Annotated in this window: 47 protein-coding genes and 1 tRNA gene (1 of these 48 running past the window's edge); 12 read left to right on the top strand and 36 right to left on the bottom strand. The window is 41.3% G+C overall.

Translation table 11 applies throughout. The annotated features are described in order from the left end of the window. Window positions 1–22: 22 nt before the first annotated feature. The 11 genes from PR808_RS19080 to PR808_RS19130 all read right to left on the bottom strand — a co-directional run bounded on the left by PR808_RS19080 (window position 23) and on the right by PR808_RS19130 (window position 11,015). Window positions 23–847 (bottom strand): YwqG family protein, encoded by an 825-nt coding sequence (locus tag PR808_RS19080; protein WP_272539890.1) that lies wholly within the window; start codon window positions 845–847, stop codon window positions 23–25. Between the two features lie 258 nt (window positions 848–1,105). Next, entirely contained in the window at window positions 1,106–2,623 is a 1,518-nt protein-coding gene (gene purF, locus PR808_RS19085; RefSeq protein ID WP_206082373.1) for an amidophosphoribosyltransferase, read from the bottom strand. Between the two features lie 14 nt (window positions 2,624–2,637). Further along, window positions 2,638–3,141 (bottom strand): colicin V production protein, encoded by a 504-nt coding sequence (gene cvpA / locus PR808_RS19090; RefSeq protein WP_206082374.1) that lies wholly within the window; start codon window positions 3,139–3,141, stop codon window positions 2,638–2,640. Window positions 3,142–3,319: 178 nt separating this feature from the next. Then, window positions 3,320–3,961 carry a cell division protein DedD gene (dedD, locus tag PR808_RS19095; protein ID WP_272539891.1) on the bottom strand — a complete coding sequence of 214 codons (642 nt, stop codon included), beginning with the start codon at window positions 3,959–3,961 and terminating at the stop codon, window positions 3,320–3,322. A 5-nt stretch (window positions 3,962–3,966) separates the two neighbouring features. Continuing rightward, a complete protein-coding gene (folC, locus tag PR808_RS19100) occupies window positions 3,967–5,256 on the bottom strand; it encodes a bifunctional tetrahydrofolate synthase/dihydrofolate synthase (protein ID WP_272539892.1) in 1,290 nt (429 codons plus the stop codon). Next, window positions 5,246–6,217, bottom strand: coding sequence for an acetyl-CoA carboxylase, carboxyltransferase subunit beta (accD, locus tag PR808_RS19105; RefSeq protein ID WP_206082377.1), 972 nt, complete (start codon window positions 6,215–6,217; stop codon window positions 5,246–5,248). Before accD ends, folC begins: the two co-directional genes overlap by 11 nt. A 104-nt stretch (window positions 6,218–6,321) precedes the next feature. Next, entirely contained in the window at window positions 6,322–7,008 is a 687-nt protein-coding gene (locus PR808_RS19110) for a DedA family protein (protein WP_206082378.1), read from the bottom strand. Between the two features lie 65 nt (window positions 7,009–7,073). Beyond that, entirely contained in the window at window positions 7,074–7,889 is an 816-nt protein-coding gene (gene truA, locus PR808_RS19115; protein WP_206082379.1) for a tRNA pseudouridine(38-40) synthase TruA, read from the bottom strand. After that, window positions 7,889–8,899: an aspartate-semialdehyde dehydrogenase gene (locus PR808_RS19120; RefSeq protein WP_206082380.1), complete on the bottom strand. Its 1,011-nt coding sequence runs from the start codon at window positions 8,897–8,899 to the stop codon at window positions 7,889–7,891. Before PR808_RS19120 ends, truA begins: the two co-directional genes overlap by 1 nt. A 79-nt stretch (window positions 8,900–8,978) precedes the next feature. Then, window positions 8,979–10,115, bottom strand: a complete 1,137-nt coding sequence (gene pdxB, locus PR808_RS19125; RefSeq protein ID WP_272539893.1) for a 4-phosphoerythronate dehydrogenase PdxB — start codon at window positions 10,113–10,115, stop codon at window positions 8,979–8,981. A gap of 78 nt (window positions 10,116–10,193) precedes the next feature. Continuing rightward, window positions 10,194–11,015, bottom strand: coding sequence for a helix-turn-helix transcriptional regulator (locus PR808_RS19130; protein ID WP_225818938.1), 822 nt, complete (start codon window positions 11,013–11,015; stop codon window positions 10,194–10,196). A 101-nt stretch (window positions 11,016–11,116) separates the two neighbouring features. On the opposite strand from PR808_RS19130, the gene PR808_RS19135 reads away from it, so the two are divergent. Both PR808_RS19135 and PR808_RS19140 read left to right on the top strand, forming a co-directional pair. Beyond that, a complete protein-coding gene (locus PR808_RS19135; protein ID WP_272539894.1) occupies window positions 11,117–12,037 on the top strand; it encodes a DMT family transporter in 921 nt (306 codons plus the stop codon). A 364-nt stretch (window positions 12,038–12,401) separates the two neighbouring features. Continuing rightward, a complete protein-coding gene (locus tag PR808_RS19140; RefSeq protein ID WP_272539895.1) occupies window positions 12,402–17,069 on the top strand; it encodes a tetratricopeptide repeat protein in 4,668 nt (1,555 codons plus the stop codon). 209 nt (window positions 17,070–17,278) lie between these two features. On the opposite strand, the gene PR808_RS19145 is transcribed toward PR808_RS19140, so the two are convergent. Then, window positions 17,279–18,709 carry a sensor histidine kinase gene (locus PR808_RS19145; protein ID WP_272539896.1) on the bottom strand — a complete coding sequence of 477 codons (1,431 nt, stop codon included), beginning with the start codon at window positions 18,707–18,709 and terminating at the stop codon, window positions 17,279–17,281. After that, window positions 18,706–19,374: a transcriptional regulator TctD gene (gene tctD / locus PR808_RS19150; RefSeq protein ID WP_206082386.1), complete on the bottom strand. Its 669-nt coding sequence runs from the start codon at window positions 19,372–19,374 to the stop codon at window positions 18,706–18,708. The genes PR808_RS19145 and tctD overlap by 4 nt, the downstream gene beginning before the upstream one ends. A gap of 312 nt (window positions 19,375–19,686) precedes the next feature. Between tctD and PR808_RS19155 the strand changes: the two genes are divergently transcribed. From PR808_RS19155 to PR808_RS19170, 4 genes are all read left to right on the top strand, one after another. Then, complete coding sequence (locus tag PR808_RS19155; protein ID WP_206082387.1) at window positions 19,687–20,661, top strand: Bug family tripartite tricarboxylate transporter substrate binding protein; 975 nt, start codon at window positions 19,687–19,689, stop codon at window positions 20,659–20,661. Window positions 20,662–20,672: 11 nt separating this feature from the next. Further along, a complete protein-coding gene (locus PR808_RS19160; protein ID WP_206082388.1) occupies window positions 20,673–21,104 on the top strand; it encodes a tripartite tricarboxylate transporter TctB family protein in 432 nt (143 codons plus the stop codon). Window positions 21,105–21,115: 11 nt separating this feature from the next. After that, the gene (locus PR808_RS19165; RefSeq protein ID WP_272539897.1) at window positions 21,116–22,624 is read left to right on the top strand and encodes a tripartite tricarboxylate transporter permease; all 1,509 of its coding nucleotides are present in this window, start codon (window positions 21,116–21,118) and stop codon (window positions 22,622–22,624) included. Between the two features lie 511 nt (window positions 22,625–23,135). Next, a complete protein-coding gene (locus PR808_RS19170) occupies window positions 23,136–23,591 on the top strand; it encodes a hypothetical protein (RefSeq protein WP_272539898.1) in 456 nt (151 codons plus the stop codon). A 44-nt stretch (window positions 23,592–23,635) separates the two neighbouring features. Here the strand turns inward: PR808_RS19170 and PR808_RS19175 are convergent, their stop codons facing one another. Both PR808_RS19175 and fabB read right to left on the bottom strand, forming a co-directional pair. Beyond that, window positions 23,636–24,199 carry a hypothetical protein gene (locus tag PR808_RS19175; RefSeq protein WP_272539899.1) on the bottom strand — a complete coding sequence of 188 codons (564 nt, stop codon included), beginning with the start codon at window positions 24,197–24,199 and terminating at the stop codon, window positions 23,636–23,638. 161 nt (window positions 24,200–24,360) lie between these two features. After that, window positions 24,361–25,575 (bottom strand): beta-ketoacyl-ACP synthase I, encoded by a 1,215-nt coding sequence (gene fabB, locus PR808_RS19180; protein ID WP_272539900.1) that lies wholly within the window; start codon window positions 25,573–25,575, stop codon window positions 24,361–24,363. 202 nt (window positions 25,576–25,777) lie between these two features. On the opposite strand from fabB, the gene mnmC reads away from it, so the two are divergent. Further along, a complete protein-coding gene (mnmC, locus tag PR808_RS19185) occupies window positions 25,778–27,817 on the top strand; it encodes a bifunctional tRNA (5-methylaminomethyl-2-thiouridine)(34)-methyltransferase MnmD/FAD-dependent 5-carboxymethylaminomethyl-2-thiouridine(34) oxidoreductase MnmC (protein WP_272539901.1) in 2,040 nt (679 codons plus the stop codon). A 36-nt stretch (window positions 27,818–27,853) separates the two neighbouring features. On the opposite strand, the gene PR808_RS19190 is transcribed toward mnmC, so the two are convergent. The 11 genes from PR808_RS19190 to hutI form a co-directional block, all read right to left on the bottom strand. After that, the gene (locus PR808_RS19190; RefSeq protein WP_272539902.1) at window positions 27,854–28,369 is read right to left on the bottom strand and encodes a GNAT family N-acetyltransferase; all 516 of its coding nucleotides are present in this window, start codon (window positions 28,367–28,369) and stop codon (window positions 27,854–27,856) included. 72 nt (window positions 28,370–28,441) lie between these two features. After that, window positions 28,442–28,714, bottom strand: a complete 273-nt coding sequence (locus PR808_RS19195) for a YfcL family protein (protein WP_047756281.1) — start codon at window positions 28,712–28,714, stop codon at window positions 28,442–28,444. A 27-nt stretch (window positions 28,715–28,741) separates the two neighbouring features. Beyond that, a complete protein-coding gene (locus PR808_RS19200) occupies window positions 28,742–29,290 on the bottom strand; it encodes an elongation factor P hydroxylase (protein ID WP_206082396.1) in 549 nt (182 codons plus the stop codon). A 17-nt stretch (window positions 29,291–29,307) separates the two neighbouring features. Further along, entirely contained in the window at window positions 29,308–30,111 is an 804-nt protein-coding gene (locus tag PR808_RS19205) for a TSUP family transporter (RefSeq protein ID WP_206082397.1), read from the bottom strand. A gap of 172 nt (window positions 30,112–30,283) precedes the next feature. Further along, a complete protein-coding gene (gene aroC, locus PR808_RS19210; RefSeq protein ID WP_272539903.1) occupies window positions 30,284–31,372 on the bottom strand; it encodes a chorismate synthase in 1,089 nt (362 codons plus the stop codon). A gap of 113 nt (window positions 31,373–31,485) precedes the next feature. Beyond that, entirely contained in the window at window positions 31,486–32,418 is a 933-nt protein-coding gene (prmB, locus tag PR808_RS19215; RefSeq protein ID WP_206082399.1) for a 50S ribosomal protein L3 N(5)-glutamine methyltransferase, read from the bottom strand. A gap of 212 nt (window positions 32,419–32,630) precedes the next feature. After that, complete coding sequence (locus tag PR808_RS19220; protein WP_225818951.1) at window positions 32,631–34,022, bottom strand: amino acid permease; 1,392 nt, start codon at window positions 34,020–34,022, stop codon at window positions 32,631–32,633. Window positions 34,023–34,112: 90 nt separating this feature from the next. Beyond that, window positions 34,113–35,645: a histidine ammonia-lyase gene (hutH, locus tag PR808_RS19225; protein WP_206082401.1), complete on the bottom strand. Its 1,533-nt coding sequence runs from the start codon at window positions 35,643–35,645 to the stop codon at window positions 34,113–34,115. 12 nt (window positions 35,646–35,657) lie between these two features. After that, the gene (hutU, locus tag PR808_RS19230) at window positions 35,658–37,337 is read right to left on the bottom strand and encodes a urocanate hydratase (RefSeq protein ID WP_272539904.1); all 1,680 of its coding nucleotides are present in this window, start codon (window positions 37,335–37,337) and stop codon (window positions 35,658–35,660) included. A 325-nt stretch (window positions 37,338–37,662) separates the two neighbouring features. Next, window positions 37,663–38,394, bottom strand: a complete 732-nt coding sequence (gene hutC, locus PR808_RS19235) for a histidine utilization repressor (RefSeq protein WP_206082403.1) — start codon at window positions 38,392–38,394, stop codon at window positions 37,663–37,665. A gap of 306 nt (window positions 38,395–38,700) precedes the next feature. Then, window positions 38,701–39,939 carry an imidazolonepropionase gene (gene hutI, locus PR808_RS19240; RefSeq protein WP_206082404.1) on the bottom strand — a complete coding sequence of 413 codons (1,239 nt, stop codon included), beginning with the start codon at window positions 39,937–39,939 and terminating at the stop codon, window positions 38,701–38,703. 219 nt (window positions 39,940–40,158) lie between these two features. Here hutI and smrB point away from each other — a divergent pair, with 219 nt between their 5' ends. After that, complete coding sequence (gene smrB / locus PR808_RS19245) at window positions 40,159–40,704, top strand: endonuclease SmrB (RefSeq protein WP_206082405.1); 546 nt, start codon at window positions 40,159–40,161, stop codon at window positions 40,702–40,704. Between the two features lie 21 nt (window positions 40,705–40,725). Here the strand turns inward: smrB and sixA are convergent, their stop codons facing one another. From sixA to PR808_RS19265, 4 genes are all read right to left on the bottom strand, one after another. Next, on the bottom strand, window positions 40,726–41,208 hold the full coding sequence (gene sixA / locus PR808_RS19250) for a phosphohistidine phosphatase SixA (RefSeq protein ID WP_272539905.1): 483 nt from the start codon (window positions 41,206–41,208) through the stop codon (window positions 40,726–40,728). 314 nt (window positions 41,209–41,522) lie between these two features. Further along, window positions 41,523–43,712 carry a fatty acid oxidation complex subunit alpha FadJ gene (gene fadJ, locus PR808_RS19255; protein WP_272539906.1) on the bottom strand — a complete coding sequence of 730 codons (2,190 nt, stop codon included), beginning with the start codon at window positions 43,710–43,712 and terminating at the stop codon, window positions 41,523–41,525. Then, window positions 43,712–45,031, bottom strand: coding sequence for an acetyl-CoA C-acyltransferase FadI (gene fadI, locus PR808_RS19260; protein WP_206082408.1), 1,320 nt, complete (start codon window positions 45,029–45,031; stop codon window positions 43,712–43,714). Before fadI ends, fadJ begins: the two co-directional genes overlap by 1 nt. A 274-nt stretch (window positions 45,032–45,305) precedes the next feature. Next, a complete protein-coding gene (locus tag PR808_RS19265) occupies window positions 45,306–45,602 on the bottom strand; it encodes a YfcZ/YiiS family protein (RefSeq protein ID WP_206082409.1) in 297 nt (98 codons plus the stop codon). Between the two features lie 353 nt (window positions 45,603–45,955). On the opposite strand from PR808_RS19265, the gene fadL reads away from it, so the two are divergent. After that, entirely contained in the window at window positions 45,956–47,275 is a 1,320-nt protein-coding gene (fadL, locus tag PR808_RS19270; protein WP_206082410.1) for a long-chain fatty acid transporter FadL, read from the top strand. Window positions 47,276–47,828: 553 nt separating this feature from the next. On the opposite strand, the gene mlaA is transcribed toward fadL, so the two are convergent. After that, window positions 47,829–48,581: a phospholipid-binding lipoprotein MlaA gene (gene mlaA, locus PR808_RS19275; protein ID WP_206082411.1), complete on the bottom strand. Its 753-nt coding sequence runs from the start codon at window positions 48,579–48,581 to the stop codon at window positions 47,829–47,831. A 564-nt stretch (window positions 48,582–49,145) separates the two neighbouring features. On the opposite strand from mlaA, the gene PR808_RS19280 reads away from it, so the two are divergent. Then, window positions 49,146–49,220: transfer RNA gene (locus tag PR808_RS19280), tRNA-Arg, on the top strand. A gap of 1,263 nt (window positions 49,221–50,483) precedes the next feature. Further along, complete coding sequence (locus tag PR808_RS19285; protein WP_206082412.1) at window positions 50,484–50,915, top strand: hypothetical protein; 432 nt, start codon at window positions 50,484–50,486, stop codon at window positions 50,913–50,915. Window positions 50,916–50,920: 5 nt separating this feature from the next. On the opposite strand, the gene PR808_RS19290 is transcribed toward PR808_RS19285, so the two are convergent. From PR808_RS19290 to PR808_RS19305, 4 genes are all read right to left on the bottom strand, one after another. Then, window positions 50,921–51,343 (bottom strand): GNAT family N-acetyltransferase, encoded by a 423-nt coding sequence (locus PR808_RS19290; protein ID WP_206082413.1) that lies wholly within the window; start codon window positions 51,341–51,343, stop codon window positions 50,921–50,923. Between the two features lie 110 nt (window positions 51,344–51,453). Continuing rightward, complete coding sequence (locus PR808_RS19295; protein WP_272539907.1) at window positions 51,454–51,984, bottom strand: MltR family transcriptional regulator; 531 nt, start codon at window positions 51,982–51,984, stop codon at window positions 51,454–51,456. Between the two features lie 111 nt (window positions 51,985–52,095). Next, a complete protein-coding gene (locus tag PR808_RS19300) occupies window positions 52,096–53,244 on the bottom strand; it encodes a mannitol-1-phosphate 5-dehydrogenase (RefSeq protein WP_272539908.1) in 1,149 nt (382 codons plus the stop codon). Window positions 53,245–53,255: 11 nt separating this feature from the next. Further along, window positions 53,256–55,205 carry a PTS mannitol transporter subunit IICBA gene (locus PR808_RS19305; protein WP_272539909.1) on the bottom strand — a complete coding sequence of 650 codons (1,950 nt, stop codon included), beginning with the start codon at window positions 55,203–55,205 and terminating at the stop codon, window positions 53,256–53,258. Window positions 55,206–55,805: 600 nt separating this feature from the next. Between PR808_RS19305 and PR808_RS19310 the strand changes: the two genes are divergently transcribed. Then, window positions 55,806–57,038 (top strand): SLC13 family permease, encoded by a 1,233-nt coding sequence (locus PR808_RS19310; RefSeq protein WP_272539910.1) that lies wholly within the window; start codon window positions 55,806–55,808, stop codon window positions 57,036–57,038. Window positions 57,039–57,099: 61 nt separating this feature from the next. On the opposite strand, the gene PR808_RS19315 is transcribed toward PR808_RS19310, so the two are convergent. Next, window positions 57,100–57,671, bottom strand: the 3' portion of a protein-coding gene (locus PR808_RS19315) for a cyclase family protein (RefSeq protein ID WP_272539911.1). 166 nt of this gene lie beyond the right edge of the window; only the last 572 of its 738 coding nucleotides appear in the window; its start codon lies beyond the right edge, outside the window; it ends in the stop codon at window positions 57,100–57,102.

Genomic DNA, 57,671 nt, shown 5'->3' on the forward strand with positions numbered 1-57,671 from the left:
GATGACGAGGATTTTAGGGAGATCAGCCACAATCCCAGTTATACACCACCCTGCTAAAATCCCTTTTCTTCAAATCTTCGGGATGAATAAAGAAATTCCCTACACCAATGTCTCCCCACAGGATCCCGACTTCATAGTCGCTGTTTATTTGTAGGAGCAACTCATATTGCTGAATATCTTCTTCGTACTCTCTTGGATCTGATTGCGTAAAGAATGGATAGCCACCAATACAATGCGCACCTGACGCAAAGGCATCACTGTATGGTTCAACCCAGTCATCATAAAAATCTTCGCCTTCAAACTGGTCTTCGTAGTCATAGAGGTTATCAACGCCCAATATTTTTTGCCCGAATTGAAAATCATCGATACTGATATATTGCTCTGTCGGCGTATACTCGATAGCACAGGTTTGGTCAACGGGCGTGTAATAGTCATCTGAGTGCGCTGCAATAACGGCGGAAAAGTCTTGGGTTAATTTCGCTGTATCTTCAATAATATTTTCACGGTAGATAATCCTAAAGTCCGCTTGTTTTTGGCGGTCTTCGAAATTAGCCCCATATAAATCATCACCGCCGATAAAAAATTGTAACAGTCCTTTTTCTGGGTAGTTTGCCAATTTAGGCATTTGTGAAAAGTTGATTTGTGCGAGCAATTTTAACGGAATTCCCTCGCTATCGATGGGGTAAGGTTCGTTCAGAGGTAAGTACGGCATTCCACCCACACGACTTTCCCACCACACATATTCTTCTATCGGTGTTAAGGTCATTTCAACAAGGTTTTTTTTCGTTGCTTTGATTTTATCTATGAAGGGTTTTATGACATCAGGAAGAGAATCGAAATCAGCCATACTTAGCTCCAAATAGGTTGTTAATTTCTTTCTAGCCTACTTGATTTTTTCGAATTTTAAATCAGATATAACTGCAACTTATTCGTTTATTTAAAGCAATGATAGAAAAAATAACGTAAGCCTATGTGGAGTCAATGTTCTAACGAGTTTGAGTAACAGCCTAGTGGCAAAGAAACTATCCCAAAGCGCATACAAAAGTATGTACTTGTTAGCTAAATGATGCCAACAACGCTGTCACTCAAACTATGAACGAAGATTTTAGCCTTCGTTATAAATTTCCAAATCCTCGACTTCACTCTTATCTTTTAACTTCAGCTCGTCGTCTTTTCGCAAATTTTCCAAATAATCTAAATAACCTTGGTCAATGTCTTTGGTAACATAAATCCCATCAAATACGGAACATTCAAACTCAGTAATTTCTGGATTTTCTTCACGAACAGCATCAACTAAGTCTGATAAATCTTGGAAGATTAACCCATCAGCACCAATTAATTTGCGAATTTCATCCACTTCACGACCATGAGCAATCAACTCGTTCGCATTTGGCATATCAATACCATAGACGTTCGGGAAACGAACTTCAGGCGCCGCAGAGGCGAAATAGACATTCTTTGCGCCAGCTTCGCGCGCTAGTTCAACAATTTGCTCTGAGGTTGTGCCACGAACAATGGAATCGTCAATTAGTAACACGTTTTTGTCACGAAACTCAGCACGGTTGGCATTCAGTTTACGGCGAACAGATTTACGCCGCTCTTGCTGACCCGGCATGATAAACGTACGGCCAACATAACGATTTTTCACAAAACCTTGGCGATACGGTTTATTTAATATATGGGCGATTTCTAACGCAATATCGCAAGACGTTTCTGGAATTGGGATAACGACATCGATATTTAAGTCTTCCCACTCACGCGCAATTTTTGCACCGAGCTTTTGCCCCATACGCAACCTTGCGTTATAGACCGATACTTTGTCGATGAATGAATCTTGGCGAGCAAAATAGACGTATTCAAAAATACATGGCGTCAATTGAGGGTTGTCAGAACATTGGCGTGTGAATAATTGACCTTTTTCAGTGACATATACCGCTTCGCCAGGTGCCACATCACGTAAAAATTCAAAACCTAATGTATCGAGTGCAACACTTTCAGAAGCGACCATATACTCATGTTCACCACTCTCTGTAATACGGCGTCCTAACACTAACGGACGAATACCGTGTGGATCACGGAACGCTAACATACCATGGCCAATAATCAGAGCGACACATGCGTAAGCACCACGCAGTTTTTTGTGCATCGCAGCCACTGCACTGAAGACGTTATCGGGTTCAAGGGGGAAATGGTCAAATCTGTCTAATTCATACGCCAGCACATTGAGTAAAATCTCAGAATCCGAGGTCGTATTAACATGGCGACGTGCAGTTTCAAACAAACTTCGCGTAAGTTCGTGTGCGTTTGTCAGATTACCATTATGAGCAAGTGTGATACCAAATGGTGAATTTACGTAAAAAGGCTGTGCTTCCGAGGCACTGGAGCTGCCTGCTGTTGGATAACGGACATGCCCTAATCCCATACAACCTTGTAACCGAAGCATATGGCGAGTTTCAAACACATCTTTCACAAGGCCATTTGCTTTACGTAAACGAATATTATTTTTGCCATCAATAGTGGCAATACCTGCTGCATCCTGCCCACGGTGCTGAAGCACTGTTAAAGCATCATAAATTGATTGGTTAACTGGTGTAACACCAGCGATCCCGACAATACCGCACATTTGGTCTTTCCTCATCAGCCAGACGGAGAAATGTTCTCCGGTAGGAAACTTGACGCATTTTGCAGGTAGTCAAAAAACCACCTGATAATATGACTGAACTGTGGAATAAATTCTGAACGCTGCCAATCCTCACTTTGAGGAAGCGGTGTAAAGGTATCGAGAAAAAACAGCAAGGCCGATACAATTAACACACCACGCAGCGCACCGAAGCAAATCCCCAGAACACGATCTGTGCCTGATAACCCAGTTTTTTGCACTAAAGAGCTGATCACATAGTTCACCACCGCGCCCACAATTAATGTGGCAATGAATAATGCGGCGATTGCAATGCCATTTCGCACCAGCACGTCCTCAAAGCGGGTAAAATAGTCCGCTAAATAAGGGTAAAATGTACTTGCGACAAAAAAAGCACAGCCCCATGTCACCAGTGATAGTGCTTCACGAACAAAACCACGGATCAAACTAACCAGTGCCGAGAAGCCAATAATGGCGATAATTGCGTAATCTATCCAGACCATATTTCATCCAAAATTCGCACTCACGACATCAGCGAAGTGCATTCTAACAGAAAACGAAAACGTTTGCGTAACCATTTTTCTATCAATTTACAAAAAATAGCGGCGAAAAGAAAAAATCATAATCGCCGCAGTAAGTTACTAAATCCCCTTACCTTTTAGGGATTATTGATTCTATTTATTAGGGTTTGAATGTTTGAATTATCCCTTTTGTTCCTGTTATCGCGTTAAGTTCAGGAAGCGCGGCTTCTAGCTTCTGCCGTGATGCCTCTGGCCCGACATAAATACGCGTGAGTTTATTGTTCACCGGTCTTGCTGGAACGGTATACACTTGGTAACCCGATAACCGCAGCTTCGCGACAATCTCCTCAACCTTGCTGGCATTGTTTAGAGCAATGACTTGAACAACAAATGCTTTGCCTTGCGGCTCAGGTTTAACCTCGGGTTTTGGTTCAGGCTTCGGCTGTGGTTTTGGCTCAGGCTTGGGTTCTGGCTCAGGCTTAGGTTCTGGCTTAGGTTCTGGTTTTATTGGCTCAACTGTCGCTGGGACGTTTGCCGCGACTTGTTCATTTTGCTGCTGGGTAATTGCTTCTGATAACATAGCCTCAGAAGCCCCTTCCGAAGAGGCGCTCGCGCTATTATGTGCTAACGGTGCAATTGCTTCGATATCTTCTTCATCACCTGGCTTTGGGATAATAGGAATGGCCGCAAATTCACTTTCATTATATTTCTTATCGCCATCAAGAAGTGCAGGAAGCACGATGACCCCTGCCGCAACCAGTACAATGACGCCAGCAAGACGATTTTGAAATTTACTAGCCACCAGCACTATCCTTTTTGGTTTTCTAATAACATCATGACATGAGCGACTGTGTGGAATGACCCACAAACTACAATCACGTCTTGTTCTTGCGCCTCAACACAAGCTTGCTGCCATGCTTTTTCAACACAATCAAACACATTAGCTTGCCGTACATGCTGGCTCAATTGAGCCACATCAGCCCCTCGAAACTCAGTTAATGGTGCGAGATACCAGTCAGTCACCTGCTGCGATAAACACTCAAGCGTGCCTTGAATATCTTTATCACCGAGCATCCCAACAACCGCACGAATGCGACGGCCATCAACCGCAGGTAAGCCAGCTAATTTACTCACTAAATACCCTGCAGCATGAGGATTATGTGCCACATCCAAAATCATTAATGGTTTCTCACCAATAATTTGGAAACGTCCTGGCAATTGAGCTGATTTTAAACCTTGATAAATGGCAGCATCCGTGACTTTTTTTGCAATATCTGCATCAATTTGCAGTAAACAGCTAATTACGCCTAATGCCGTTGCCGCATTCGCCAGTGGCACATTCGGTAATGGAAGATCATGCCATTCACGTTGTGAGCTCTGCCAAGACCAACTCGTTGCTTGTTCGCTGTATTGCCAATCTACACCACGACGGAATAAATGGGTGCCAATGTTGTCTGCATATTTCCCAATCGACTCTGGCATATCGGGTTCACCCACCACACCATAATGTCCTTGGCGGAAAATACCTGCTTTTTCATGACCGATATGTTCACGATCAGACCCCAGCCAATCCGTGTGGTCGAGAGCAATACTGGTAATCGCAGCGATGTCTGCATCCACCACATTGGTCGCATCTAAACGCCCACCTAAGCCCACTTCTAAGATAACGATATCTAAATGAGCTTGCTTAAATAATTGTAGTGCAGCCAATGTGCCATATTCAAAGTACGTAAGAGAAATATTTTTACGTTGTGCTTCAATGGTCGCGAAAGCCTCACAGAAATCAGACTCGGAAAGCTCCTGCCCTTGAATACGTACACGTTCAGTGTAGCGCACCAAATGTGGCGAGCTGTAAACCCCCACTTTTAGCCCCGCTGCTATCAAAATTGATTCTAGCGTATGGCAAGTGGTGCCTTTTCCGTTGGTACCTGTGACGGTAATAACGCGAGGAGCTGGTTGCGTCAGATTCATGTGCCGAGCAACTTGGCCGACTCGTTCCAACCCCATGTCAATGTTTTGACTATGCAGGTCAGTGAGATAAGAAAGCCAAGCCTCCAAAGGAGACTTGGCTGTAGGAATGATTAGATTACTCATCATCTTTTTTATGCTTTGCAGAATCCTTTTCTGGTTCTTCGGCACTGATCTCATCAATAGCATTCAGGTCGATTTCTACTGTTTCTGCCACAATGATTGGCGTTTCATTAAAACTTGGCTTATTCGTTAACATCGCCAAAATTTCAGCCAGGCGATCACGCATTTCAGGGCGTCGCACGATCATATCAATGGCGCCTTTTTCCAGTAAGAATTCACTACGCTGGAAACCTTGTGGTAACTTTTCACGCACGGTTTGTTCAATAACACGCGGGCCTGCGAAGCCGATCAGCGCTTTAGGTTCTGCCACGTTGATATCACCCAGCATCGCTAAACTTGCTGAAACACCACCCATGGTTGGGTCAGTTAGCACTGAAATGTATGGTAAACCGCGCTCTTGCATTTTTGCTAAAGCGGCACTGGTTTTCGCCATTTGCATCAACGATAACAACGCTTCTTGCATACGCGCGCCACCACTTGATGAGAAACACACGAGTGGGCAATTATCTTCCAACGCTTGTTCTACCGCACGGACAAAACGTGCTCCGACGACGGAGGCCATTGAACCGCCCATAAAAGAGAATTCAAACGCAGCGGCAACAACAGGCATCCCTTTCAATGTACCTTTCATCACGACCATCGCATCTTTTTCACCCGTTTCTTTCTGCGCTGCTGTAATGCGGTCTTTATATTTTTTGGAATCCTTAAACTTGAGAATATCTTTTGGCTCAAGTTCGCTACCGAGTTCTGTCGTAGAATTTTCATCAAGGAAAGTTTCTAAGCGCTGACGGGCATGGATACGCATATGGTGGTCACATTTTGGACACACAGATAAATTGCGTTCTAACTCAGCACCGTATAAAACTTGTCCACAGCTATCGCATTTAGTCCAAACCCCTTCAGGGATGTTGGCTTTGTGTGATTGGGTCAAGTTACCTTTCTTTAAAATTTTTTCAATCCAGCTCATTAATGGACCTTTTTGTCTGTTTCACTCTGGTTATCACCAGTATGTAATTTTTTGCCATTAAACCACAATGATATCTCACTGTAGATAAAAACTTTTTAAACCACTTAGTGGTTATCGATTTTTTGCGCTGCCGCACGCTTTTCTTTTGCAGCAATCCGACGATGACGAATAATTTCAACCACCCCCGGCAGAATTGAAACAAAGATAATCGCGACTATCAGTAATTTCAAATTCTTTTGTACGAACGGTAATTCACCGAAGAAATACCCTGCATAAGTGAATAATAATACCCAAATAAATGCGCCCGTCACATTATAAAATGCAAAGTGACGATAAGACATTTTGCCCATTCCTGCAACGAAAGGTGCAAAAGTTCTGACTATCGGCACGAAACGCGCCAGTATAATTGCCTTGCCACCGTGTTTTTCATAAAACGCATGGGTTTTATCTAAATAAACACGACGAAAAATCTTTGAATCCGGATTTTTAAATAATCTTTCACCAAAAATACGCCCAATCGTATAGTTTACCGCATCGCCAATAATTGCTGCGGTAATCATTAACGCCACCATCAAATGCACGTTGAGTTCATTACTGTCCAAGGACGAAATAGCGCCCGCAACAAATAATAACGAATCTCCTGGCAAAAATGGTGTGACCACTAACCCTGTTTCGCAAAATAGGATCAGGAACAGAATACCATATACCCACGTGCCATAATCTCTGACCAGTTCAGCGAGGTGCACATCAATATGTAAAATAAAGTCGATAATAAAACTGATAAATTCCATATAATCCTCATTAATAATAGCATCCGTGCTATTTGCAGTAATTATGAGATAAAGTTAGCGTCGATTTACATCAGTTCATCTTCGAGAAAAAGAGGCCCCATGACATGACTGGGGAGCGCAAATTTCTCTGGATAATCCACACTGACCAAATAAAGCCCTTCCGCTTTTGCCGTGGCGGCAGCTTTAGTTCGGTCTTTTAATTCAAGAAGATGAGCCATCCAATCAATGTCTTGATTGCCACAGCCAATCTCCAACAAACTACCAACAATGTTTCTCACCATATGGTGTACAAACGCATTGGCTTTAATATCCACCACCACATAATTGCCGTGGCGGCTCACATTGACGTGCATAACATTACGCCAAGGTGTTCTAGACTGACACTGGACTGCTCTGAATGACGTGAAATCACGCTCGCCTATCAGTGCTTGTGCCGCTTTGTGCATCCGTTTTTCATCCAGTGGATAATGAAAATGCGTCACGCCATTGGATAAGATGGCAGGCCGATAGCGGTGATTAAAAATCACGTAGCGATAACGACGCGCCGTTGCACTAAAACGCGCATGGAACTCATCACCCACAGGTTGGCACCAACGTACCGCAATATCTGGCGGTAAATGCGTGTTAACACCCATCGTCCAAGCGGCTTCTTTACGCTCAACTGACGTTTCGAAATGCACAACTTGCCCTGTTGCGTGAACACCTGCGTCTGTCCGACCCGCACAAAACACGCCAATCGGCTCTGCGGCGATTTTCGACAAGGCTTCCTCAAGACAACCTTGTACACTTTTCACTTCTTGCTGGCGTTGCCAACCAAAATACCGACTGCCGTTGTATTCAATACCTAACGCGATACGATGCAACTTTGTTGACTCGGACATCAGTAAAACAGCTCCTGAGCGAGTTTTTCCGCTGTTTCAACTGCCATTAATGCACCACCGAAACGCACGTTGTCCGCGACTGACCAAAACTGTAAAATCTCGGGGATCCCGTAGTCATTGCGCACACAGCCAATACTGAGCAGGTCGTTACCTGACGCATCTGTCACTTGTGTTGGATAATCACCCTCTTCTGAGACCTGAATATCATCAAAACGTTCAAATTCATCGTTCGCTTCTTCAGCGCTAATCGGGCGCAGCGTTTCTAAATGGACAACTTGTGCATTACCATAAAAAACAGGGGATTGGATAAAACTGACTGCAACAGGTAAGCCATCGTCCTGCAACACTTTACGCACCTGTTCAACTAAGCGGCGCTCATGTATGACACTGCCTTCCATATCCGCCAATAGCGGCAGCATATTAAAGGCTAATTGCTTACTAAAGCGCCCTTCTTCCGCTGGAATACCATTCAATAAACGTGCGCTTTGCCCTGCCAGTTCATCTACCGCCGCTTTACCGTAGCTTGAAACTGATAGCATATTGGTTAATGTGATACGGCCTAAACCCGCGGCATCCACTAACGGTTTAATTGCTGTCAATAATTGGCTAACTGCGCTATCTGCTAACGAAATAATATTGCGATTACGGTAATCCGCTAATACTTGCGGGTTCACGGCAGGTACAATTAATGGCACATCAGGTTCTTGAGCAAACACACCGCTGGTATCAATCACAATGCAGCCATCTTGTGCCGCGGACTCTGCGTATTGCAGCGTTGCCGCTTCGCCTGCCGCGAAGAAAGCCATTTGGGCTTGTGACCAATCGAAGTCTTTGGCATCGTTTACTTGAATACTTTTACCATTAACACGTACGCTCTCCCCCGCACTGCGTTCACTGGCCAGTAAATACAGCTCGCCGACTGGGAATTCTCTTTCTTGTAATAGTGAAATTATTGCTTCACCCACAGCACCGGTTGCACCCAATACTGCAATATTCCAACCTTCAGTCATGGCTATTCCTCTAAAAAATAAAAAATTAAATGACCTCAATAATTGAAGTCATTTAATCAGATGTTCATCTTACTGAAATCTATGATTGGTGAATTAAGTTCGCCTTAAAACCGAGCTCAGTGAGTAAAGTGGCTGTTTGCGGGTCATCACAAATCACATTCAGGGATGACCACTCACGGCGTTCTTGGTAATTTTTGCGCAATTTATCAAATTCACCTTTGATACCAGCAACAGCTCTAAGTGCTGCATCATCACGGCGCACATCATACACTAGATGTACTAACCTTTTGAGCTGGTTTTGCGTTAATTTACCATTAAGAGCTAATTCGCTAATATCAGGTTTTGGCAGTAGCGATGAGAGGGAAACGTGCGCCGATTTACCGAGAAATTGGCAATAAGCTTCATAAACTTGTGTCGTTCCACGCGCTTTCCCCTCTAAGGTATAACCTGCAATATGTGGCGTACCGATATCGACTAAATGGAGTAAGTCGGTATTCAAATCAGGCTCTGGCTCCCAAACATCCAGTACGACACTGATTTTTTTTCCTTGTTGAAGTACTGCGAGTAACGCTTGATTATCAACGACCTCACCACGGCTAGCATTGATTAAAATAGTCCCTTCACGCAAGTTCTCTAAGCGGATTTTGTCCATCAAATGGAAGGTTTGGTCTTCCCCTGCCATATTCAGTGGTGTATGGAAAGTCAGCACATCGGCCTTAGTAAGCAACTCATCAAAAGCCACAAATGGCCCTTCTTCGCCTTTTGCTGCGCGTGGTGGATCGCATAACACGGTTTTCACACCCCATGCGTTCAAGCGCGTGGCTAAACGACCACCCACATTACCGACGCCCACGATCCCAACGGTTTTATCCCGTAAATCAAAGTTATCGCGCTGTGCAAGCAGTAATAAAGACGAAATCACATATTCCACCACAGCAATGGCATTACACCCTGGTGCAGAAGAAAAACCAATATTGGCAGTGGACAACCATGCCGTATCCACATGGTCAAATCCTGCGGTTGCGGTACCGACAAATTTAACAGGTGTCTTATTCAAAAGTGATTCATTGACTTTGGTGATGGAGCGAACCATTAATGCATCTGCATCAATGAGTTCTTGTTCAGGGATCGGGCGTCCTGGTACGGCCTTAACGTCACCTAGCTCACTAAACAGTGCCTGAGCGTAAGGCATATTTTCATCAACTAAAATTTTCACGCGGTATGTCCCAATGATTGACAATTTATCTCTGTATCACAATATTTTGCCACGGTTTAATCTCGATGCCTACGAGAGTTAGCGCTCCAGACCAAAGTTATCATCCATCGCAAATTCTTTCACACGGAACCGGTCAGGTGTCACCCCTGAAATTTGTTGGAACATCGCAATAAATGCAGATGCCGAACTATATCCCACATCCAACGCCACTTCATGCACACTTTTTCCTCTTTCCAAGCCTGCAACCGCATGTAAATAACGTAAACGTTGCCGCCATTCACTAAACGACATACCGAGCTCTTGTTGGCAGCGCCTTGATAGCGTACGCTCTGAGGTATAAGAACGTTTTGCCCATTGGGCCAGTGTCGTGTTATCTGCGGGGTCGTTTTGCAGCTCTTGCAAAATCGGGGCTAAAAATTTGTCCTTGGTGGCAGGTAAATAAGTGTCTTGGCATGGGGAGAGGGAGAATTGGTCAATCAAAACATGGGCAAGGCGCAAATCTTGTTCTGTTTCGGGTTGAACAACACCCCGCTGGTACATATCCGTCATAATAGATTGAAATATCGTACTTAAACGAACCACGCACGGACGCTGAGCTAATACATCATTATATTCATGCGAGAAATCCACGATGCGAAATTTGACACTTTCTTTATTAAAGCTAGCATGGGGAATATTCGCGGGGATCCAAATACAAAATTCAGGCGGTGCCAAGTAGTGCTTGCCAGCCACTTCCATTTCCATAATACCGCACACGACATACAGCATCTGCCCAAATGGATGTGAGTGTGATTTGTACTCAGTGAGTGCAGCGGTTTGTTCGTGACGAAATGCAATAAGTTCAGGCTCAATTATATTGCATTCACTAATGTGCCAAATATCTAATTTTGAATTTCCCATGATACCTGTCTGAAAAGCGTTATCGATTGTCTGATTATCAGTATATCTAAAAAATCGGTCAGATGTATACTGGATCACATTCGATATGGGAGAATGTTTTAATGAAGAATTTGCTTTTTCCGCTAATTGCGGTTTTATTGTGGTCAATCAATGCCATTGTGAACAAAGCAGCGTCCACTGCCATTGACCCCGCAGCGATTTCCTTTTACCGTTGGGCACTTGCATTAGCCGTTATGACCCCCTTTGTTCTGCGCTCAGTACTGCGCCACCACAAAGTAGTGATGAAACATTGGTGGCAATTGGCCATTTTAGGGGCGCTCGGGATGATGCTATACCAAAGCTTAGCCTATTATGCCGCCCACAGTGTTAGTGCAACATTTATGGGAATAATGAACTCATTAATTCCATTACTTACAGTAATCATCAGTATTTTTGTACTGCGCGTAATCCCAACAGTCGGTATCGTTCTGGGTTCGGCTTTGTCGCTGTTTGGTTTATTGTGGCTAGTCAGTCAAGGCAATCCAAGTACGTTGCTATCCCACGGGTTAGGCCAAGGCGAGTTAATGATGATTGTTGCCTCTGCGGCTTATGCACTCTATGGCGTGCTGACAAAACGTTGGGCAATTCAGCTCTCTAGTTGGGACTCACTCTATGTGCAGATTTTCTTTGGGGTGATTTTACTGTTACCAAACTTCTTAATGGCCAATGACGTGGCACTGAATAGTCACAATATTGGGTTAGTCATGTTTGCAGGGATTGCCGCCTCCATTATTGCTCCAGCTTTATGGATCCAAGGGGTGATGCGTTTAGGCGCAAATACTACATCTATATTTATGAATCTCGCGCCTGTATTCACTGCAATTATCGCTATTTTCGCCTTAGGTGAAGAGCTAAAAAGTTATCATTTAATCGGCGGAGGCGTGGTATTACTGGGTGTCATGTTAGCGCAGCAACTACGTACTCCACTCACACACATGTTCCGCCGTGAAAAAAAGGTGGTTCAAAAGGATACTTGTCAGTAGAATAGAATTACAAAAGCAATAAAGCAATGTCGTCACTCATATGCCCCACATTGTGGGGCTATGTTTGAAAGTCCCTCACAAAAGAATCCCTATATTTCTCTCTCTTTTTTACTTTTTTCGTCTCTTTTTTATCAACATTAATGCTTTGTGACATTTTAAAATCACTCAGTTATTCATTATTTTCCTACCATTGGTAATCTCAAAACCATCTTATTGCCCATTGTAGACAAAATCCGATTGAAACTTCTTCATAAGCAATTAGACTTAAGCCAAATTAAATACCTCTTTAGTAGTATTAACTCAGAGTGCCCATTGAACACAGGAGCGTGGCAAATAACCTGATAAGCCATGACAAGGAAAAACCATGACTAAACAGTTTAAGATGGTATTGTTTGTATTGATAATAATTGCTATCGCAGGTGGCATTTATTTTATCAATGCATCAAGCCAATCCAACCCAGCTCAAGCTGGGTATGACTTATATCAACAAGGTGATACTAAAGCCGCTGTTGAGCAATTTCAAAAAAATGCCGATAAAGATCCTCAATCTGCCTATGCCTTAGCCATGATGTATAAAGATGGAATTGGTATTGAGCCTGATGATGAAGCGGCGCAGCGTTATTTGATCAAAGCCGCTGAAGCTAATAATAAAAATGCACTCTATAACCTAGGTTATTACCGTTATAACCGTGAGATGGATGATACCCCAAACGATAGAAGCGGTCTCGTTTCCCTCACAAAAGCAGCTGATTTAGGTGTAATAGAAGCACAAGAGTTAGTGGGCAGTGTGTACATGGAGGATAGATACGACGAAATTCCCCAAGACATCAAGCTAGCGCGCCACTACTTTACATTAGCCGCTGAGCAAGGCTCCAAAATATCAAAATTTGCACTGGGTTATATCGCCCATCAATTTGACAAGGACAATAAAAAGGCAGTTGAAATCTTAACACCGCTAGCTAGCAAAGATTTTCCATTCCCTGCCATGTTGCTGGCCACGATTTATGAACAAGGTGGCGATGGGATCGCACCAAACCCTGCGTTAGCCAAAAAATACGAACGCATGTCATACTCCTCTACGTTCGATTATCTTTCCCAAAGCAATGACAGGGAGCCAGCACCTTTATCATTGTATGGTTCGCAAACTGCTGAAGAAAAACAACAAATTATTACCAACCTTGAAGAACGAGCCAGTAAAGGCGAAGAATACGCTATTTACACGTTATATCACAAATACAGTGTGGGAGAAGACGTCAAACGCAGTGAATTACGCGCTATGGCGTATTTGCGCCCTCTAATACAACAAAAGAAACCTAAGGCACTGTACCTCAGTTACCTTGCAGACAATAGCAAAATTAAAGCGCTAACTGAGGCTGCGGACCAACAATATCCAGACGCGATGTATGAAGCTTATCGTGCTTATTCAGGTACTATTTTCAATTCAGTTGAACGGAATGACGCTTTAGCCAATAAATACTTAATCTCAGCGGCGGATTTGGGGCACCAAGAAGCGCTTATAACCATCACCCAACGCGCCATTTCTGACTATAATTTTCCCACTAAAAAACTCAATGAAACCGTGGCAAAATATCTGCCAGAATTAATGAAGAAGTACCCAAACTCAGCAAAGGCACAAATTCTTGCCAGCCAAGTTTATGGTACTAAAGGCAGTGTATTATATTCCCCAGAAAAATCTTTTGAGGCGACAGAAAAAGCAAACCGCATTCAGCCAAGTTATGAAACACAAATGCAACTTGCTCGCGGCTATATTAATGGCTTTGGAACAGAAAAAAACCTCGAAAAAGCCACACAAATACTGAAAGATAACTTAGATTCACGGGGCTACCCATCCACCGCAGAACGCATGTTAGTTCATTTATACTATCGTTATGATATTAAAGCATTTGTGGATGAAAAAACGATTGTTGATATCTTAAAAAAAGACGTTATTGAACGCGATAATGACGCATTAGCCCATTATTATGCAGACTATTTACTACGCCAAGATGCAGAAAACAATAAAAAATTAGCCTTTGAACTGTATGAGAAAGCAAGCAAATACGACTATAACGGCCGTGTCTATTACGCTGCTGCCCTGCTCAAATATCAACCCACTGAAACCAATACCATCGCCAATATACTTGTCGATTTATTAGACTCGCCTCGAGCCAAATCAGAGTTAACCCCCGAAGAACTCGCCACCGCCTATGATGTTTTATTTAAAACAGGCTTAAACCGCAGAGATACGAAGGCCATACTGGTTAGATTAGCGGCCAATGAGAAAAATACCGAAGCACAAAAATTAATTGAGCCACTGATTGGTACAGACGCAGATATCACTTATCAGTATGGTATTACGCAACTTACAAACTTAAAAAATGTAAGTGCCCTAACGAATGACGAACTCAAGCCTTATTATGACACTATTTTAAAAGCCGCAGATTTAGGAAGTACCTCCGCGATTTTATATATTGCACAAAACCTTGATGGCGTGAATTACATCAATGATAAAGCCTATTATAAAGACCGCTTCCAAGCCATCTCTGGGTTAACGTCTAATGACCTCGTTCCGCAGTATAAGCGCTGTGCAGCATTAGGTAGCAACCGCTGTTTATATGAGTTGGGTGAAATTTACCAAAAAGGCAATTATGGGGAAGATGCTAACTATGATCTCGCCATGGAATATTACAACAAAATATCCGACCCTGATTTCAGCTTTTTAAAATCACGCAAAAGAGAAATTGAAAAAGCGAGAGCCTCGTTTATTACCATTCAGGCGAATGCAAAAAACAATGACCCTGATGCCATTCGCACCCTCGCCAATGCCTATAAATTCGGTAATTATGGGCAGAAGGTCGATAAGCAAAAATGGCAAGAATACCTAGAGAAAAGCGCCAAGCTGAATAATGAAACAGCACTTGAAGAGTTAATTGATTATTATAATGAAAATGAAGAACTTCAACGTGCAAACAAAAGCAAAATTATTGGTTATTACGACCAATTAGCTGCCCTTGGTAGCAAAAACTATACCCGTGAACTGGCACACCAATATTTAAATGGCAGCCAATTAGTTGATGTTGATCGTCAAAAAGCCCGAGAATACTACCTAAAAGCAGGTAGTTGGGGCAATCAATACATCAAGTATATGGATGACTTTGATATTGGCATGCAAACGCTAAATGAAAGTGCGGTTGCAAAATACAAAGTGGGCCGCGCCTATTTATATGGTAATGGAGTGAAAGAAGACCGCCAGCAAGCCATGAAATACTTGAAAATGGCCAGTGACGACAATAACGATAACGCAATAATCCTCTACAGTGAAATGCTGTATTTGGGCGAACTCTCCGCAGATAAGAAAACGTTAGTTGTTGAACCCAATTGGGATGAAGCCATTGTTTATCTGAGGAAACATTCCAACCCAAGCCGTGTTGAAGAATACACAAAACTGTATGACACCACCGTGGTACCTGCACAAAATGGTGATGCAGAGGCGGCTGAAAAATTAGGGGATTGGTATAAATCCCGCGGTCACGCCCCTGCTGCGCAGCTTTGGTACAAAAAAGCCATTGCTGGCGGTAACCTCGCCGTTTATCCATCACTGGATAAAGTGACAGAAAATAGCCAAGCCAAACGCCAAAACTACCTTGATGGCACCGCGAAAGGCGATCTGTTTTCTAAGGTACAACTTGCAGGCGATTACTTGTACGATAGCAGCATCACCTTAGAGTCTGACGAATACAACGCTGCGATCCAATACTTGCAGGAAGGGATGAAATCGACTGATGAGGCGCTTTCAAAACAGGCGTTCAATTCCTTAGCAAATTTGTACCAAAACGGTATCCGCAGTGAAAAAAATGATCTAAATCGCAGCAAAGATGATAAAAAATACTTTTCTTTACTTGAAAGTGAAGCCCAAAACCGCCCTGATGCTCTCAAGCGTTTGTATTCCTATTACGCCAGTAGTGATCCACAAAAAGCCTTAGAATATCTGGAGCAAGCCTATAAAAAAGGCGATATGGGCGCAATCAAAATGCTCTATGAAATTAACTCTCCTGGGCGCTACTGTTCCAATAGTCGTAATACTGACATGGATAAGGCAGGTGCCTATCTGAAAGAGTGGTTAGAAAAAGGCAAGTTCGAAAAAAACACCGATAGAACCTTTATTCAAGAACCTGAAGATTTGTCTCGTGCCATGGGTGACCTCTACCTTAAGGGGGAATGTGATGTTGAGCAAGATCTTGATAAAGCCATTGAATGGTTTGAAATATCCTTGAAATACCATGATAAATACGCCCTTGGTAGTCTTTATGATGCCTATACCCGTAAAAATGATGCAAAACAAGCGTATTACATCGCCTTAAGATTGGAAAAAGATACTGACAATATTGAGTTGATGAATAAACTGTCAGCAGAAGATAAACAAAATGTTGATAAACGCTTTAAAGAAGAGCAAGACTTCCAAAAATATGGCCGTTTTGCAAAGGAGATTGAAGCTAAGCGGGTTAAAGCAGAAGCAGGCGACAAAATGGCCGCGTTCTCCTTAGGGATCAACTATGCCCGAGGTGAAATGGTTCCCGAAGATACGCAAAAAATGATTTACTATTATGAGCTTGCAGGAAAAAATGGTTACCCTAGAGCCTACAATATTCTTGGCAATCTCTATCGCAAAGACAATGAGCGCGGAATAGAAAAGGACTTCGTAAAAGCCCTGTATTATTTTGATTTAGGCGCCCAGCAAAATGACAGTAATACTGCGCACCTAGCGGGAGATATGCTGTACTTTGGGCAAGGTATGCCAAAAGATTACGACCGAGCAGCCAAATACTACGATATGACCAATTTAGAGCAAGGTGCCCACCATGCCATGGCAAAATACAAACTTGCCTATATGTACTATAACGGCTGGGTTGGTAGCAAAAGTAAAGAAGATCTGCAAAAAGCCCACGACTACCTTGAATTAGGGGCTAAATACCAAGATAAAGACTCCATCAATGCCTTAAAAAAATGGGATTTTAGTGCACTGAAAAAATAGATGATAAAAATAAGGGCGTTCAATCAATAGCGCCCTTCAAACTACGGAAAAACCGATTAGGTTTGGCTGTAGGTTGGAGATGTTTTAAAAATAAACTAGGAAAATCAATTTATTGATTTTCGGCTAATAACACAAAGCAGGAAAAACCACGTTTTTATCCTGCTTTGTCAACAACATCAAGGGCGCGCAATCAATAGCGCCCTTATTTTTTAACGAGTTGGCGCATAACTCGCTGTAAAAGCAATACGCACAAGCAACCCACCCAATAATTCACTTTTGAGTAATTGCGGTTCCGAATCGTGGTAACTGGCAATATCTTTTACTAACGCCAAACCAAGCCCAGCGCCCTCTTTACCCAATGCATTATTCAATCGTGTAAACGCCTCCATAGAACGGCTAATTTTCGCATCGGGGATACCAGGACCTGAATCCTCAATTTCTAAAACAAGCTGCTGAGTACTTTCATTATTCACTACACGCACCGTCACCACACCGCCTTCAGGGGTATATTTAATGGCATTATCAATTAAATTGGCGCACATCTCGGCTAGCAAAATAGGTTCGCCTTTAATCCAAGCGCTATCAAGACCTTCATAGCCTAAGTCAATTCGCTGACTTTCCGCTTGCCCGAGTCGGGTAAAACACGCCTGATGAACAATCTCCACTAAGTTAATCGCCCTGTATTGGCTAACCGCCGATTTTTCATGTGCTTTTAAGCGGGACAATTGCAAAAGTCTGTCTGTCAGCACAATGGTGCTATCCAATGTTTGATTAATCGCTTGTAAACTTTGCTGGCGTTGACTTTCATCACCGCTATTAATGGCAACAGACACTTGCGTTTTTAACACCGTCAGTGGGGTTTTTAATTGATGGGAAGCATCTGCACTAAAGCGTTCTTGCCGCCTAACCATGCGTTTTAACCGTGAAATATAACGGTTGAGCGCCTCAATTAATGGTGATAAATCAGACCATGGCAATAAATCAGGTAATGGCGTCAAATCATTTGCTGAACGCCCTAACATCAAATTCGATAGTTTCTTTAGGGGTGTCAAAAGCTTACTTAATAAGATATAGGCAAGTAACAGAGTTAAAAACACCACTGTTCCTTGGCTCATTAATGCCGATATTAATAATTGATTAGCTAAATCTTGCCGTGAATAGACCGTTTCTGCCACGCGAATTTCCACCATTCCCGTGATCCCACCTTCATTAATAGGCTGAAAAAATGTCGCAATCCGAATAGGTAAACCTTTATATTCAGCATCATAGAAATAAACCAATGCAGTATAATGCTGAGAACGCATCCAATAAGGGGGAATGGGAGGTAGGTCATCATAACCCGAAATAGTTTCACCATTGGGGGAAATCACTTGGTAAAAAATTCTGTCGTTATTGTTCAATTCAAAACTGTCGAGAACAACATAAGGTACACTCACAGATAGATGATTATCAATGACTTGTAACCTTTCCGCAACCGTTCTTGCAGAAGCCAAAAGCGTGCGATCGTAGGCCAAATTCGCGGCATATTTCGCACTATAATAGTGGGTATACACTGAAAAACTACCCAATAAAATGAGCGGGATACCGAAAAAGAGCAGCAACTGATGAAAGAGAGAGCGTGGATGAGAGACTAATTTCATACACTACACTGCTCTAGTCGGTATCCCAATCCGCGTAACGTATTGATATTAACATCTGAACCCGCTAATTTTTTTCTCACGCGGTGCACATATAATTCAATACTTTGTAAATTGGCTTCATCTGACAACGAAAAAACCTGCTCAAATAGTTGTGTTTTTGAAACAGGACGCCCTCGTCGATGGAATAAAGTGTTTAACACCGCATATTCCCTTGGCGTAAGCCCTAATGGCTCTTGGCGCAATAAAAAATAACCTTCCTCATGGTAACACAGAGAGCCAAAACGCTGAGGTTCATTAACCTGCCCTTGGCTGCGCCTTAAAAGTGCACGAATTCGCGCTTCTAGCTCAGCGATATCAAACGGTTTGGTGAGGTAATCATCCGCCCCTGCATTCAATCCCTGCACGCGATCTGCCACGTCAGAGTTTGCCGTTAACAGTAAAACTGGCGTTTCTTGGTGACGTTTGCGCATTTGCGCCAAAACTTCAAGCCCACTCATTCGTGGAAGTGATACATCCAGAACAACTAAAGTATAATTTTCTGTCTGTAACAGCTGATCCGCAATCGCACCATCAGGCGCAACATCCACGGCAAAGCCAGAGGATGTTAAAGCCTTTTGTAACCACAACGACAATTCATCATGATCTTCAACCAATAAAATTCTCATACGCACACTCATTATTATTACTTATTGGTATACGTTGGCATTACCCATCATGAATGAAAAGCAGTTGTCATCATTTTTACTGTATTCATCACAACTATGACGTTGCAAGTACGTTAATGGTGTTAAATTAACATTAAATTAACATAACAAAGAAGCAAAAATATAAAACAATCTGATATATATCACATAAAAATAATATTATTTGTTAATGAAAGGTAAATGAAAGCTTCCTCGGCCAATCATGAGCTCGCAAACACAATAAGAAATCTACAAGTTGTTCCTCTAATTATTGGCTTAGTAAGGAAATAAAGAATGAAAAAGTTCACATTAAACACCTTAGCAACAGCAATATTTTTAGTTGGTATGAACTCAGCAGCCGCGCTCCCTGAGCGGACTGAATGTATCGCCCCTGCCAAACCAGGGGGTGGGTTTGATTTAACTTGTAAGCTCGTCCAAGTTTCCATGTTGGAAACCAAAGAAATTGAAAAACCGATGCGAGTGACCTACATGCCTGGCGGAATTGGTGCGGTTGCCTACAATGCCATCGTGGCACAGCGCCCTGCTGAACCAGGTACAATTGTCGCTTTTTCTGGCGGTTCGCTACTCAATCTCGCTCAAGGTAAATTTGGTCGCTATAACGAAAATGATGTTCGTTGGCTTGCCAGTGTGGGCAGCGATTACGGCATGATAGCCGTTCGTGCTGACTCCCCGTATAAATCCCTCAAGGATTTAATGGATACCTTTAAAAAAGACCCCAATAGCATTGTCTTTGGTGCAGGCGGCTCCATTGGAAGCCAAGACTGGATGAAAACCGCGTTACTCGCAAAAGCCATTGATATTGACCCGCGAAAAATGCGCTACGTGGCTTTTGAAGGGGGCGGCGAAACATTAACCGCGCTACTGGGTAACCACATTCAAGTACTTTCAGGGGATATCAGCGAAATGACCCCGTATATCAATGAAGGCAAAATCCGCATTCTTGCCGTGTATGCAGACAAACGTCTTGGTGACGGTTTAGCGGATATTCCAACCGCAAAAGAACAAGGCTATGACATTGTTTGGCCGATTATTCGCGGGTTTTATATGGGGCCAAAAGTTTCCGATGCAGATTACAACCAATGGGTTGAAGCATTCCAAAAACTGCAACAAACCGACGAATTCAAAAAGCAACGCGAACTGCGCGGGTTATTTGAATACAACTTAACAGGGCAAGAACTCGATAGCTATGTGAAAAAAGAAATCGAGCAATATCGTGAGCAAGCCCGTGCATTTGGTTTAGCCAAATAACGGAGCCGACGATGAGCCAACGCATATTTGCTCTAGTCTGGCTGATATTGTGTGTCATCGGAATTTATATTGGCTGGGGGATCCAAAGTGAGTTCTCTTATGAACCATTGGGCCCCCGCCCATTTCCGGTTGCCATACTCTCCTTAATGGCGATTTGTGCGCTTGCCTTACTGTTTGGTAAGCAAGAAGCCGTTGAGTGGCCAAAACCTTATGTACTGCGCCGCCTTGCTCTATTAATTTTATCCTTAGTGATTTATGCATGGGCGTTTGAGTGGCTTGGTTTTCCAATCGCCACCAGTTTATTGACCATCAGTGTCGCGCTGTTATTTGGCGCAACCCCCATCGCTGCGGTGATTTCGGGGCCTATTCTTGGCATTTTCCTCTTCTATGCCTTTGATAAGCTGTTGGATGTGACTCTGCCCATTGGCAGCCTACTGAGTTAAGGAGCGACAACATGGAAACTTGGATGTATCTATCACAAGGTTTTGAGGTTGCCCTTGTTCCTCAAAATATCTTGATTGCCTTGATAGGCTGTTTTATTGGTACCGTAGTGGGTATGTTACCTGGTTTAGGCCCCATTAATGGCGTGGCGATTTTGCTGCCACTGGCCTTTGCCTTGAAGCTCCCTGCCGAGTCTGCACTGATCTTGCTAGCCACCGTTTATTTAGGTTGTGAATATGGCGGACGAATCTCCTCTATTTTACTGAATGTACCTGGTGATGCCGCCGCGATAATGACCACGTTAGATGGTTACCCGATGGCAAAACAAGGTCGAGGTGGCGTGGCACTGTCCATTTCCGCAGTCAGTTCCTTTATTGGTTCAACCATTGCCATCGTCGGTATCATTTTGTTCGCCCCACTACTTGCCCAGTGGTCACTCGCCTTTGGGCCAGCCGAATACTTTGCATTGATGGTATTTGCCATCGCCTGCCTAGGTAGCATGATGAGCCAAAACCCAATTAAATCGCTACTCGCTGCGCTAATTGGTTTATCTCTTGCCACTGTTGGGGTAGATGCAAACTCTGGGGAATACCGTTTTACATTTGATAGCGTGCATTTATCGGATGGCGTGCAATTTATCGTTGTCGTGATTGGTTTGTTTTCTGTCAGTGAAATTCTATTGATGTTAGAAAGCACGGCGACTGGGCAAGGCCTAATTCGTAAAACAGGCCGAATGTTGTTTAACCGTAAAGAAGCCAAAGCCTGTGCTGGCCCTGCCCTGCGCTCGTCATTTATTGGTTTCTTCGTTGGGGTATTACCTGGCGCTGGTGCCACGATTGCCAGTGCCATCACTTACATGACTGAGAAAAAAATCAGTGGTGAAAAAGGTGACTTTGGTAATGGTGATGTACGAGGTGTTGCCGCACCAGAGGCAGCCAATAACGCTTCTGCGTGTGGTTCGTTCATTCCGATGTTAACCCTTGGGGTACCAGGTTCAGGGACAACCGCCGTCATGATGGGCGCATTAACCCTGTATAACATCACACCTGGACCTGGTATGTTCACTGAACAACCTGACATCGTCTGGGGGTTGATTGCCGCCTTACTGATTGCCAACGTGGTGTTGCTAATTATGAATATCCCGTTAATTGGCTTATTCACCCGTATGTTGACTGTACCCCTTTGGTTTTTAGTTCCTGCCATCGCTTGTGTTTCTGCGGTAGGGGTTTATGCGGTTCACAGCACCACATTTGACTTACTGTTGATGATGGGGCTTGGGATATTTGGTTTTATTTTGCGGAAAATGAACTTCCCCCTTTCCCCGCTGATTTTAGGCTTTGTACTCGGTGAAATGTTGGAGCAAAACCTGCGCCGTTCGTTATCTATCAGCAATGGTAATTTCGATATCCTCTGGAGCAGTACCATTTCACAAAGCTTATTAATCCTTGCGGTGTTAGTACTGGTACTGCCACCAATTATTAAGCGCATTCGTAAACGTAAACAGCAACACGCTCTCTCTTAGCTCGCCCCTGCGAGTACCTTCTCTGTAAAACTTTGCCCCAGATTGCTTTCGGGGCATTTTTTTGCTTATCAATAAACAGGAAGCTTTATGTAACTCAGCAATATCACATTTTTATTGTGTGCGCTTTCACCGTAATATACATACTTTGACTCTGGAATTGGCATGGGCAGTGGTGTTTTAGGGTGTTTAATAAACAGCGGAAACGGCTTATTATTGTTAGATACACATTTAATTTTAACTGCGAATAGGCTTTTAATGCTGTTTATTAAAGCACTACCTAAAATTTTTAAGTCATTTTTCCAAATTTTGCATCGTGTGAAATCCATATTAGCCCCTTTGGTTAACTTTATTTACGTGAGTATTATCGCATTCACTCAATAATAATAATGTCATAAAGTGAGGTTTTATTATTCGAATCGTTAGATGTAAATGTTTAATCAGATAAAGACGATTGGCGAAATAACAGGTATCAATTAGCTTATAAACCCCATTTATTAAAGTAATAAGCCTTATGTTTGATAGATTATTTTTTGTTCTATTTAATATCAAGCCCAAACCGTTAGCGCATATTCGCACTGTTGAGGTGTACGATGAAACTTACGTGATCCACAGCCAAAACCCCGTTATCATCACTGAAAAAGACAGTGGTTATATTCAAATAAAATCATTTGGAAAAATGTTTATTTATTGCGGGAAAATGCTGCATGTCAGCGTGAGAAAAAATACCAGTTCAGTGACTATTGGCTGGGCAAAAGGGAAGAGCCAAATTTTTGAAGTACGTAAGAATGTGAAAGACACACCTAAACAAACCAACTCCAGCCATTCAAACTCAAGTTATGTTCCTCCCTATTATGGCAGCTCATCCAGTGATGATAACCCTCGTTCAAATAGCCATTTTTGTTCCACTGATAGCTCAAGTTCAGACTGTTCTTCATCAGATTCAGGTGGAGGAGATGGCGGTGATTAATCCAATCAATGGCAGAAAATGTACTGCCATTGATTTTGTTTACTCTAAAAATCAAACCTTAATTTCATTCTATTGTTTGGGTTATCTGCTTTTGTAGATAATGTATCCCTGTTTATTTTGTCCTTTATTTTTTCACTAATGTCAGAGCTTATCCCCTCATTGAAGTGAACTTTCAATGTATGACTTTCTGGAGATATAGAAAACATAACGGGGGAGTTGATATTTTGAGTCTCAGGAAATACATGTTTCAAATAAGACGAATAAATAGCTGACAACCTTTTTTCATATTTTTCTATACTTTTATCATTCACATTCAATTGATGGATTTTATTAATTTGTGAAGCAAATGCCTTTGAAACATTACCTTCTGTTGGTTGCTCAATCGCTTTAATCACTTTTGCAGAGGTTGCGCACTTGTTTTTTGTTTCTAATAAAGGAAAACAGTGACCACAACCTGATAATTCCGCATTAACCCCCATTAAAGCTGCAGCGATCCCAACAGTAATTAAGCCAGCATATACAGGAAGCATGACCAAACCTGACGCAATTTCAGCCCTATTATTGCGTATTCCGTTGTGTATTTGATGGACAGTTAAAGAAAAGCTCATCTACAATCCTTGTCTTGATAATTAAAGTGAGCGGTATTTATAGCTCACCCGACAAAGAGCGTCTTTCAAAAAAAGAGGAGACAATATATTGTTTTATAAAATAAAAAAGCGAGATCCAAAGACCTCGCTTATCAATAATTCACTTATATGAACGATATAAATTACGCTTTATATTTGCTCATCACTAATGTGGCGTTAGTACCACCAAAGCCGAAGCTGTTTGACATCACAGTATTCAACGCTTGTTCCGTTGGTTTAGTGACGATGTTCAAACCCGCCGCTTTTTCATCTAAGTTTTCAACGTTAATACTTGGCGCAATAAAGCCGTGCTCTAACATTAACAAGCTATAAATTGCTTCGTGTACACCCGCAGCACCCAGTGAGTGACCGCTCATGGCTTTCGTTGCAGATATAGCAGGAGAGTGATCGCCAAACACTTCTTGGATAGCTTCTAATTCTTTGGTATCACCGACTGGTGTTGAAGTCCCGTGAGTATTGATATAATCAATTTTATCAATACCTTGCATTGCCATTTGCATACAACGGACTGCGCCTTCACCCGATGGAGCAACCATATCAGCACCGTCAGATGTTGCACCATAGCCCACGATTTCAGCGTAAATATGCGCACCACGCGCTAATGCGTGCTCTAACTCTTCAACAACAACAATACCACCGCCACCTGCGATAACAAAACCATCACGGTCTTTGTCATAAGTTCTTGATGCTTTATCTGGGGTTTCATTGTACTTGGTAGACAATGCACCCATTGCGTCGAACTCACAGGTCATTTCCCAACTCAGCTCTTCGCCACCACCTGCAAAAATAACATCCTGTTTGCCCAATTGAATTAATTCAACCGCATGGCCGATACAGTGCGCAGATGTAGAACAAGCAGAGCTGATTGAATAGTTTACACCCTTAATTTTAAACGGTGTTGCTAAGCAAGCAGAAATACCCGATGCCATTGCACGGGTTACCATATAGGGACCCACGCCACGTAAACCTTTAGCACGCATACCGTCGGAACCTGCAACTTGGTTACGTGGAGAACCACCACCTGAGCCGACAACAATACCTGTGCGTAAATTCGAAACTTGTTCTTCAGTTAAACCTGAATCCGCAATCGCCTGCTCCATAGACAAATAAGCATACGCGGAGCAATCACTCATAAAACGATACATTTTACGGTCAATCAGGTCTTTAGGATCTAAATTTTTGACATTACCCCAGACATGGCTACGTAGCCCTGCCTCTTTGAATTCTTCTGAGAAAGTGATCCCGGAACGACCTTCCTTCAGAGAAGCCAGTACTTCTTCCTGGTTATTACCAAGGCTGGAAACAATACCTAGACCAGTGATGACTGCACGCTTCATTCGTTACCTCATGACTATAATTATATGATTGCGGGATTACAGGTTGTCACTTTAGCTTACACTTGTACGCTGAACAAGTCCGATCAGGGTAAATTTTTGTATTTTTTTCTCTAATGCAGTAATAACACTTTTTTATGACGGTAGCCTTACATCGCTATCAGCGTTAAAATTTAGTCATTATTTAGTGATCATAGGCTTTATTGTGAAAAAGAGCACAGTACAAACCGCACGCCTTAGCTGGAATGATGAAGGCACTCCCATGTCTGAGCAATTTGCAGATATCTATTTCTCTAACCAAAATGGGTTAGAAGAGTCCCGTCATGTTTTTTTACAAGGAAATCATTTTCCTGGGCGTTTCAAGACACATTCTGATGAAACCTGTGTAATTGCAGAGACAGGATTTGGTACTGGTTTGAATTTTCTCGTTTTATGGCAGTCTTTTATACAGTTCAAAGCGCAAAATCCACAATCCACTCTCAAGCGACTGCATTTCATTAGCTTTGAGCAATTCCCCCTGACAAAAACAGACTTAATTGCCGCACATCGCTGTTGGCCTGAGCTTTCAGCATTATCAGCAGCATTATGTGAAAACTGGCCACCTGCATTAGCGGGTAATCAAAGAATCATTTTGGATAATGGCAATATCACATTAGATTTGTGGTTTGGTGATGTTAATGAGCAAATATCTCTTCTTAAAGACAATTTAAACAATAAGATAGACGCTTGGTTTCTTGATGGATTTGCACCATCTAAAAACCCTCAAATGTGGAGCGAACACTTGTTCGCTACAATGGCAAAACTGGCACGAAAAGACGCGACATTTGCCACATTTACCGTAGCAGGTTTTGTTAAGCGAGGGTTACAACAAGCTGGGTTTACACTGAAAAAAGTCAAAGGATTTGGGCAAAAACGAGAAATGCTAACTGGGGTATTAGCCGAAAACAATCACCAACACACAGCACCTTGGAGCAAAAGATACCCCGCAGATAACCCAAATGATGTTGCTATTATTGGCGGGGGGCTTGCCAGCTTAACAGCAGCGTACTCACTCATGAGACGTGGTGCCAACGTCACATTGTATTGCCAAGATACTAACGTTGCCCAAAATGCTTCGGGTAATCGCCAAGGGGCTATTTACCCGTTACTCACAGGTGTAAATGACCCGCTCGAACGTTTTTTTGTAAGTGCTTTCCCCTTTGCCAAACGCTTTTATCATCAGCTTGAAACTATGGGAATTCCCTTTGATGGTCAGTGGTGCGGTGTTACTCAATTGGCCTATAACGAAAAAGTTGCCCGTAAAATTGCAGGTATGTTAGGCACCAATTGGCCTGAAGATTTTGCTCTGGGTAAAACCCATCAGCAGCTTAATGATATTTGTGGTGTTGATGTCAATTACGATGGTATTCATTATCCATCAGGTGGCTGGTTATGCCCTGCTGAACTTTGTGAAGGGCTATATTGCTACTTGAAAAATAGTGGCGTTCAATTTTATTTTAATCATAACGTCACGGCATTAGAGCAAGCCAATAACCTCTGGAAATTACAAATAAGCACTTCTGAAAAAAAAGAGCTAACACGTGTACACTCTACCGTCATTATTGCTAATGGCCATAAACTACGCCAATATTCACAAACTGTTAATTTACCCATTAACCCTGTCCGGGGGCAAGTCAGCCATATACCAACGACACCTACCTTACAAAAACTTAAAAATGTGTTGTGTTTTGAAGGTTATTTAACCCCCGTGGACAATACCGGAAAACAACATTGCTTAGGTGCCAGCTATCAACGGGATCACCTTGATTTAGATTATAACGAAGAAGAGCAGCAAGCTAACCGCCAAAAACTCATTGATAACTTACCAGATGCTTCATGGCCTAATGAGATTGATATTTCACACCAACAATCGCGCCAAGGTATTCGTTGCGTTATACGTGACCATTTTCCACTCTTGGGAAATGTGCCAAATTATGAGCAACATTTAGCGGCTTATCATGATTTGCAGACAAGAATTGCCAAAAATCAGCCAATTGATGATGCCCCTGTTTACCAAAACTTGTATATCTTTGGTGCCTTAGGCTCAAGGGGACTCTCAACCGCCCCATTGTGTGCAGAAATTCTTGCCTCGCAGATTTTTGGCCAGCCTTTACCATTGGATGATGAAACCTTGGCTGAATTGAACCCTAACCGCTTTTGGGTGAGAAAATTGCGGTTAGGTCGCCCTGTAAAAATACCGTACTAACAATCAACTGGCATCATCAGAAATACGAAGCCTGATTTAGGTCAGTTTAATAACCATAGCACAACGGTCTTTTGCAGCGAACCCTGCGTTGATTTCATATTGCAAAATATCACGCAGGACTTCGGTTAACTCGCTTTCATTCAGTATTTCAAAACCTAATCGCTGGTAATAAGGGGCATTCCAAGGTACATCACGGCAAGTGGTCAAGGTCACAGCCATGATATTACGAGCTCGAGCCGCATCCAGAACCTGTTTAATCAATTGCTTACCTAGCCCCTGGCCTTGCCATTGCTGGCTGACAGAAACCTCACAAATATGCAGGCTATCATGATGGCTTTCAGCATTAATAAAACCAATCGGTTCACCGCTATCATTCACCGCCACCCATTCTAATTGCTCGGCAATACAATCAAGATGGTCTTGCTCGGTTTGTCCATCGCCTTCAGCAAGCCATTTATATTTTTCGATACTCGTGAATGCCTGGCCAGCAGAGGCTTCAACGGCAGGAAGGTGTTTGGCATCTGTCGGTATCGCTAAACGAATATGCGCCATAATTTTTACTCATCACAAAATTTAGCTAACAAAAAAGCGGGTATCCCCGCTTTCAATTCATAACACAGAAAATTAAATTGCGTTATTTAATAAGTTTTTCCACATACCTAGAACCAAAATTTGGTCAGGGGGTGTTAACTCACCTGCTTTAATGGCGGTTTGAATGCTGTCTTCTACGCGTTGATACAGCGCTTCTGAGCTGGTTTCGTTTTCTTCTTCAAGCTCAGCCACAGCAAGGGTTAAGTGACCACGCAGGTAACCGCCCGCGAATAATTCATCGTCGCTAGCATGTTCAACCATATCATCAATTTTTGTCAGTATGCGTGTTTCTAAATCTGCAAGCATGCTTAATCCTTACTTTAGGTGAGTCAATTAGGCAAAAATATCTTCCGGATACGGGAAGTCTTCTGCACAAAGTGGAGGCGTATTGTAAAACGATTGTAACGCATTAATAAAGCGTAATGGGCGCTCAGGAATGCCATTTTGCAAATAAATCATCACTTGTGCATGAACTTTACGCATAAATGCAATGCGATCGGGTTCAAAATCCCCTTCTAAATTATCGCAACTGACATTAAAGGGGATCCCCACTGCAACACAAAATAGCCAATCGAGGGCTTGAGGTTTAATTTCAACGACTTCAAACTCACATTGTGTTTTTTCATCACGCCCATCTGGACAATACCAATAGCCGTAATCCACTTGTTGGCGTCTTGCATCCCCTGCAATACACCAATGAGAAATCTCATGTAGCCCGCTGGTAAAAAAACCATGAGCGAACACAATTTGATGATAAGGAACGACCTCATCAGCTGGTAAATAAATAGGCTCATCGTCCCCTTTTACCAGTTTGGTGTTATAGGTTTCACCAAAGCATCCATCAAAAATATCAATCAAATCCTGATAATTATATTTACTCATGAATAATTTAAATCATCTTAAAATAATGAAAGGAACCAAGCTTTAATGACATCACCATGGCTATCGTGGAGTAACTTAATACTCATTAACAACGAAATCACCACAATCATTGGCCTGATCAGTTTTTGTCCTTTAGTTAATACCAAACGGGCACCTAACCGTGCACCGATCATTTGGCCCGCCAGCATAACAAAACCAAGCACCCAAAGAACATGACCTCCGATAATAAAAAACACTAAAGAACCAAAATTGGAGGCAAAATTAAGTAATTTGGCATGGGCAGTCGCTTTAGCCAGATTATAACCGAGCAATAACACATAGCCTAATGCCAAAAATGACCCCGTACCTGGCCCAAAAGCCCCATCATAGAAGCCTAGAGTCATACCGATTGCAACGCCAAAAAATGGCATACTGACACGTTGCTGTCTATCTTGTACACCGATTGATGGAGTTAATAAAAAATAGAGACCAACACAGATAACTAATACTGGGAGTAATTGCTTTAGGAAGGCAGTATCAATCATTTGAATAACAATCGCACCGAGCATCGCACCAATCATTGTCATAATGAAGGGGAAAATTTGCTCACGTAGGTCAATCGCTTTACGCCTGACAAAATATAAGGTAGAAGAAAAGGAACCACCAACCGCTTGGAGCTTATTGGTTGCTAACGCTTCAACAGGGGTGATCCCAACGGATAATAGCGCTGGGATTGTTAATAAACCGCCCCCACCCGCAATGGAATCGATAAATCCAGCGAAAAGTGCAACAAAGAAAAGTAAAGCATAAACTTCGGGTGCAACGGCGGTCAGCCAATCCATTTTTCAATCCAAAATGAGAAATATCATGATGTTGGTACGTAATCTATCGCAACCTTGCGTTGCAATATCACAACCCAGATGAGGTGTTTTTAAGGAGGCATCATCCAAACCTCCATATTAAAAGAGCGACTAACCGCTTCGCTCTTTCTATAACATTAACTACTTTTTACTATTATTCAAATGGTTGCACAGCAGGAGTTACATCAGCACACTGGCCGCGGTGACGCAAGTAATGATCCATTAGCACAATCGCCAGCATCGCTTCTGCAATAGGCACGGCGCGAATGCCTACACAAGGGTCATGGCGACCTTTCGTGATCATCTCCACTTCGTCACCATCACGATTTAATGTTTTACCTGGAACTGTAATGCTCGATGTCGGTTTTAAGGCAATATGGGCTATTATGGGTTGGCTGCTGCTAATTCCCCCTAAAATCCCCCCTGCATGGTTAGATGCAAAACCTGAGCGGGTAATTTCATCTCGGTTTTCACTGCCTTTAAGCCCAATAACACCAAAGCCATCACCAATTTCCACGCCTTTAACTGCATTAATGCTCATTAGTGCGTGAGCAATATCAGCATCTAAGCGGTCAAAAACAGGTTCCCCCAATCCAGCGGGGACGTGCTCTGCAACAACGGTGATTTTGGCACCGATAGAGTCACCTTCTTTTTTCAACCCACGCAGTAACTCATCAAGGGCATCTAATTTATTCGGATCAGGGCAAAAGAATGGGTTCTCTTCAACGATTGACCAATCTTTAATTTCGCACTCAACAGGACCCATTTGGGTTAAACACCCTCGAATCTGAATACCTAATTTTTCTTGCAGGTATTTTTTCGCAATTGCCCCTGCCGCCACGCGCATTGCCGTTTCACGGGCAGATGAACGCCCGCCACCTCGATAATCACGCTGGCCATATTTTTGCTCATAGGTGTAATCCGCATGCCCTGGTCTGAAGACATCTTTAATCGCACCATAGTCTTGCGAACGTTGGTCTGTATTTTCAATCAATAGACCAATGCTTGTCCCCGTTGTGATGCCATTAAACACACCTGAAAGAATTTTGACCTGATCGGGTTCACGGCGCGCTGTTGTATAGCGTGATGTGCCTGGGCGACGACGGTCTAAATCGATTTGTAAATCAGCTTCTGTCAGTGCTAACCCCGGAGGTACGCCATCGACGATGCAACCTAATGCCACGCCATGTGACTCACCAAATGTCGTCACACGGAACAGTTGCCCAATTGAATTTCCAGCCATCGGAGTTTCCTATTTTAAGCCGTTCTTGAATACCAAGAATGTGGTTAATAATTATGATGTCGTTATGTTGTTCTTATTGATTACCCGATCCTAACCCATCGTGCAACTATTGATTAATCAATGTATAAATCAAAATGGGCATGATGCTCAACTAGCTGCTCACGCGTTAACATAAATACGCCATCACCACCGTATTCGAAATCTAACCAAATAAATGGAATTTCAGGATATTGTTCAATGAGATGTACCATACTATTACCCACTTCGCAGACTAAAATGCCTTCTTCAGTAAGGAAACGCGGCGCATTCGCCAAAATTCGACGAACCAGTTTCAAACCATCGCTTCCTGCGGCAAGAGCCAATTCGGGTTCAACACGGAATTCTTCAGGTAAGTCATCCATATCCTCTGCATCTACGTACGGAGGATTCGTGACGATGAGGTCATATTTCACCTCAGGCATATCACGGAATAAATCTGAACGAATAGGGACGACACGGTGCTCTAAACCATGATTAGCGATATTTTCCTCAGCAACCGCGAGAACATCACTCGAAATATCAACGGCGTCCACTTCTGCATCAGGAAATTCGTAAGCACACGCAATGGCAATACAGCCGCTGCCCGTACACAAATCTAAAATCGTTTGCGGTTCATCTGCTAATAACCCAACAAAGTGGTTATTAATAAGCTCACCAATTGGTGAACGAGGGATCAGCACGCGCTCATCCACATAAAATTCATGACCACAGAACCATGAACGATTTGTTAGGTACGCTACTGGGATTCGGTCATTGATTCGTCGCAAAACACGCTCAATAATACGGTGGCGCTCAGTTGGCGTTAAACGTGATGTGAGAAGTTCATCTGGCAGATCTAAAGGTAAATAAAGCGTTGGCAACACTAATTGCAGCGCCTCATCCCACGGATTATCAGTTCCGTGGCCATAATATACATTGGCGGCATTAAAGCGGCTCATTGTCCAACGTAAAATATCCTGAATGGTATGAAGTTCTGCGACGGCTTCATCAACGAAGATCTTTTCCAAGAAGGTTTTCTCCAACGTGATTTTTAAAAGGGAATATATGAATTAGTAAAGTTTGCCACGAAGTGAAAGACAAATCAGCAGATTAATGCAATAAAATAATTAACAAAGTAACCAAACCACCCCTTTAAATAGCGATTTGATGCAAAAATGCCCTTTAAGTTCTTAAAGGGCATGAATGAAGATACCAAAACAATCAGAGAAAAATGGCGAGATTAATTTTCACTTTGGAGGAGATCTTTAGTTTCTTTTGCTGGCTTTTTAACCCATAACGCATAGGCGATAGTTAATAACGCCAACCAAACAATACCGACATATAAGGCAATTCGTGTGCTTTCGAAATAACCAAGCACGCCAAAAATAAATACCATAAAAGCAATCGCGAGGATTGGTGCGACAGGCCACATTGGTACAGGGAATTTCAATTTGCTAATTTCTTCAGGAGACATTTTTTTGCGCATCGCAAATTGTGACAGTAAAATCATCAGCCACACCCAAATGGTGGCAAATGTCGCAATGGATGCAATCACGACAAACACATCATCAGGAATGACATAATTCAAGACGACGCCCACTAGCAGTACAACCACCATAACAAGTACGGTCATCCATGGCACACCATTTTTTGTTAGCTTAGTGAATGCTTTTGGGGCTTGCCCTTCATGCGCCATCCCATACATCATACGCCCTGCACCAAAAATATCGCTATTGATCGCTGATATCGCAGCAGTGATCACCACCACATTCAAAATATTTGCTGCCGACTGGATCCCTAAACTATCAAAAATTTGGACGAATGGGCTACCTTGTTGACCAATTTGGTTCCACGGGTAAATACACATCAACACAAATAAGGTCAGGACATAAAAGAGTAAGATGCGAATTGGTACGGCATTTATAGCTCTTGGGATCGTCGTTTCAGGGTTTTTCGCTTCACTTGCTGTAATACCAATGACCTCAATCCCCCCGAATGCAAACATTACCACAGCAAATGACGCAATCACTCCCCCTATTCCATTTGGCATAAACCCATCATGAATAAATAAGTTCGACACACCCACCGCATGATCTGCTGCCTGACCAAAGCCAAACAACATGATTGCTGCACCGCCCACAATCATCGCGATAATCGCCACGACTTTGATGATGGAAAGCCAAAATTCCATTTCTCCAAACGTTTTTACGTGGCATAAGTTAATCGCCCCAATAAAAAATATAATGCTCAGAACCCAAATCCATTGTTCAACTTCTGGAAACCACAGTTTCATATACACGCCGAACGCTGTGACATCTGCGAGGCAGACAATTAGCATTTCAAATACATAGGTCCAGCCAGCAAAAAAACCCGCCCTAGCACCTAAATAGTGACTTGCATACTGGGAAAAAGACCCCGCAAGTGGGCGATGAACGGCCATTTCACCGAGTGCTCGCATGACCATAAATACTGCTGCTCCCCCGATAATATATGCCAGCAGGACCGCCGGACCTGCTGTTTCAATCGCTTTTGCTGAACCGTAAAATAGCCCTGTACCAATCGCAGAACCAAGAGCCATAAATCGGATGTGGCGCGCAGAAAGCCCTCGCGCAAGTTGTGATGTGCTTTGCATGATTTATCCTTCGTATTATTTTATTAGTCGTGCAGATAAATACTTCAGGCGGCCGATACATTGTCGGCCACCTTTTATTTGCTTGATGTGCTATTTAGGGAAGACTGTCCCTACCGTAAACAGTGTTGAGAGCTTGTGTTGATTAATAAGGTTAATTGCCGCTTCAATATCAGGGGCAAAATAGCGATCCTTATCATAGTAAGTCACTTGATCACGCAGTATTTTGCGTGCCTTTTCAAGGGCCTCACTCGATTTTAATCCTTCTCTAAAATCCATTCCCTGACAAGCGGATAACCACTCTATCGCTAGAATACCCGTAACGTTTTTCGCCATTTCCCATAAACGACGCCCCGCCGCAGGCGCCATCGAAACATGGTCTTCCTGATTTGCCGAGGTTGGTAAGCTATCAACACTAGAAGGATGAGCTAACGCTTTATTCTCACTGGCTAACGCAGCAGCTGTAACCTGCGCAATCATAAAGCCTGAATTTACACCGCCATTATTAACAAGGAATGGTGGTAACTGGGACATATGCGTATCCATCAATAACGCAATGCGGCGTTCTGACAGCGCACCAATTTCAGCCAATGCAAGCGCAATATTATCCGAAGCCATTGCTACAGGCTCTGCATGGAAGTTCCCACCAGAAATAATGTCACCGTTATCTGTAAAGACCAGTGGATTATCTGACACTGCATTCGACTCAATGAGGATCACTTCTGCCGCTTGACGAATTTGCGTTAAACATGCCCCCATCACTTGCGGTTGACAGCGTAGTGAATATGGGTCTTGTACTTTTACGCAGTTTTCGTGTGATTTGGCTAATTCACTTGTTGGCGATAAAATTTCACGGAACAATGCTGCCACATCAATTTGCCCTTTTTGCCCTCGAACCTCTTGCACTCGAGAGTCAAATGGCTTGCGAGAGCCTAATGTAGCTTCAACACTTAATGCACCACAGACAATACCCGAAAGTAGTAATTTTTCCGCCTCAAACAACCCCTTAAGTGCAAATGCCGTTGAGGTTTGTGTTCCATTTAATAGCGCTAAACCTTCTTTTGCTTCTAATTTCAATGGGGTCAGTCCAGCTTTTTCCAGCGCTTTCTTTGCTGAAATCCATTTTCCTTCAAAGCGTGCTTTACCTTCTCCTAATAAAATCAAGCTCATATGAGCTAAAGGAGCTAAATCCCCAGAAGCGCCAACGGAACCTTTAGCAGGAATGAATGGATAAACCTGTGCGTTGACCAATGCTATCAGTGCATTAATGACTTCCAGACGAATACCCGAAAACCCTCTCGCTAAGCTATTAATCTTTAAAACCATAATTAAACGAACAAGTTCATCATCAAGTGGGTCGCCAACCCCTGCAGCATGGGACATCACAATAGAACGTTGTAACGACTGCAAATCTTTCGTGGCAATACGGGTGTTTGCCAGTAAACCAAACCCAGTATTGATACCATATGCAGTTTTATCTTCCGCGATGATTTTATTGACGGTTGCAACGCTTTTCTCAATTGCAGCTTGTGCGCGTTTATCAAGAGAAATCGTCACCGTTTGTTGGAAAACAATACGTAACTCATCGAGTGTCATTTTTCCTGGATGGATCGTTAATTTAGTCATTAATGGCACTCCTTAGCGAGCTTTAATCATAGGTAAATTAAGGTTTTTTTCTTTCGCGCAATCAATTGCAATGTCATATCCTGCATCAGCATGACGCATAACACCTGTAGCAGGGTCATTGTGAAGCACTCTAGCAATCCGCTCAGCGGCTTCATCAGTGCCATCACACACAATGACCACACCTGAATGTTGTGAAAAGCCCATCCCCACACCGCCACCGTGGTGCAGTGATACCCACGTCGCACCACTTGCAGTGTTCAATAACGCATTGAGTAGTGGCCAATCTGATACCGCATCAGAGCCATCTTTCATGGATTCAGTTTCACGATTAGGGCTAGCAACTGAGCCTGAATCTAAATGGTCACGACCAATCACGATTGGCGCTGAAACCTCGCCACTTCTGACCATCTCATTAAATGCTAAGCCGAGTTTTGCTCTATCCCCCAACCCAACCCAACAGATACGCGCAGGTAACCCTTGGAAGCTAATACGCTCACGAGCCATATCTAACCAGCGGTGTAAGTGCTTGTCATCTGGCAGTAATTCTTTAACTTTGGCATCTGTTTTATAAATGTCTTCAGGATCTCCCGACAAAGCAACCCAGCGGAATGGGCCAATTCCACGACAAAATAACGGGCGAATATAAGCGGGAACAAAACCAGGGAAATCAAATGCATTTTCGACGCCCATTTCCAGTGCCATTTGGCGAATATTATTGCCATAATCAAACGTTGGAATACCTTGCTGTTTAAACGCTAACATTGCTTTAACATGTTCAGCCATAGATTTTTTCGCGGCAAGCGCGGTACCTTGCGGGTCTTTTACGCTTTGCTCGCGGTATTCATCCCATGTCATTCCAACGGGTAAATAACCATTTAATGGGTCATGGGCACTGGTTTGGTCGGTCACCATATCTGGTTTCACACCGCGTTTAACCAGTTCAGGTAGGACTTCCGCAGCATTTGCACACAGTGCAACGGAAATAGCTTTACCTTGGGCGGTATATTTTTTGATACGGGCAAGCGCGTCATCAAGATCAATAGCTTGCTCGTCAACATAGTGAGTTCTTAAGCGAAAATCGATGCGGCTTTGTTGGCATTCAATATTGAGTGAACAAGCTCCTGCTAATGTGGCAGCTAATGGCTGAGCTCCCCCCATACCACCTAGCCCTGCGGTTAATACCCAGCGTCCCGTTAAATCCCCCTTAAAATGCTGGCGGGCAGCTTCTACAAACGTTTCATATGTGCCTTGCACGATCCCTTGGCTACCGATGTAAATCCAACTTCCCGCAGTCATTTGCCCGTACATCGCTAACCCCTTAGCGTCGAGCTCATTGAAATGCTCCCAATTTGCCCAGTGTGGGACTAAGTTTGAATTAGCAATTAATACCCGTGGTGCATTCGAATGAGTTTTAAATACACCAACGGGTTTACCTGATTGCACAAGCAGTGTTTCATCGTTTTCAAGTTGTTTTAGTGATTCAATGATTTGGTCATAGCATTGCCAATTACGTGCAGCACGACCAATTCCGCCATACACCACCAGTTCATGAGGATTTTCAGCAACATCTGGATCAAGGTTATTCATTAACATACGCAATGGTGCTTCCGTCAGCCAACTTTTTGCCGTTAATGTATTCCCATGCGGTGCTCTAATTTCGATATTTCTGTATTTATTATTTAGTGCAGTCACTTATATACCCTCTTTTATCGAATCATTGGATACCATTTATGTTTATATAGATATAGTTGTATAGACATGTATGATCAATCCATTTTTTAACATAAAAATTAAAAAAATTTGATATAAAAAGGTTTTTTCGTTTGATAAAACATTGAGATAGGTATTCTGCTTTTTTTATAACCGCTGTTTTTTTCTTCTAAATTTGCCTGTGAGATCACATTTATTTCACAATGCGTTTACACTAAGTTAGTCGAAAACAAAAAGGGGAATGATATTTAGAGAATGGCAAAACGGAAAATCACCTTAAGCAAGATTCCGTTTATAAATAATGGCGTTAGGAAGAAAAGCTACCTTTAAGTTTATAACGATTTCCAGGAAACAATAATTTAGTACTGGTAACAATAAATGCTTGTGACCACGTGCGACGAGTAATTAGCAAACAAGATGCCCCCGCATTGATTTGTAACAACTTCGCTGAGCGCTCATCTGCCTCAACCGCTTCAACAATATGCTCACCTTGAGTCAGAGGTGCTACTTGAGATAAGTAATCATGAGGCGTGACAGCTAAAAAATTCTGCTTAAGGTAGTCTGGTGCAGCCAACGCATTGACATAACGGTCTTCAATTTGAACTGGAACATCATTTTCCATATGTATAATAATCGAATGGAATACCGGGGTTTCTGGAGGAATATTCAGTTCACTTGCTAGTGATGTTGACGCCTGTATTTCTTCTAATTTAATAATCCGACAGCTGTATTTATGGTTTCTTGCAATAATTTCCGCTTCAATACTGTGAATTTCAAATAATGCAGACTGCCCTTTCGGTTCAGCAACAAATGTTCCGACCCCCTGTAAACGAACAAGTAACCCTTCCGCTGTTAATTCTCTTAAAGCACGGTTAGCCGTCATTCGGCTACATTGAAATTGAGAAACAAGTTCAGATTCAGAGGGGATGCGATCATTCGCACGCCACTTTGCGGTGTGTATTTTTTCAATAATGGATTGCTTAACTTGCAAATAGAGTGGAACTGGCGTTCCTTGTTTATTTTTTTGTTCGGCTGTCACTGTTCATTCCAAATTAGTCATTAAAATCTTGAATATGCGTATGCTGTTTTAATCGTCATTACGTTACGCAACGCGGCCTTAGTGCTATCGGATATCGTCATCATGACAGTCGCGAATAAAATCCATCATATTTAAAACGCGTTAATTGTGTAATTAAACAATGATGCTTAATAAAAAACAGAAAACAAAATACTGCCATATATAGTGACCACTTACACTATATACGGCAATAAGAACTTTATTAATTAATTATGGCGATTATCACGCCAATTTAAATGTCTTTTTTTATGCTAACGGTTATCAATATTATTGGTTATGGTGTGTAATTTGCCCTTGATAGACACGCATATGCATCGGATTACTGCCCTGCTCATAAATCATCTCTACAGGGTCTTTGGCATTCCAAACGATAAAATCTGCGGTAAACCCAACTTTTAACTGGCCATGAGTGTGCTCTTTACCTAAAGCTTTTGCCGCATGGCGCGTCACTCCAGCCCATATTTCCTCTGGGGTTAATTTAAATAATACCGCCGCCATGTTCATGATCAAACGTAATGATGCAAATGGACTTGTTCCTGGATTAAAATCCGTTGATATTGCCATTGGTACTTGATGTTCACGTAATAAGTCAATCGGTGGTAACTTCGTTTCCCGTAAGAAATAAAATGCACCAGGTAACAACACAGCCACTGTCCCACTTTCTTTAAGCGCTTTAATTCCAGCCAAATCTAAGTATTCAATATGGTCAACCGATAAACCATGATAGCGTGCCACTAACTCACTACCACCAAGATTAGATAATTGCTCAACATGGCCTTTAACGGGGATCCCTAATTGTTGGGCAGCCGCAAACAATTTTTCACTTTGCTTAAGAGAAAAGCCTACACTTTCACAAAATACATCAACAGCATCAAATAGGCCTTTATTCCATAGTTCTGGCATGATTTTTTGACAAATAAGGTCAATATATTCATCTGGTTTTCCTTTAAATTCAGGTGGCACCGTGTGAGCGGATAGCAAAGTTGAAGAAATAGAAATAGGATATTCTGCAAGTAATCTTTTTGCGACTCGTAATTGTTTTTCTTCGTTTTGATAATCAAGGCCATAACCCGATTTCATTTCAATGCTCGTTACACCTTCACGAATTAATACATCTAACCTTGGCTGTGCTTTTTCAAATAACTCAGCTTCGCTCATTTGCCTGGTTGCACGAACTGTTGAATTAATTCCCCCACCCTGTGCACTGATGGTTTCATATGAAACACCATTCATACGCTGTTCCCACTCAGTAGCTCGGTCACCGCCAAAAACTAAATGGGTATGGCAATCAATTAATCCTGGAGTAATTAGTTTTCCTTTTACATCAATAATCTGACATTGGTTTTGTTCAATTTTCTCTGGCGGTAAAATTGCAATAATTTGATTATCACGAACGACAAGATCATGATTTTCGATAAGCCCATAAGGCTCAATTCGATCTGAATCCATTGTCGCAATACGACCATGACGCCAGATCACATCTTGTGGCAGCGTTTTAAATAGCATCAGTTTTCCTATTGTCGTAGCAGGTTGATTTATTAGTTTGAAAAATAATGGTATAGATATGTATATACAATTAGACTAGTTATACCCAGTTTGTCAATCTCTGCCGCTCAAAAGGTGACAATTTTGTTATGTCACGCTAAAAAATGCTTTTGTCTCCATCCCCCTTTAAAATAGGTTACACTAAAGACCAGCGAAAATGACTATATACACATTATTAAAATGACGAAAAATAAATTTGGACTTAAAGATGATGAAATTCATCTATTTAAAGAAGCAATTCGTGGTGCAAAAAAAATTAATCAGGATCAAGTCCTACATGCGCCTGTGCGAGTGAAAGTCACAAAACCTTCTGACAAAAAAATGAAACAGGAACAAGTTGATGCTTCTTTCTACTTTTCTGATGAATTTCAGCCACAGCTTGAAAATGAAGGCCCAACTCGTTATTTAAAACCTGATTCTAATCCTTATGAGTTAAAGAAATTACGTCGTGGGGACTATACGCCTGAATTATTTCTTGATTTACATGGATTGACTCAAATGGAAGCTAAGCAAGAAATTGGGGCGCTAATAGCTGCTTGCAAACGCGAAAATGTGTATTGTGCGTGCATTATGCATGGACATGGTAAACATATATTAAAGCAACAAACACCACTATGGCTTGCACAACATCCTGATATTATTGCATTTCATCAAGCACCTAAAGAATGGGGTGGCAATGCAGCGTTGCTACTTTTGATTGAAACCAACGAGAGCACTCGCCGTTAAGTGCTCTTATTACTGGATGGTTTATTTAGCGAATAGTAACTGTGACGGACTCAACATCCATTCAACATCACTTTTTTGAAAAGCCAAATCCAATTCAATACATGCAATCGTTGATGTTGTAAACATCGGCGGTTCTTTCTGTGGGCAGAGTTGTGAAACTAAATAGCCAACTAAAGGTAAATGGGATACAACCAATATTGCCTTTACACCTGTCACCGCTATATCGCGTATATGATCGGCAACAAAAGCCGCGTTTCCACCTGGCGTTAATTGCGCTAAAACCTCATTTTGTAATGGAAGTTTAAGGTGTTCACCTACTATTTTTTCCGTTTGTAATGCTCTTAGGTAAGGGCTTACTAATACAGTGTCAATTTCAATACCTCGGTTTTTCAACCATTTAGCCATTAATATTGACTCATCTATTCCCTTTTGTGTTAATGGCCTCTCGGCATCGCTTGCCGCATGTAACGCTGCATCGCCGTGACGCATAATATAAACTTGCATAATCCACCATCTGAGTAGCCTACTGACTTAAAGTGGCTATTCTTTTTGTTAAGATAATTATTGTAAAAGTAACCATCAGTTGGGGTAAAAAGTGATTCTGCATTAAATAATCAACAATTAAAATGATTTAAGTAACTTTTTGTTGATTTTTTAGTTTTCTTTACCAAGACTTATTAAATCAATCGATTAAAAAAGCCTGAAGACTGAATAGCCAATATTCAGCTCAGGCTTTATTTTTCAGGGTATTCAATTGCATTTATAGCTTATCGCATAACCCTCTCTAACTAACAAAAATAGTGTTTAACCCACTTTCGCTATTCTTGGTCATCAACAGCATAAAACGTCTGGTTATTCTGAGCCATTCTGCATAATAAGTCACAGGGTTGGAATTTATCACCATGACGTACAGCAAGTGTTTTTAACGTCTCTACCGTTTTCGTGATACCAAAATTATCCATATACCTGAACGGGCCGCCAAAAAACGGTGGGAAACCGATACCAAAAACGGCACCCACATCACCATCCCTTGCGCTACGAATAATTTTCTCATCAAGGCAACGGGCCGCTTCATTTAACATCATCATCACACAACGTTGAGCAATATCCGTTTTACTCAACTTGTTTTCTGGCGTGATATCAATAAGGGAATAAACTGTTTTATCCACCTGCCGTTTTTTAGTTTTTTTCCAAAATAGTAACTTACCCGAAGAATGCCCGTATTCATAAAAACCTTTACCGTTTTTCTTACCCTTACGGTCATCTTTAACAACTTTATCCAAGATATCAGGAGCTTTAAATCTTTCCCCAAACCGTTCAACTAAAATAGGTAAAATTTTAATGCCAACGTCGATACCAACTTCATCGAGTAGATTAAATGGCCCAACAGGAAAACCAAACCCAACCAATGCACTGTCAATATGGTCAATAGATTCTCCTTCAATAAGGCATTGCGCAGCCTCACATAAAAAAGGTGCCAGTATTCGGTTAACATAAAAGCCCGCATCATCGCCAACCACAATGGCTGTTTTACCTTGTCGTTTAGCAAACTCCACAACAGTAGAAATCGTTGTCTCATCTGTTTGTTTATGTGGAATAACTTCAACCAATGGCATTTTATCGACAGGACTAAAATAATGTAAACCAATAACCCGTTCTGGATGTTGCGCATTGGCGGCTATCTGGTGAATAGGTAACGAAGATGTATTCGACGCAAAAATAACGTCCTTCCTCGTCATTTTTTCAACATCAGAAACCATTTTTCTTTTTAGCGCCAAATCTTCAAAAACAGCTTCAATAACCAGATCTGCGGTTTCTAACCCTTTGTAATTCAATGTCCCTGAAATTTTAGCCATTGTTGCATCGCGTTCACGTGCCAATAACCGACGTTTGCTGACGCGTTGGGTTAATAAATCCCAGCTATATTTCAAGGCCTGAGCAATGCCTTTTTCTGAAATATCTTTAATACGAACAGGTACCTTTCCTTGAGTTGCGCTCACATATGCGATCCCGCCGCCCATTAGCCCGCCACCTAGCACACCAACTTGCTTGATATTCAACGGCTTAGCTTGTGCACCTGTTTCATTTTTTAATGCTGTGACTGCAAAAAATAAATTACGTAAAGCCGCTGATTCAGGCGTCATAACTAACTCGCCAAATGCTTTAGCTTCTTCTGCATACCCAGCCTGTACCCCTTTGTTCATCCCTATTTTTACTGTATGAATAATTTTTTCAGGAGCGGGATAATGCCCTTTGGTTTTACCCAATACTTTTTGCCTTGCACTATTAAACACTTGATTACGCAGTAATTTACAACTCAATAAGCGCTGTTGCCAATGAATAGCAGGTCGTTTTACGCCACCTTTTTTCACCATTTTAACGGCGACATCTAATAAAATTGACTCTGGAACAACATCATCCACAAGCCCTAATTTAAGTGCTTGTTTGCCCTTTAGCTGACGTCCTGTCAGCATTAGATCAAGTGCATGTGGAATGCCAATCAAACGTGGTAAACGTTGAGTTCCACCAGACCCTGGCAACAAGCCTAACTGTACTTCTGGCAAACCTAAGCGGGTTTTATCATCATTTGAGCAAACCCTCGCATGACAAGCTAATGCTAACTCCAACCCTCCACCTAAGCATGCGCCATGGATAGCAGCAATAATCGGCAACGGATAATTATCTATTTTGTCGAATAATAAATGCCCTTCCTTTGATAACTCACTGGCTTGCGCTTTCGATTCACAGTGCGCAATCATGCTGATATCCGCACCCGCAATAAAGTTATCTTTTTTACCTGAGGTAATAACTAGCCCTTTTAAACCCGAGGTGGATTGCGCTTTTTGTAAGATGGTTAGAAACTGCTGCGCAAATTCAGCTTTAAGCGTATTGACCTTTTCATTTGGCACATCAATGAAAATCACCCCTACGTTCTCGTCATAAATTTCTAATGAGAAAGCCTGCGGCAGCTTATCCATTACTAATTCTGTAGTAGAATTTTGTGTCATTATTCCACCTCTAAAATCATAGCTACACCTAACCCGCCTGCAGCACAAGCTGTTGTTAAACCAAAACCACCACCACGACGACGAAGTTCATTTAATGTTTGTGTCACCATTCTGGCGCCTGTCGCCGCAAATGGATGCCCGTAAGCGATAGAACCACCGAGAACATTAAATTTGTCCATGTCTATCTCGCCAATGGCTTGTGTTAAACCTAATTTATCTTGTGCAAATTGGCGACTACCAAACATTTTGATGTTTGCCAATGTTTGAGCGGCGAAAGCCTCGTGCATATCAATTAAAGTGAGATCTTGTAAAGATAACCCTGCGCGCTTCAGGGCTATGGGCGTTGCATAGGATGGCCCCAATAGCATGTCTTCCCACACATCAATCGCGCTAAAAGCGTAACTACGAATATAACCCAGCGGGGTATAACCCAATGCTTTTGCCCTTGACTCTGTCATCATTAATACCGCTGCTGCACCATCGGTTAAAGGTGTACTATTTGCAGCTGTTACACTGCCATATTTACGGTCAAATGCGGGTTTTAATTTAGCATAAGAGGACAATACTGAATTTCCTCGTACATTATTGTCCTGCGAAAAAGCGTGCTTAAAAGGCGGCAAATACGCAGTCATGACCTCATCGTTTAGTAGGCCTCCATCCCACGCTTTTGCAGCAAGGACGTGTGAACGATGTGCTAGCTCATCTTGTTGTTCTCTCGTAATGTGGTAACTTTTAGCCATTTGCTCCGCGGTATCCCCCATGCGAAGCCCTGTTGAGTATTCAGCAACACCAGGTGCGACTGGCATTAAGTCTTTTAAGCGTAATTTCGCGATAAGCGATAATTTTTGCCCAACCGACTTTGCCTTACTCAAAGCAAGTAATGTTGCTGCTAATTTTTTCGAAACACCAATCGGTAAAACTGAAGAGGAATCTGCCCCTCCTGCAACACCAACAGTAATATCCCCAACCATCATACTTTGAGCCACATTCACAATGGCTTGAAAACTTGTCGCGCACGCCCTTGAAACGCTGTAAGCATCTGTTGAAACGCTCATCCCCGTTCCAAGCACAATTTCCCGTGCAATATTGGGTGCTTCAGGCATTTGAACCACTTGGCCAAATACAAGTTGCTCAATCAACTGGTTATCTAAATCACTACGAACTAATAATTCAGCGACTACTGCTTTGCCTAAATCTACAGCAGCAACACCTTGATATGCTGTTGATTGCTTTGCAAACGGTAAACGTAAACCACTGACAATAGCAATACGCTCTTTTGTTGAATATGTACTGTCACCATGGTGGGAATGTTGATTCATGGTCGCTCCTGCAAAAGCATAAATAAAAAATTATTGTTAATTTTTTCATGACTGGCCGAAAGAGGTCTGACCTGTAATGATTGTTAACATAATTTTCACAATTATCAATTGCATTGACTAAAAAATGGGAGCGCGCACGCAAGTTAGCATAAAAATAGTGCGAAAAAGAAAGGAATGGGTCTACCTAATATCAAAAACCCTTCTAACGCTTAGCCACCTAATAAAAGGGCGCTATCACAGTAGAAGGGTTCACCTAATAGATTCAAACGTTTGATTAACGAAGGCCTAGCTGAAAAATCAGGCTTTCTGCTTCACAGCTAAAACTAAATTCTGCGCTCAGTTCAACACCACCATTAACTTGTTTAAAAGTATGGTTAATCGCACAGGGTTCAGACTCAACAGACTTCGCTTTTTCTGTGAGCATCTTCAACATGGATTCCGCTTCACCTTGTGTGGCAAAAACATGCTGATACGACGCAGTACAGTCTTTATTGTCCAGCACTGTGCCTACATCTACACAGCAGCAAGCTGCTGTTTCATCCGCACTACAACGGTTAATCGCATCAGTCATTTTATTCTCCAAATAAACAAACTGTTAAGTGGCTATCATAACGCTGAAAAAGTGGTAAAAACCAGTGTGAATCAAAACTTATTGCTAATAATTAAACATAAGTTTGATCTTACCCCGTATCTGATTATTTATTGCTCCCATTTCGTCACTTTATGTTGCTATTTTGTTAAATGCATCGCATTTTTGAAAACGAAGTCGCAATAAACACAAAACAGACTTGCAACATATTGGGTGGTCAGACCTATACTCTAGTAACTGGTCTGATTTGTCATGGCGACAATGGACCCTACAATTCTGCGCTTCTTGCGATAGAAGTCGCTTTATTTAAAATAAAACATAAGAGGGTTTTGGTCATGAGCCAGAAAAACCTGTTTTCTAAGTCAGCTTTAGCAATAGCAGTGGCAATTGTATCATCCAACGCCGGCGCGGCTGGCTTTTTGCTCAATGAATATTCAACATCCGCACTGGGACGTGCGTTTTCTGGGGCAGGTGCGATGGGCGACAACGCAAGTGAGGGAAGCCGTAACCCTGCTGCGATGATGCTATTTGACCGACCATCTCTTTCTATCGGTGCTGTGTATATTGACCCAAGTGTTGATATTAAAGGCCGAAATGACGGTCGTTTAACAGCTAATGATATCGCACCAAGTGCTGTTGTCCCTAATGCGCACTTTATTTTCCCCGTTAATGATAAGTGGGCTGTTGGTACATCCATGACAACTAACTTCGGCTTAGCAACGGATTTTAATAAAAGTTATGCAGCAGGCCCTATCGGTGGAAAAACCGATTTAAAAACTGTTAACTTAAATTTAAGCGGCGCATACCGTTTAAATAACAACTTTAGTTTTGGTCTTGGTGCAAATGCGGTTTACGCTGATGCGGAGATCACTCGTCACGCAGGTGATTTAAGCCAGTTAGGCCCTATGCTAGGACTTAACAATATGGGTCCAAGCACTACCATGGCTAAATTAACAGGTGATGACTGGGGCTATGGTTGGAATGCTGGTATCCTTTATGAACTAAATGACGATAATCGTTTCAGTTTAACCTATCGCTCAAAAGTCAAAGTTAAATTCAAAGACGGAAAATACTCGAATGACCTACCGAGTAATAACCCAGCCCTTAATATGGTCGGAATTGTTGGAACTGACGGCAACAAAATTAAGGGTAAGCTAGATCTTAATTTACCTGATATTTGGGAATTTTCTGGTTATCATAAAGTCGCACCGAAATGGGCACTCCACTACAGCGTAGCTTATACTGGTTGGAGTGAGTTTAAAGATCTTACTGCATATCGTAGTAGCGATAACAAACAATTATTCCACAAAGCAGAAAACTTTGATGATGCATGGCGGTTTGCAATAGGTACAACCTATTTCTACAATGATAACTGGACATTCCGTACTGGTATTGCTTATGACGAAAGCCCTGTTCCATCCAAATATCGTTCCATTTCTATACCTGATCAAGATCGCTATTGGTTGAGCGTAGGAAGCACCTATGCATTTAACGAAGATGCCTCTATTGATGTAGGTATTTCTTATATGCATGGTAAGAAAGTGAACATAAATGAAAAACTTGTAGAAACAGATAAATTACCTTTAGGTACATACCAATTCAAATCTGAAGGCTCTGCTTGGTTATACGGTGTGAACTTTAACTACGCATTCTAATAAACCGAATGCTTAACTATCGGGGAGGCAACTCCCTGATAGCCCCACTCTCTCAGTGTTCAAAAAAACATCCCTATCATAAATTTATCTTGACCCTTACCACCCCCTCATGTAAATTAATTGTTAATAAAATAATTCTTATCCAAATTTCCACTTTTATACTAAAAATTAGCCCTATAAACTTTTTTCAGATAAATCCTTATATATTTCATTAGATTACCTTTCATTCTCTGAATGTTCTTATTTGCAAGCACAAGCCATACTCGTATTTTAGAATACAGATACACAAAAAATACGTATCCATTCATTAAACTGTATTATTAATGCGATAAATTCGCAGTAAAAGTACAAAAGAGGCAACAATGACAAAAACGTAGGGGGTTTTATGGGGACATTATTTACAGTAGGTTTTATTGGGGTGTTAGGCGTAATCGCCTTGATTGACACCGTTACCCAACGAGGAAAGCGAGACAATGACTAGCTGTTAATTTATCACTCTCACGTTTTAATCTAGACAAGAGAGTGATAAACCTTCCTGAGTCAATTCACTAAATTAATCAATCGAATCCAGATCCCCTTCAATTGCAGCTGCATTTGGGTTTTCAGTTGCTTTCAATACGCCGCCATTTGATAAGAAATCATTACGCTGGAAGTAAGCTTCACGCATCATTAAGTATGGGTCTGAAGAGTTTTTAAGTAACCCATCGGAATCCAGCAATCGTGCTCTTGTTTCTATCCCTTCAAGTGCCCATTTTCCTGCAGACATCCAGAATGTTAGGTAGCTCAGCATTGGGTATAAACCATCAGCTAAATCCCCACCTTCCTCTCGTGGTGTTGCACTCCCATATCCTGGTAAAACGACATAAGGACCATAACCGACATCATAGTAACCGAGTGTATTACCAAAACGTTTAGGATCTTCTTTCGCTAATTGAGGATTCGCCATTGTTGCAACATCAATCAGCCCACCCATACCAAATACCGTATTGAGGAAGAAACGGTTAAAGTGTTTAAACCCTTGGGTCACTTCCCCACGCAAGAAACTGTTCAGCATACTTGCAGGCTCTTCAAGGTTAACAAAGAAGTTGGATAATCCATTACGCGCAGGCATAGGAACATAATCATTCCAAGCAACAGCAACAGGCCTTAAAACATAAGGGTCTAAGACGTTGTAGTTAAAATTAAACATTGCTCGGTTAAAACCCTCTAATGGGTCTGAACGTTCTTGCGTATCTGGGTCAATATTACTTGCACAACCTGCAATTAATACACCCGCTAGAAAAACGCTAGTCATGCGAAACTTCATAACACTTTCTCCATTCCCTGCACCGCCCTGCTATGGTACTTTCCACAATATTCACGAATTTGATAATAATAAGGGGAAAAAATTATTTTTGTTAACCGTTTTGAGTGATTATACAGATCGACTTTTAATTATACCCTAGTTAATCATGCCATTATTATAAGAGTTATGGCTAATTCACACAAAACCATTTAAATATTGTTTTTATATATTCGAAAATAGTGTGCAGTGCCATCAATTTTTACTCAAGAATAAAAGCTAACTTAACGATTAGATAAAAAATATATCAATAAAAGAAAAAATCACTGTAAAATGAGCCTTTCACCATTACTTTTTGGTTTAATACGTATTTTAACCGCTAATCCTGTAAGCACAGTTCCCATCAGCCAACCTTTAAATACGTTACCATGCGAGGTGACGTGTCAGATAATTATTTAATAAAAGAAAGACTAAAAATCATACAAAATTGCCTCATTAGCAATAAATTGAATTAATTCTATGTAACAACTTGATTCCATTGGATGCGGACAGTAAAATGCAAACCCTGTTTAGCAATGACTGCCAAAAGTCCCCTTAGTTAAATGGATATAACGAGCCCCTCCTAAGGGCTAGTTGCAGGTTCGATTCCTGCAGGGGACACCAGTACAAACGAAACCAACCTATTCCCAATCCTCACAAAAAATCATAGCAACTATTCATGTTATGCCGAACTATACAAAGCTAAACTGGCATGAACACATGGTGGAGAGAACATTAGTCTTTAATTGATGGCTATTGATATTTGACTTATGTATATTATTAATCACTTAATCATACGGATGTATGTATCGTCATGGCTGAACTGATTACTTATGAAATCATATTAGGGATTTCAGTGTTTTTTTGCTTTTGGAATATAGGCAGAACCAATACTTTCTGGTCTTTTATTCGGGTTATCGCTGGAATATGCCTGATAGCCACCATGTGCATGCTTGGAATGATCATAGCGTACGTTGCATCATAGCAATCATCTATCTAACGTAAATATTGGAATATATGTAGTGACATTCACCGTTATTTATCTTTTATTTGCTGCCTTTTTACTCCTGTGGCTTGCTTATTGGAGCTTTTCAGCACTATTTCCAAAATCACCACCAAGTAGTGTTTTATGTCTTTTCGCTAGGACAATCATCGGTGTGTCCTTGGTCTTATCTGCTATCTATGTAGCTCTTGTCGCTTTCGCAATCACCATCTAGTTGAATGTTGAATGTTGAATGTTGAATTTCCCCCTAGCCCTTTCAATCTCTCGAATGAATTTCTTGTCCAAGTTGCATTTTGCTATAGCGCTATGGCATCAGCGAATCACTGAGGCATCTCACCCCAATTTACCTGTTCAGGAATATCAGGCTGTTTTAGCCCCCTCAGCTAGTAACATCAATTTGTTTTCTTTCAATATTAGCCTAAATCACATTAATAAATTCACCTGATAAATAATATTTACTACTCTATAGATATACACAGGCAGAAAAAATGCGTTATCTGAAAACATGATACTATTAACATTAATTATCGTTTCTGCAATTATCAGACTACTTGATTCATTCATTTTAATTACCAATTAAAAGTTTACATCAATATAGCTAACTAATCATACTTGTACCACTTGAGCACTCATATCGCAATTAACGGTAGGTAAGGCGCATACACAATATATTAGGAATACAAGTTAGAGGCTCTTGCTTAGTTAGCCAACAACTGAAACTTTCCTGTTACTATGAATAATCTGCTCTCTTAGGGAAAAACAGTGCTGGCAGTTCGTTTATCAGTCTAAATAGAAAAATCCTATTTTTCATCTGAACATTTTTATCAAGAATAGAACTTTCTATTATCAACTCTACTGCGCGTATTCACTGAGATAATCTATCAATGAAAAATTTTATCATTATTCTTTTTTTACCACTTTTACTTTTAGCCTGCACAAAGAAAGAGCGAAAATTAGTCGTTATTTCTGGAATGAGCAAAGCTGATGTCATTAAAATTGAAGGGATACCGATTAGCTCTGCCTCTCAAGCTCAGTATGATTTGTTATTTTATTCGGATCAAATATTAACCAATCTGCCAAGTCAGAAAGCGGATCATGTGTTTATCTTTATTGATAATAAATTGATGGAATACTCAACAATAAATATTCGTTCAATTCATGATGAAAGTACAAGGGTAGGATTAAATGCAGAACAGAGCCTAGCATGCTGGGTAAATCAATTAAACTTACCTGTTAATCCATCTGCTATTGCAAATGAAAATACAATAACAAATGGGGTCAATTGTTTTTCGAATGTACGTAATGAAGACAATTAATTTCACTATTTTAAATTCATTTTAGTCAAATAATGAGATTGCATTCCCGTTTCAGGAAAATCTGGCAGTGACATTTGCTGGATATAACCTAATTTTTGGTAGAATGGTAATGCTTGAAAACTAAATGTATCGACTAAAGAATGAAGGCAGCCTACTTTTGAAGCCTCATGCTCAGCTGCTTGCATTAATTGCCTCCCTATTCCTTCATTTCTCGCAGATTCACTTACCCATAAATAATCAATACATAACCAATTGGCTCTGATTGTTGCAATCAAGCCCCCCTGCATTACACCATCATCATCTTTAAAATATACCCCTAGTTGACCGAATCGAGAGGCATCTAAAAACTGTACATTAAAACTACGAAGCCCCGCCAGTAATTCATCACGATCTTCTGGACTTACTTCATGTGTAATAACAATATTCATATTCAATTATATTCATTCTGGTTATACGTATTGGTATTTCGAACATACTTATATGATAAAGTAAATAGGTGAGTAAGATTTATAAAGAAAAAATAAAATGCGGTGACTCATTAAAAAACATCGGTTTCTAATATTTGAGCAATTAAATCGGCAACAGATAACACTAAAGACGATTTGACCATTTGTTGATAGCGTTGTTTCTGTAAACTCATTAGCTGCTGGTCAACCATGTCCTCAGGTTGATCAAAACGCATCATTTCAGGTAATGGCCCTATACAGTGAAGCGTTTTAATACTGCCTATTATTTCATCATCGGTATAATCTAATTTTAATTCTTGGTGAGATAACGAGTCATTTAATGCTAAAAATAATTCAATATCTTCATAGGTTTCGCGTGTTATAGCTCCCAAAGCAAATAACAATTTTAAACGTACAGATAAATCACCTAATGGGCCATTTCCTGTTAAAAGAGGTTCAACTGCATATTTTACGGCATAATCATCCTTTCTAAATACTTTTAACATCAATTTATCAATAGCTTGTGAAATAAGAATAATAGCCTCTTGAACAAACAAATGTAATTCTGGCCGCTGATTTAGCCGTTCAAAAATTTGATTTTCAATGTCTTGTTTATTTTCCATAATAATTTCTTTTGTCACTTTATGGCCAGCAGCTTGATATTTATTCGCAACTAACCATAAAGTGATTAAACCTCACCAATTAACTCATTATCCGTAATATTACCTATTACTCTACTTCATTAGCTCATACTGCGCACAAATTTTATTAATAATGACAGGGTGATGTTGAAGTCCACTTAATTCAACTATAGCTTGATATAGACCTTTATCTTCAATTAGAGCTGTCATTTCAATAGATTGAGGGTCACTAGTGCATCTAAAATGAAGCGCAGCTGCAATACCCATTATCAAATTCTTATTAGGGAGTTCATACTCTAATGTCCCCAATAGTGGCTTAATCAATCTATCTTCAGGGCTGAGTTTACGAATAGGTTGGCGCCCTACTCGACTCACATCATCCTTTAAATAAGGGTTAGCAAAGCGGCTTAATATTTTTTCAATATATTGCTGGTGCTTATCTGCATTAAACCCATACCGTTGAATTAAAACTTGCCCACTTTCTTCCATTGCAGCTTTTACGATAGCGAGAATCTTAGGGTCATTAATGGCATCTCTGATTGTTTGGTAGCCATATAATTGGCCTAGATATGCAGTAATCGCATGGCCTGTATTTAACGTGAATAGTTTGCGCTCAACAAATGCCATTAAATTATCCGTCAACTCCATACCGTCGATTGTCGGAATATTGCCAATAAATTGTGTTTTGTCGACAATCCATTCACTGAATGATTCGACAGTTACAGAAAGAGGGTCATCATTCGCTGCATCCATTGGAGGAACAATCCGGTCAACGGCGGAGTCAACAAAACCAACATATTGTTCAACCCATCCGTGTGTTTCTACAGGTAATTGAGCAAGAATATGTCGTTTTAATTGGCTTGTTCCTCTAACCATATTTTCACACGCAATAATATTGAGGGGCTTTTGGTTATTTAATTTACATTTTAAAGCAATACCTTGCGCTAAAGTCCCTGCTATTTTTTCGAGAATTTGTGGGCCTACTGCGGTTGTCACCATATCTGCAGAGGCTATATATTCTATTGTCTTTGGATCATTAGAATTAATTGCGTGCACATTTTGTACTTTTTCTATGCTACTTTCTTGCCCAACAACATGAACCTGATATGACTGCTGATGCTCTAGCTGATCAATTAATGGCTGATTAACATCGGTAAATGTGAGTTGTGAATTCGCATCAGAAAGTAATTTACCAATAAAACCACGACCGATATTACCTGCACCAAAATGAATGACTTTCATTGTTATTCTCCTCACGCTGCACTTTGCGATGCTAAAATTTCGAGCACTTCTTGAATACTTTGGGTATTACACAATTTATCTATCACCCCATCTTCATCTAGTGCAGAGGTGATTCGTGTAATCACTTCAATATGTTCATTATTTTGTGCCGCGATGCCAATAACAAGACGTGCAATTTCATCGGGTTCATCTCCGAATTGAACACCTTCAGGATATTGGCAAATAACAATACCCGTTTTTAAAACACGATCTTTCGCTTCAATAGTTCCATGTGGGACTGCAATTGATTCACCAAGATAAGTTGAGGTTAATTTTTCTCTCGCTAACATCGCTTCAATATAATCAGGTTCTACATACCCACCCTCAACTAATTTTTGTCCCGCAAATTGAATTGCTTGCGTTTTATTCTTCGCTGATAAATTTAAGTAAATATGCTTGGCGCTAAGTGTAAACAACGCTTCATCTTTATCTTCAATATCAAAAGATTCATCATTTGCAGCAACAATTGTTTGCTTGATTAAGCGTCCATCATTTGCAGCAGTAGGATGTTTTTTCGCGATTAAATTAGTCACTAAATCATTATATATTTGACCATCTAAGAAATTCGCTAAAGAAATGTGCATTGCATTAGGTGCAAATGTTTTAGCTCTTTCAGTGAGGTCTTTGTGCGTTATCACAATATCAACACTCGTAGGAAGGTCATTGATAGCCATGTTCGTGACATAAATATCAAGCAACCCCGCATCACGAATCTTTTTCGCTAATACACCTGCCCCCATCGCACTGGAGCCCATTCCCGCATCACAAGCAACAATAATATTACGCACATTTGCAAGATTAACTGTTGAATTGTTATTCGTTACTTCCTTGCTCGATGATTTAGATTGCGCTTTCATATCACGCATTTTTTTCGTCGCATTATCTAATTCATCATCATCGCCCACACGGGTTCTTTTTAATAAAATTGCAGAAACTAAGAAAGAAACAAGTGTTGCACTAATCACAGACAGAATAACGCCAATTAAAGATGATTTTGGTGTCATCAGTAAAACTGCAAAAATAGAGCCTGGTGATGCAGGAGAGACTAAACCAGCATGAAATAGGTTCATCACAAACACACCTGTCATGCCGCCAAGAATAACTGCAAGAATTAACCGCGGATTCATTAAAACGTATGGGAAATAAATTTCGTGGATCCCGCCGAAAAAGTGAATAATTGCAGCACCAGGCGCAGACTGTTTAGCATTCCCTTTACCAAAAAACATGTATGCCAATAACACACCCAAACCTGGACCTGGGTTAGCTTCTATTAAGAAAAAAATAGACGCGCCTGTTTCAGTCGCTTGTTGAATACCTAATGGGGAAAAGATTCCGTGGTTAATGGCATTATTCAAAAAGAGTATTTTGGCTGGCTCAACAAAAATCGAAGTTAAGGGCAGTAGATTATTTTCTACCATCACATTTACACCCGCCGCCAACACTTTTGATAAGCCAGCAACGAGAGGCCCAATAGCAAGGTAAGCAAGTATCGCCAAAAGCATACCAATAATGCCAGATGAAAAGTTATTTACTAGCATTTCAAAGCCCGTTTTGACTTTACCATCTATCCAGCTATCAAAACGTTTAATAGCATAACCACCTAATGGCCCTGCAATCATTGCGCCCATAAACATTGGCATATCGGCACCAACAATTACCCCCATTGTTGTAATGGCCCCGACAATACCCCCTCTTTCACCACCAATAAGACGACCGCCCGTATAACCAATTAGCAGTGGTAATAAATAGGTGATCATTGGACCTACAAGCTGTGCCAACGTTTCATTTGGCCACCACCCCGTAGGGATAAAGAGCGCGGTAATTAAGCCCCACGCAATGAAAGCACCAATATTAGGCATAACCATATTACTGAGGAAACGCCCAAAATTCTGTACCTTTAATTTGATATTTGATGTTACCATGATAGAACCCCGTGGTACGAGAACGATAAGATTGCAACGTTATCGCCAAATAACGTTAGTGAATATTTAGACGCTTTCACTCTAACATGGCCTTTATCAGATGCGTACCACGCGGGCCTTATGTGACGGAAGTCACCTAAACCCCCCTCATCCCCCCACCTAAATATTGATCATGCTCACAAATAGATAGTGTAGTTTTACTACAAAGACGTTTTTTCACATAAAAAAAGCAAAAAAACGAGATTAATATCACATAAAAACACTTGCCTTAATTTTCGAAAAAGAGATCCCGATCACAAATTATTTTCATATTCACCTTTTTTAACTCCATTAAAAACTCGATTAACCTTTTTATAGCTAGTAGATTTTATTTTGTAATTAATTTTCACTTGTTACTTATTTCAAAAAAGCACCTATGAAATGGATATAAAGTTGAAAATACAGGCTTAGCACTCATCTCATTTTGTATTTTCTATCTTTTTGCGATATCGTTAATAGGATTAACTGCAACCTATTATTATCCAAAGAATATTTATCCTTGATTCAAAAGATGTTCACCGATAAATTATTCTTAAACCTCTTCATTAAAATGTGAATATAATGACTTTAACCATTATTGTTTTTCTTTTGGTTTACGTTGCCATGGGCTTTGGTAAGTTACCTGGTTTTAAAGTAGATAGAACGGGAGCCGCTATTATTGGTGCCTTGGCCATGATGGCAGCTGATAGCATTACCCCACCACATGCATGGAATGCCATTGATTATCGGACAATTGGGATGCTGTTCGGCTTAATGGTCGTATCTGCATCATTTGTTGTATCTGGTTTTTATAGTTGGACAGCGAACCGTGTTGCGATGCTAAAAGTTTCTCCTCCAGCACTTTTAGCCGTATTAATCGGTGTTGGCGGAATTCTTTCCGCTTTATTAACCAATGATGTTGTCGTTGTAGCCATGACACCATTATTAGTTTCTATTAGCTTATCTCGCGGTTTAAACCCTATTCCATTTTTATTAGGCTTTTGTTTTGCCGCAAATAACGGTGCTGCAGGCTCATTAATTGGTAGCCCACAGAATATGATTGCAGCTCAAGGGCTCGATATTTCCTTTGTCGGTTTATTAGAAGCTTCCGCAATCCCTGCCTTACTGTCATTACCTATCACGTGGTTCGTCTTAGTTTGGCTGTACCGCAAGCGTTGGTACATAGCTAAGGACGAAATGCAAACTACAGTATCGACAATGCAAGAAAACCTCAATGTGTGGGAAACGACTAAAGCAGGAGTTATTACGCTTGCCGTTATTATTGCGTTTATTGTAAGTGATATCCCAAGGGAATTAATTGCCCTTACTGCTGCCGGATTCTTATTATTAAACCGCTCAATCGCATCAAGCGATATGCTTAAGTTAGTTGATGGGAATTTGTTACTCTTAATTATGGGACTGTTTGTCGTCAATGCCGCGTTTGCCTCAACAGGTATTCCCCAGCAACTCCTCGATGATTTACGCACCCATGGCGTTGATTTAAATAATCCATTCGCTTTATTCTTAGTGACTGGAGTTCTCAGCACAATTGTGGGAAATAACCCTTCAGTAATGCTACTCGTTCCATTTTTAACCCCTGATGGAAATGCTGACGCCCTTGGTGCAGCATTAGTGCTAGGCTCAGGGTTTTCCAGCAATTTATTAGTATTTGGCAGCCTTGCAGGTATTATTGTTGTTGAACAAGCCGCGGCTTATGGCGTAAAAATATCGTTTAGTGAGTTTGCAAAATCGGGTGGTGTTGTTGCCGCGTTATGTATGATATTAGCGGCAATATGGATAGTATTAGTCTTGTAAGAATAATTGCAATTTATTACCAGCCACGCTAAGTAAATGGCTGGTAATAAAATTTCAATATTTAGGGAAGAATAGCAAATGAACGCACAGGAAACCCACTCGCATTATTTGGTTTAGCGACAATATTAAAGATCACTGCCCCACGAGTCGGTACTTTATCCAAGTTTGCCAGCAGTTCCACTTGGTAAGTATCTTGATCTAAAACGTAATACTCCCCAAGTAACGCATTATTTTTACGGAAATCTTTTGCCGCATCTGTATCAAACGTTTCATGTCCAATTGCTTTAATACCCCGTTCTTCAAATAAGAACTTTAAGGCATCCATCCCCCAGCCAGGTATTTGGTTATTACCTTCTTCGTCTTTATTATCCATAAGCTCTTGTGATGGCCAACGTTTGCTCCAATCTGTTCTTAGTGCAACAAAACTGTCAGGTTCAATTTTTCCATGCTGTTCCTCAAAAGTCAGTACATCATTAAGAGAAAATGCAAAGTTTGGATCTTGTTTTGCTCTTTCGGATTGATCAATAACAATTAAAGGTAAAACGAGTTCTTTTAGCTCTAGCTCATGCAGAAAACGTTTACCTTCAACAAAATGACATGGCGCATCAATGTGCGTGCCATATTGCCCTGGGA

This window comes from Providencia sp. PROV197, assembly GCF_028479625.1.
Lineage (GTDB): Bacteria > Pseudomonadota > Gammaproteobacteria > Enterobacterales > Enterobacteriaceae > Providencia > Providencia vermicola.

Bases quoted from the DNA above. Each gene is read 5' to 3' on its own strand.
- PR808_RS19195 (WP_047756281.1), bottom strand. From the start codon at position 28,714: ATGCTTGCAGATTTAGAAACACGCATACTGACAAAAATTGATGATATG.
- cvpA (WP_206082374.1), bottom strand. From the start codon at position 3,141: ATGGTCTGGATAGATTACGCAATTATCGCCATTATTGGCTTCTCGGCA.
- hutI (WP_206082404.1), bottom strand. From the start codon at position 39,939: ATGCTATTTAAAACGCTGCCACAAGATGTGATCTGGCGTCATGGTCGT.
- mlaA (WP_206082411.1), bottom strand. From the start codon at position 48,581: ATGAAGTTTCGCATGACTAGCGTTTTTCTAGCGGGTGTATTAATTGCA.
- PR808_RS19110 (WP_206082378.1), bottom strand. From the start codon at position 7,008: ATGGAATTTATCAGTTTTATTATCGACTTTATTTTACATATTGATGTG.
- fadL (WP_206082410.1), top strand. From the start codon at position 45,956: ATGAGCCAGAAAAACCTGTTTTCTAAGTCAGCTTTAGCAATAGCAGTG.
- PR808_RS19300 (WP_272539908.1), bottom strand. From the start codon at position 53,244: ATGAAAGTCATTCATTTTGGTGCAGGTAATATCGGTCGTGGTTTTATT.
- PR808_RS19155 (WP_206082387.1), top strand. From the start codon at position 19,687: ATGAAAAAGTTCACATTAAACACCTTAGCAACAGCAATATTTTTAGTT.
- PR808_RS19285 (WP_206082412.1), top strand. From the start codon at position 50,484: ATGAAAAATTTTATCATTATTCTTTTTTTACCACTTTTACTTTTAGCC.
- PR808_RS19200 (WP_206082396.1), bottom strand. From the start codon at position 29,290: ATGAGTAAATATAATTATCAGGATTTGATTGATATTTTTGATGGATGC.
- PR808_RS19295 (WP_272539907.1), bottom strand. From the start codon at position 51,984: ATGGAAAATAAACAAGACATTGAAAATCAAATTTTTGAACGGCTAAAT.
- PR808_RS19135 (WP_272539894.1), top strand. From the start codon at position 11,117: ATGAAGAATTTGCTTTTTCCGCTAATTGCGGTTTTATTGTGGTCAATC.
- PR808_RS19175 (WP_272539899.1), bottom strand. From the start codon at position 24,199: ATGAGCTTTTCTTTAACTGTCCATCAAATACACAACGGAATACGCAAT.
- accD (WP_206082377.1), bottom strand. From the start codon at position 6,217: ATGAGCTGGATTGAAAAAATTTTAAAGAAAGGTAACTTGACCCAATCA.
- PR808_RS19305 (WP_272539909.1), bottom strand. From the start codon at position 55,205: ATGGTAACATCAAATATCAAATTAAAGGTACAGAATTTTGGGCGTTTC.
- PR808_RS19265 (WP_206082409.1), bottom strand. From the start codon at position 45,602: ATGACTGATGCGATTAACCGTTGTAGTGCGGATGAAACAGCAGCTTGC.
- PR808_RS19310 (WP_272539910.1), top strand. From the start codon at position 55,806: ATGACTTTAACCATTATTGTTTTTCTTTTGGTTTACGTTGCCATGGGC.
- PR808_RS19145 (WP_272539896.1), bottom strand. From the start codon at position 18,709: ATGAAATTAGTCTCTCATCCACGCTCTCTCTTTCATCAGTTGCTGCTC.
- truA (WP_206082379.1), bottom strand. From the start codon at position 7,889: ATGTCCGAGTCAACAAAGTTGCATCGTATCGCGTTAGGTATTGAATAC.
- aroC (WP_272539903.1), bottom strand. From the start codon at position 31,372: ATGGCTGGAAATTCAATTGGGCAACTGTTCCGTGTGACGACATTTGGT.
- PR808_RS19080 (WP_272539890.1), bottom strand. From the start codon at position 847: ATGGCTGATTTCGATTCTCTTCCTGATGTCATAAAACCCTTCATAGAT.
- tctD (WP_206082386.1), bottom strand. From the start codon at position 19,374: ATGAGAATTTTATTGGTTGAAGATCATGATGAATTGTCGTTGTGGTTA.
- purF (WP_206082373.1), bottom strand. From the start codon at position 2,623: ATGTGCGGTATTGTCGGGATCGCTGGTGTTACACCAGTTAACCAATCA.
- PR808_RS19190 (WP_272539902.1), bottom strand. From the start codon at position 28,369: ATGGCGCATATTCGTTTAGCGATACCGACAGATGCCAAACACCTTCCT.
- smrB (WP_206082405.1), top strand. From the start codon at position 40,159: ATGACGAAAAATAAATTTGGACTTAAAGATGATGAAATTCATCTATTT.
- PR808_RS19205 (WP_206082397.1), bottom strand. From the start codon at position 30,111: ATGGATTGGCTGACCGCCGTTGCACCCGAAGTTTATGCTTTACTTTTC.
- fadI (WP_206082408.1), bottom strand. From the start codon at position 45,031: ATGAATCAACATTCCCACCATGGTGACAGTACATATTCAACAAAAGAG.
- PR808_RS19130 (WP_225818938.1), bottom strand. From the start codon at position 11,015: ATGGGAAATTCAAAATTAGATATTTGGCACATTAGTGAATGCAATATA.
- fabB (WP_272539900.1), bottom strand. From the start codon at position 25,575: ATGAAGCGTGCAGTCATCACTGGTCTAGGTATTGTTTCCAGCCTTGGT.
- folC (WP_272539892.1), bottom strand. From the start codon at position 5,256: ATGATGAGTAATCTAATCATTCCTACAGCCAAGTCTCCTTTGGAGGCT.
- PR808_RS19160 (WP_206082388.1), top strand. From the start codon at position 20,673: ATGAGCCAACGCATATTTGCTCTAGTCTGGCTGATATTGTGTGTCATC.
- fadJ (WP_272539906.1), bottom strand. From the start codon at position 43,712: ATGACACAAAATTCTACTACAGAATTAGTAATGGATAAGCTGCCGCAG.
- hutH (WP_206082401.1), bottom strand. From the start codon at position 35,645: ATGACTAAATTAACGATCCATCCAGGAAAAATGACACTCGATGAGTTA.
- PR808_RS19290 (WP_206082413.1), bottom strand. From the start codon at position 51,343: ATGAATATTGTTATTACACATGAAGTAAGTCCAGAAGATCGTGATGAA.
- sixA (WP_272539905.1), bottom strand. From the start codon at position 41,208: ATGCAAGTTTATATTATGCGTCACGGCGATGCAGCGTTACATGCGGCA.
- PR808_RS19165 (WP_272539897.1), top strand. From the start codon at position 21,116: ATGGAAACTTGGATGTATCTATCACAAGGTTTTGAGGTTGCCCTTGTT.
- PR808_RS19120 (WP_206082380.1), bottom strand. From the start codon at position 8,899: ATGACTGAAGGTTGGAATATTGCAGTATTGGGTGCAACCGGTGCTGTG.
- PR808_RS19140 (WP_272539895.1), top strand. From the start codon at position 12,402: ATGACTAAACAGTTTAAGATGGTATTGTTTGTATTGATAATAATTGCT.
- PR808_RS19220 (WP_225818951.1), bottom strand. From the start codon at position 34,022: ATGCAAAGCACATCACAACTTGCGCGAGGGCTTTCTGCGCGCCACATC.
- PR808_RS19170 (WP_272539898.1), top strand. From the start codon at position 23,136: ATGTTTGATAGATTATTTTTTGTTCTATTTAATATCAAGCCCAAACCG.